The organism is Streptomyces sp. SN-593, from assembly GCF_016756395.1.
Lineage (GTDB): Bacteria > Actinomycetota > Actinomycetes > Streptomycetales > Streptomycetaceae > Actinacidiphila > Actinacidiphila reveromycinica.
In genome coordinates, this window is the sequence record NZ_AP018365.1 from 7,697,139 (window position 1) to 7,753,169 (window position 56,031).

The 56,031-nt window shown below is 74.9% G+C and carries 50 protein-coding genes and 2 pseudogenes (1 of these 52 cut by a window edge); 24 read left to right on the plus strand and 28 right to left on the minus strand.

All coding sequences use genetic code 11. From position 1 onward, the window contains the following. Positions 1-154 precede the first annotated feature (154 nt). The 6 genes from RVR_RS32705 to RVR_RS32730 all read left to right on the plus strand — a co-directional run bounded on the left by RVR_RS32705 (position 155) and on the right by RVR_RS32730 (position 6,443). A complete protein-coding gene (locus RVR_RS32705; protein ID WP_237405104.1) occupies positions 155-661 on the plus strand; it encodes a GNAT family N-acetyltransferase in 507 nt (168 codons plus the stop codon). Positions 662-917: 256 nt separating this feature from the next. Continuing rightward, positions 918-3,359: a Tex family protein gene (locus RVR_RS32710; RefSeq protein ID WP_202239518.1), complete on the plus strand. Its 2,442-nt coding sequence runs from the start codon at positions 918-920 to the stop codon at positions 3,357-3,359. Between the two features lie 187 nt (positions 3,360-3,546). Then, the gene (locus tag RVR_RS32715; protein WP_202237539.1) at positions 3,547-3,729 is read left to right on the plus strand and encodes a hypothetical protein; all 183 of its coding nucleotides are present in this window, start codon (positions 3,547-3,549) and stop codon (positions 3,727-3,729) included. A gap of 62 nt (positions 3,730-3,791) precedes the next feature. After that, positions 3,792-4,337 (plus strand): MOSC domain-containing protein, encoded by a 546-nt coding sequence (locus RVR_RS32720; protein WP_202237540.1) that lies wholly within the window; start codon positions 3,792-3,794, stop codon positions 4,335-4,337. Positions 4,338-4,407: 70 nt separating this feature from the next. Beyond that, positions 4,408-5,034 carry a riboflavin biosynthesis intermediates N-glycosidase gene (gene ybiA / locus RVR_RS32725; protein WP_202239520.1) on the plus strand — a complete coding sequence of 209 codons (627 nt, stop codon included), beginning with the start codon at positions 4,408-4,410 and terminating at the stop codon, positions 5,032-5,034. Next, a complete protein-coding gene (locus RVR_RS32730; protein WP_202237541.1) occupies positions 5,031-6,443 on the plus strand; it encodes an FAD-dependent oxidoreductase in 1,413 nt (470 codons plus the stop codon). Before ybiA ends, RVR_RS32730 begins: the two co-directional genes overlap by 4 nt. Here RVR_RS32730 and RVR_RS32735 read toward each other — a convergent pair. Next, complete coding sequence (locus tag RVR_RS32735; RefSeq protein ID WP_202237542.1) at positions 6,427-7,314, minus strand: hypothetical protein; 888 nt, start codon at positions 7,312-7,314, stop codon at positions 6,427-6,429. The two genes, RVR_RS32730 and RVR_RS32735, sit on opposite strands and share 17 nt — an antisense overlap. Positions 7,315-7,540: 226 nt before the next feature. Next, the gene (locus RVR_RS32740) at positions 7,541-8,149 is read right to left on the minus strand and encodes a class I SAM-dependent methyltransferase (RefSeq protein ID WP_202237543.1); all 609 of its coding nucleotides are present in this window, start codon (positions 8,147-8,149) and stop codon (positions 7,541-7,543) included. A gap of 13 nt (positions 8,150-8,162) precedes the next feature. On the opposite strand from RVR_RS32740, the gene RVR_RS32745 reads away from it, so the two are divergent. The 3 genes and pseudogenes from RVR_RS32745 to RVR_RS38155 all read left to right on the plus strand — a co-directional run bounded on the left by RVR_RS32745 (position 8,163) and on the right by RVR_RS38155 (position 10,396). Continuing rightward, positions 8,163-8,498 carry a YnfA family protein gene (locus tag RVR_RS32745; protein WP_202237544.1) on the plus strand — a complete coding sequence of 112 codons (336 nt, stop codon included), beginning with the start codon at positions 8,163-8,165 and terminating at the stop codon, positions 8,496-8,498. Between the two features lie 118 nt (positions 8,499-8,616). Then, positions 8,617-9,021, plus strand: coding sequence for a roadblock/LC7 domain-containing protein (locus tag RVR_RS32750; RefSeq protein WP_202237545.1), 405 nt, complete (start codon positions 8,617-8,619; stop codon positions 9,019-9,021). Between the two features lie 311 nt (positions 9,022-9,332). Further along, positions 9,333-10,396, plus strand: a pseudogene (locus RVR_RS38155) (DUF6397 family protein). On the opposite strand, the gene RVR_RS32760 reads toward RVR_RS38155, so the two are convergent. Then, positions 10,303-12,816: a DEAD/DEAH box helicase gene (locus RVR_RS32760; protein ID WP_202237547.1), complete on the minus strand. Its 2,514-nt coding sequence runs from the start codon at positions 12,814-12,816 to the stop codon at positions 10,303-10,305. The pseudogene RVR_RS38155 and the gene RVR_RS32760 overlap by 94 nt on opposite strands. A gap of 133 nt (positions 12,817-12,949) precedes the next feature. On the opposite strand from RVR_RS32760, the gene RVR_RS32765 reads away from it, so the two are divergent. After that, complete coding sequence (locus RVR_RS32765) at positions 12,950-13,744, plus strand: metal-dependent hydrolase (RefSeq protein WP_202237548.1); 795 nt, start codon at positions 12,950-12,952, stop codon at positions 13,742-13,744. Here RVR_RS32765 and RVR_RS32770 read toward each other — a convergent pair. Beyond that, positions 13,680-15,017, minus strand: coding sequence for an MFS transporter (locus tag RVR_RS32770; protein WP_202237549.1), 1,338 nt, complete (start codon positions 15,015-15,017; stop codon positions 13,680-13,682). The genes RVR_RS32765 and RVR_RS32770 overlap by 65 nt on opposite strands. 135 nt (positions 15,018-15,152) lie before the next feature. On the opposite strand from RVR_RS32770, the gene RVR_RS32775 reads away from it, so the two are divergent. Further along, positions 15,153-15,905, plus strand: coding sequence for a hypothetical protein (locus RVR_RS32775; RefSeq protein ID WP_202237550.1), 753 nt, complete (start codon positions 15,153-15,155; stop codon positions 15,903-15,905). Here RVR_RS32775 and RVR_RS32780 read toward each other — a convergent pair. Beyond that, on the minus strand, positions 15,826-16,767 hold the full coding sequence (locus tag RVR_RS32780) for a LysR family transcriptional regulator (RefSeq protein ID WP_346731490.1): 942 nt from the start codon (positions 16,765-16,767) through the stop codon (positions 15,826-15,828). The genes RVR_RS32775 and RVR_RS32780 overlap by 80 nt on opposite strands. Positions 16,768-16,945: 178 nt before the next feature. On the opposite strand from RVR_RS32780, the gene RVR_RS32785 reads away from it, so the two are divergent. Next, positions 16,946-17,917: an NADP-dependent oxidoreductase gene (locus tag RVR_RS32785; protein WP_202237551.1), complete on the plus strand. Its 972-nt coding sequence runs from the start codon at positions 16,946-16,948 to the stop codon at positions 17,915-17,917. A gap of 157 nt (positions 17,918-18,074) precedes the next feature. On the opposite strand, the gene RVR_RS32790 is transcribed toward RVR_RS32785, so the two are convergent. Together RVR_RS32790 and RVR_RS32795 are read right to left on the minus strand one after the other, a co-directional pair. Further along, on the minus strand, positions 18,075-19,859 hold the full coding sequence (locus RVR_RS32790; protein WP_202237552.1) for an ABC transporter ATP-binding protein: 1,785 nt from the start codon (positions 19,857-19,859) through the stop codon (positions 18,075-18,077). Further along, positions 19,856-21,865, minus strand: a complete 2,010-nt coding sequence (locus RVR_RS32795; protein ID WP_202237553.1) for an ABC transporter transmembrane domain-containing protein — start codon at positions 21,863-21,865, stop codon at positions 19,856-19,858. The genes RVR_RS32790 and RVR_RS32795 overlap by 4 nt, the downstream gene beginning before the upstream one ends. Before the next feature lie 310 nt (positions 21,866-22,175). On the opposite strand from RVR_RS32795, the gene mscL reads away from it, so the two are divergent. Then, complete coding sequence (gene mscL / locus RVR_RS32800) at positions 22,176-22,646, plus strand: large conductance mechanosensitive channel protein MscL (RefSeq protein ID WP_202237554.1); 471 nt, start codon at positions 22,176-22,178, stop codon at positions 22,644-22,646. Positions 22,647-22,715: 69 nt separating this feature from the next. On the opposite strand, the gene RVR_RS32805 is transcribed toward mscL, so the two are convergent. Next, entirely contained in the window at positions 22,716-23,219 is a 504-nt protein-coding gene (locus tag RVR_RS32805) for a MarR family winged helix-turn-helix transcriptional regulator (RefSeq protein WP_237405451.1), read from the minus strand. A gap of 330 nt (positions 23,220-23,549) precedes the next feature. On the opposite strand from RVR_RS32805, the gene RVR_RS32810 reads away from it, so the two are divergent. Next, entirely contained in the window at positions 23,550-25,352 is a 1,803-nt protein-coding gene (locus RVR_RS32810; RefSeq protein WP_202239526.1) for an ABC transporter ATP-binding protein, read from the plus strand. A gap of 98 nt (positions 25,353-25,450) precedes the next feature. Beyond that, complete coding sequence (locus RVR_RS32815) at positions 25,451-25,876, plus strand: DoxX family protein (protein WP_237405105.1); 426 nt, start codon at positions 25,451-25,453, stop codon at positions 25,874-25,876. A 136-nt stretch (positions 25,877-26,012) separates the two neighbouring features. Here RVR_RS32815 and RVR_RS32820 read toward each other — a convergent pair whose 3' ends face one another. Beyond that, positions 26,013-27,320: an NAD(P)-binding domain-containing protein gene (locus tag RVR_RS32820; RefSeq protein ID WP_202237555.1), complete on the minus strand. Its 1,308-nt coding sequence runs from the start codon at positions 27,318-27,320 to the stop codon at positions 26,013-26,015. Positions 27,321-27,444: 124 nt separating this feature from the next. Next, complete coding sequence (locus RVR_RS32825) at positions 27,445-28,233, minus strand: glycoside hydrolase family 3 N-terminal domain-containing protein (protein WP_202237556.1); 789 nt, start codon at positions 28,231-28,233, stop codon at positions 27,445-27,447. A 185-nt stretch (positions 28,234-28,418) separates the two neighbouring features. Here RVR_RS32825 and RVR_RS32830 point away from each other — a divergent pair, with 185 nt between their 5' ends. After that, complete coding sequence (locus RVR_RS32830) at positions 28,419-28,841, plus strand: secondary thiamine-phosphate synthase enzyme YjbQ (protein WP_202237557.1); 423 nt, start codon at positions 28,419-28,421, stop codon at positions 28,839-28,841. Positions 28,842-29,343: 502 nt separating this feature from the next. On the opposite strand, the gene RVR_RS32835 is transcribed toward RVR_RS32830, so the two are convergent. Next, positions 29,344-30,420, minus strand: coding sequence for an ATP-dependent DNA ligase (locus RVR_RS32835; protein ID WP_202237558.1), 1,077 nt, complete (start codon positions 30,418-30,420; stop codon positions 29,344-29,346). Between the two features lie 92 nt (positions 30,421-30,512). Between RVR_RS32835 and ligD the strand changes: the two genes are divergently transcribed. Continuing rightward, on the plus strand, positions 30,513-31,526 hold the full coding sequence (gene ligD / locus RVR_RS32840; protein ID WP_202237559.1) for a non-homologous end-joining DNA ligase: 1,014 nt from the start codon (positions 30,513-30,515) through the stop codon (positions 31,524-31,526). A 48-nt stretch (positions 31,527-31,574) separates the two neighbouring features. Here ligD and RVR_RS38160 read toward each other — a convergent pair whose 3' ends face one another. Then, complete coding sequence (locus tag RVR_RS38160; RefSeq protein ID WP_237405106.1) at positions 31,575-33,620, minus strand: glycoside hydrolase family 35 protein; 2,046 nt, start codon at positions 33,618-33,620, stop codon at positions 31,575-31,577. 211 nt (positions 33,621-33,831) lie between these two features. On the opposite strand from RVR_RS38160, the gene RVR_RS32850 reads away from it, so the two are divergent. Then, entirely contained in the window at positions 33,832-34,863 is a 1,032-nt protein-coding gene (locus RVR_RS32850) for a LacI family DNA-binding transcriptional regulator (RefSeq protein ID WP_237405107.1), read from the plus strand. 160 nt (positions 34,864-35,023) lie between these two features. Here the strand turns inward: RVR_RS32850 and RVR_RS32855 are convergent, their stop codons facing one another. The 3 genes from RVR_RS32855 to RVR_RS32865 are packed head-to-tail and all read right to left on the minus strand — an operon-like array spanning position 35,024 to position 37,001. Beyond that, the gene (locus RVR_RS32855; RefSeq protein WP_202237560.1) at positions 35,024-35,908 is read right to left on the minus strand and encodes a MauE/DoxX family redox-associated membrane protein; all 885 of its coding nucleotides are present in this window, start codon (positions 35,906-35,908) and stop codon (positions 35,024-35,026) included. Between the two features lie 11 nt (positions 35,909-35,919). Next, entirely contained in the window at positions 35,920-36,552 is a 633-nt protein-coding gene (locus tag RVR_RS32860) for a cell wall protein (protein ID WP_202237561.1), read from the minus strand. Positions 36,553-36,578: 26 nt separating this feature from the next. After that, on the minus strand, positions 36,579-37,001 hold the full coding sequence (locus RVR_RS32865; protein ID WP_202237562.1) for an RlpA-like double-psi beta-barrel domain-containing protein: 423 nt from the start codon (positions 36,999-37,001) through the stop codon (positions 36,579-36,581). A 404-nt stretch (positions 37,002-37,405) separates the two neighbouring features. On the opposite strand from RVR_RS32865, the gene RVR_RS32870 reads away from it, so the two are divergent. Beyond that, positions 37,406-38,548, plus strand: a complete 1,143-nt coding sequence (locus tag RVR_RS32870) for a GlxA family transcriptional regulator (RefSeq protein ID WP_202237563.1) — start codon at positions 37,406-37,408, stop codon at positions 38,546-38,548. A 70-nt stretch (positions 38,549-38,618) separates the two neighbouring features. Next, positions 38,619-39,239, plus strand: a complete 621-nt coding sequence (locus RVR_RS32875; RefSeq protein ID WP_202237564.1) for a DJ-1/PfpI family protein — start codon at positions 38,619-38,621, stop codon at positions 39,237-39,239. 353 nt (positions 39,240-39,592) lie between these two features. Here RVR_RS32875 and RVR_RS32880 read toward each other — a convergent pair. Continuing rightward, positions 39,593-40,060: pseudogene (locus tag RVR_RS32880) on the minus strand (Lrp/AsnC family transcriptional regulator); the annotation flags it as partial. Between the two features lie 408 nt (positions 40,061-40,468). Here RVR_RS32880 and RVR_RS32885 point away from each other — a divergent pair. Beyond that, entirely contained in the window at positions 40,469-42,136 is a 1,668-nt protein-coding gene (locus RVR_RS32885; RefSeq protein WP_237405108.1) for an exosortase/archaeosortase family protein, read from the plus strand. Between the two features lie 153 nt (positions 42,137-42,289). Further along, positions 42,290-43,330 (plus strand): lactonase family protein, encoded by a 1,041-nt coding sequence (locus RVR_RS32890; protein ID WP_202237565.1) that lies wholly within the window; start codon positions 42,290-42,292, stop codon positions 43,328-43,330. 217 nt (positions 43,331-43,547) lie between these two features. On the opposite strand, the gene RVR_RS32895 is transcribed toward RVR_RS32890, so the two are convergent. The 8 genes from RVR_RS32895 to RVR_RS32930 all read right to left on the minus strand — a co-directional run bounded on the left by RVR_RS32895 (position 43,548) and on the right by RVR_RS32930 (position 50,639). Further along, the gene (locus RVR_RS32895; RefSeq protein WP_202237566.1) at positions 43,548-44,441 is read right to left on the minus strand and encodes a sirohydrochlorin chelatase; all 894 of its coding nucleotides are present in this window, start codon (positions 44,439-44,441) and stop codon (positions 43,548-43,550) included. Between the two features lie 136 nt (positions 44,442-44,577). After that, entirely contained in the window at positions 44,578-45,648 is a 1,071-nt protein-coding gene (locus RVR_RS32900) for an N-acetylglucosamine kinase (RefSeq protein WP_202237567.1), read from the minus strand. A 3-nt stretch (positions 45,649-45,651) separates the two neighbouring features. Continuing rightward, positions 45,652-46,521: an LURP-one-related family protein gene (locus RVR_RS32905; RefSeq protein ID WP_202237568.1), complete on the minus strand. Its 870-nt coding sequence runs from the start codon at positions 46,519-46,521 to the stop codon at positions 45,652-45,654. Between the two features lie 26 nt (positions 46,522-46,547). After that, positions 46,548-47,225: a uracil-DNA glycosylase gene (locus tag RVR_RS32910; RefSeq protein WP_202237569.1), complete on the minus strand. Its 678-nt coding sequence runs from the start codon at positions 47,223-47,225 to the stop codon at positions 46,548-46,550. 59 nt (positions 47,226-47,284) lie between these two features. Continuing rightward, the gene (locus tag RVR_RS32915; RefSeq protein WP_202237570.1) at positions 47,285-47,935 is read right to left on the minus strand and encodes a TetR/AcrR family transcriptional regulator; all 651 of its coding nucleotides are present in this window, start codon (positions 47,933-47,935) and stop codon (positions 47,285-47,287) included. Positions 47,936-48,075: 140 nt separating this feature from the next. Further along, the gene (locus tag RVR_RS32920; protein WP_202237571.1) at positions 48,076-48,807 is read right to left on the minus strand and encodes an HAD family hydrolase; all 732 of its coding nucleotides are present in this window, start codon (positions 48,805-48,807) and stop codon (positions 48,076-48,078) included. 128 nt (positions 48,808-48,935) lie between these two features. After that, positions 48,936-49,874, minus strand: a complete 939-nt coding sequence (locus tag RVR_RS32925; protein WP_202237572.1) for a M56 family metallopeptidase — start codon at positions 49,872-49,874, stop codon at positions 48,936-48,938. A 120-nt stretch (positions 49,875-49,994) separates the two neighbouring features. After that, a complete protein-coding gene (locus RVR_RS32930; RefSeq protein ID WP_202237573.1) occupies positions 49,995-50,639 on the minus strand; it encodes a DUF5134 domain-containing protein in 645 nt (214 codons plus the stop codon). Between the two features lie 283 nt (positions 50,640-50,922). Here RVR_RS32930 and RVR_RS32935 point away from each other — a divergent pair, with 283 nt between their 5' ends. Beyond that, positions 50,923-51,456 (plus strand): GNAT family N-acetyltransferase, encoded by a 534-nt coding sequence (locus tag RVR_RS32935; protein WP_202237574.1) that lies wholly within the window; start codon positions 50,923-50,925, stop codon positions 51,454-51,456. A gap of 24 nt (positions 51,457-51,480) precedes the next feature. On the opposite strand, the gene RVR_RS32940 is transcribed toward RVR_RS32935, so the two are convergent. From RVR_RS32940 to RVR_RS32955, 4 genes are all read right to left on the minus strand, one after another. Then, complete coding sequence (locus RVR_RS32940) at positions 51,481-52,368, minus strand: amino acid ABC transporter ATP-binding protein (protein ID WP_202237575.1); 888 nt, start codon at positions 52,366-52,368, stop codon at positions 51,481-51,483. Further along, positions 52,365-53,261: an amino acid ABC transporter permease gene (locus RVR_RS32945; protein WP_202237576.1), complete on the minus strand. Its 897-nt coding sequence runs from the start codon at positions 53,259-53,261 to the stop codon at positions 52,365-52,367. The genes RVR_RS32940 and RVR_RS32945 overlap by 4 nt, the downstream gene beginning before the upstream one ends. Beyond that, positions 53,258-54,163, minus strand: coding sequence for an ABC transporter substrate-binding protein (locus tag RVR_RS32950; protein WP_202237577.1), 906 nt, complete (start codon positions 54,161-54,163; stop codon positions 53,258-53,260). The genes RVR_RS32945 and RVR_RS32950 overlap by 4 nt, the downstream gene beginning before the upstream one ends. 164 nt (positions 54,164-54,327) lie before the next feature. After that, complete coding sequence (locus RVR_RS32955; RefSeq protein WP_202237578.1) at positions 54,328-55,029, minus strand: glycerophosphodiester phosphodiesterase; 702 nt, start codon at positions 55,027-55,029, stop codon at positions 54,328-54,330. 303 nt (positions 55,030-55,332) lie between these two features. On the opposite strand from RVR_RS32955, the gene RVR_RS32960 reads away from it, so the two are divergent. Continuing rightward, positions 55,333-56,031 carry the beginning of a DUF6421 family protein gene (locus RVR_RS32960; protein WP_202237579.1) on the plus strand. The gene runs 699 nt beyond the window's last position, so only the first 699 of its 1,398 coding nucleotides appear in the window; its start codon is at positions 55,333-55,335; its stop codon lies off the right edge, out of view.

The window sequence follows — 56,031 nt, forward strand, 5'->3', positions numbered from 1 at the left end:
CGGAGAAGGGGTGGTGGGCGGCCGTCGTCGACCGCATCCCCGACGCTATGGAGCCCCGCCGCCCGCGACCATGGCGCCATCACCCGGCTTCCCCGGGGGCCGCCCCACCGAAAACCGGGGGATAACCCCACCCCCTTGCCGCCAGGATGGCGGAGTGACCTCCACGGACCTCTCCCGCCCGGCCCGCACCACCGGGCCCCATCCCGTCACCGCACCGGAGTCGCGGCTCCTGCTGCGCCGCTACTACACCGAACTCGTCTCCCGCTACTACGGCCGCGCGACCGACGACGCCGAGGTCGACGCGGTCCTCGCGCAGGAGCCGAGTGACGACCTGGCCCGCCCCACCGGCGAGTTCCTCGTCGCCCGGATCGACGGCGTCCCCGTCGGCTGCGCCGGGGTGCGCGTGCTGACCTCCGGGACCGCGGAGCTGACCCGCCTCTACGTCGCGCCCCGGACCCGCGGCATGGGTGTCGCCACCGACCTGGTCACGGCCGCCGAGGCGGTCGCCCGCGACACCTTCGGCGCCCTGCGCATGCGCCTGGACACCCGCAGGGACCTCGTCGAGGCCCGCGCGCTGTACGCCCGGCTCGGCTACCGCGAGATCGCGGCCTACAACGCGAGCCCGTACGCCGACCACTGGTTCGAGAAGCGGCTGGGCTGACCGGCCGCGGAGCAAAGGGGCCGAGGAGCGGAGGGGCGAGCCGTTCTCCCGCGTCGGCTTCTCCGTGCCTGCCGCCGGCCCCTTGGTCCCGCCCCTTGCCCCCGGCTCACTGCCGCCCGCCGTTCCCGGCGCGGCCCGCGCCGCCGCGCCGCGCCGCCACGGGCGTTCGGGTGCTCCTGCCGTCCTTGGTGCGGCCGACGCCGCCCGGAGCCGCCCGGCGTCTACGATGCAAGACACACGCGGGGCGGCGCGCGGGATGCGCCGCCCGGCAGGCGAGCTTAGGAGCGAGATCATCAGCGGCAACGTGTCGGTGGAAGCCAGGATCGCCGAGGAGCTTGGCGTACGCGAGGGACAGGTCCGGTCGGCGGTGGACCTGCTGGACGGCGGTGCCACGGTGCCGTTCATCGCCCGCTACCGCAAGGAGGCGACCGGCACCCTGGACGACGCGCAACTGCGCACCCTGGAGGAGCGGCTGCGCTACCTGCGGGAGCTTGACGAGCGGCGCACGGCCGTCCTGGAGTCCATCGACGCGCAGGGCAAGCTCGACGACGCGCTGCGCGCCCAGATCATGGCCGCCGACTCCAAGGCGCGCCTGGAGGACATCTACCTGCCCTACAAGCCCAAGCGGCGCACCAAGGCGCAGATCGCCCGCGAAGCCGGCCTCGAACCGCTCGCGGACGCGCTGCTCGCCGACCCCGGCCTCGACCCGCAGGCCGAGGCGGCCGGGTACGTGTCCGCCGACAAGGGGGTCGAGGACGCCGCGGCGGCGCTGGAAGGCGCCCGCGCCGTGCTCACCGAGCGCTTCTCCGAGGACGCCGACCTCGTCGGCGAACTGCGCACCCGGATGTGGAACCGCGGCCGGCTGGTCGCCAAGGTGCGTGACGGCAAGGAGGAGTCGGGGGCGAAGTTCGCCGACTACTTCGACTTCGGCGAGCCGTTCACCAAGCTGCCCTCCCACCGGGTGCTGGCCATGCTGCGCGGCGAGAAGGAGGAGGTCCTCGACCTCACCCTGGAGCCCGAGGAGCCCACGGAGGGCCCGACCAGCTACGAGCGGCGCATCGCCCAGCAGTTCGGGATCGCCGACCGGGGCCGGCCCGCCGACCAGTGGCTCGCCGAGACCGTCCGGTGGGCCTGGCGCACCCGCTTCCTGGTCCGCCTGGGCATCGACCTGCGCGTGCAGTTGCGGCAGGACGCCGAGGACGAGGCGGTCCGTGTCTTCGCCGCCAACCTGCGCGACCTGCTGCTCGCCGCTCCCGCTGGCACCCGCGCCACCATGGGCCTGGACCCGGGGCTGCGCACCGGCGTCAAGGTCGCCGTGGTCGACGGCACCGGCAAGGTCGTCGCCACCGACACGATCTACCCGCACGTCCCCCGCAACCGCTGGGACGAGTCGCTGGCGACCCTCGCCCGGCTCGCCGCCGCCCACCGGGTGGACCTGATCGCCATCGGCAACGGCACCGCCTCCCGGGAGACGGACAAGCTCGCCGCGGACCTGATCAAGGCGCATCCCGACCTGAAGCTCACCAAGGCGGTCGTCTCCGAGGCGGGCGCCTCCGTCTACTCCGCGTCGGCGTACGCCTCGGCCGAACTGCCCGAGCTCGACGTGTCGCTGCGCGGCGCGGTGTCCATCGCGCGCCGGCTCCAGGACCCGCTCGCCGAGCTGGTCAAGATCGACCCGCGCTCCATCGGCGTCGGGCAGTACCAGCACGACCTGTCCGAGGTGAAGCTGTCGCGCTCCCTGGACGCGGTCGTCGAGGACTGCGTCAACGGTGTCGGCGTCGACGTGAACACCGCGTCCGTGCCGCTGCTGCGGCGGGTCTCGGGCATCACCGAGGGGCTGGCCGGCAACATCGTCGCCCACCGTGACGCCAACGGCCCGTTCCGCACCCGCAAGGACCTCAAGGGCGTCGCCCGGCTCGGCCCGAAGGCGTTCGAGCAGTGTGCGGGCTTCCTGCGCATCCAGGGCGGCGAGGACCCGCTGGACGCCTCCAGCGTGCACCCGGAGGCGTACCCCGTGGTGCGGCGGATCAGTGCCGGCGCGCGGACCGAGATCCCGGCGCTCATCGGCAACGGCACGGTGCTGCGCGGCCTGCGCCCGCAGGACTTCGTGGACGACTCCTTCGGCCTGCCGACGGTCACCGACATTTTCGCCGAGCTGGAGAAGCCCGGCCGCGACCCGCGCCCCGCCTTCAAGACCGCGACCTTCAAGGAGGGCGTGGAGGAGATGAAGGACCTGCGGCCGGGGATGCTGCTGGAGGGCGTGGTCACCAACGTGGCGGCCTTCGGCGCCTTCGTCGACGTCGGCGTGCACCAGGACGGCCTGGTGCACGTCTCCGCGCTGTCCGACTCCTACGTGTCCGACCCGCGCGACGTCGTGAAGCCGGGCGACATCGTGCGCGTCAAGGTCCTGGACGTGGACCTGCCCCGCAAGCGGATCTCGCTGACGCTGCGGCTCCAGGACGAGGCACGGCCGCGCGGCGGCGACCAGCGCGGCGGCGACCGGCAGGGCGGCGAGCGGCGCGGCGGCCCGCCCCGCCAGGGCGGTCGCGGCGCCGACGGCGGCGGCCGGGGCGGCAACGGCGGGAAGGGCGGTGGCCAGGGAGGCGGGCAGGGCCGGCGCGGCGGCTCCGGACAGCCGGCCCCGAGCGGGGCGATGGCCGACGCCCTGCGCCGTGCCGGCCTGACCGGCGGCAGGTAGACGCCACGGTCCAGGGGCCGACCCCGTCCCCTGGACGCCTGAGCGGCGCCCGCGATGCCTTGCCCGGTTTTTACCCGCCGGGCCTTGCGTCGCGGGCCCGAGGGAACCACGACGGCTCGCGGCGCGTTTCACAGGACAGGTACGGTGAGGACGCGGCGCGGGCCGCCGTGAGACGGAGGCGGGGATCATGACGAATCGCACGAAGGTCGCCATCGGTGGCGTGGTGGTGGGGCTGATCCTGCTCGCCTGGATCCCCCTGTGGTTGTTCTTCCTGGTCGTGATCGGCGTGCCGGCGGTCGCGTACTTCACCCTCGACTCCTCCCAGCGGCGCCGGCTGCGCCGCGTGTCCCGCCGGCAAATCGGTCGCTGAGCCCGGGCTCCCCTCGATAGGGTGAAGCGTCGGGTCAGGGAATCCGATCGAGGGGACACCCCATGCTCAGCGGTTCCGTCGTTGCGGTCAGTCGCGACGCGACCCACCGGTTCAGCAAGGCCAACCAGGACCGTGTCCGGCTGCTCGCCGGCCTCGGTGTCGAGGGCGACGCGCACCTCGGCGTCACCGTCCAGCACCGGTCCCGGGTGGCCCAGGACCCCACCCGGCCCAATCTGCGGCAGGTCCACCTGATCCACGCCGAGCTCTTCGCGGAACTGCGCGAGGCCGGGTACACCATCGCTCCCGGCGACCTCGGCGAGAACATCACCACCAGCGGCCTCGCCCTCCTGGACCTGCCCACCGGCACCCGGCTGCGGGTCGGCCCGAGCGCACTGGTCGAGGTGACCGGCCTGCGCAACCCCTGTCGCCAGATCGACGCCTTCCGCGGCGGCCTGCTCAAACATGTCGTCGGCCGGGACGAGACGGGCTCGATCGTCCGCAAGGCAGGCGTCATGGGCGTCGTGGTCGAAGGCGGCACCGTCCGGCCGGGCGACCCGATCTCCGTCGAACTGCCCGCCGCCCCGCACCTCCCCCTGGAAAGGGTGTGAACCGCCCGTGACGGCCGGCACCTCCGCAGCCGCTCCGCCGCCCGCCGAGGCCCCCCGGGACGCCGCCTCCGTGCGCTCCGTCCCGGAACTCGCCGCGCTCGCGGCCTCCGGCACCCGCGTGAAGTACCTGCACTTCTGGGGCCACCGCCCCCAGCGCGACGGCAGCGTCGGCGCCGGCTGCCTCAGCCAGTGGTGGCCCGCCCCCTTCACCGTCGACGGCGTCACCTACGCCACCGCCGAGCACTGGATGATGGCGGGCAAGGCCCGGCTGTTCGGCGACGAGGACGCCGCGCGCCGCGCCGTGGCCGCCGGCCATCCCAAGACGGCGAAGGCCGTGGGCCGCGGCGTGCGGGGCTTCGACGAGGCCGTGTGGGAGCGCGAGCGGGTCGGCCTGGTCGTCGCGGGCAGCGTGCACAAGTTCGCGCAGGCCCCGGACCTGCGCGCCTATCTGCTCGGTACCGGGCGGCGGGTGCTGGTCGAGGCCAGCCCGCGGGACCGGATCTGGGGCATCGGCCTGGCCGCCGACGACGACCGGGCCGAGCGGCCCGACGCCTGGCGCGGCCTGAACCTGCTCGGCTTCGCCCTCATGGAGGCCAGGGCCCGGCTCGCCGCCGGTGGAGGCGCGGCGCCCCGCGGCGCCGAGCGTCCCGAACGAGCCGCCGACGACCCCGCACGAGAGGCGCCTCCCGCCCCATGACCGAGCGCCTCGTGGTCGTCGGCGGCGACGCCGCCGGCATGTCCGCGGCTTCCCAGGCCCGGCGCCGACGGCCCGCCGACGACCTGGAGATCGTCGCCTTCGAGCGTGGCCGGCACGTCTCCTACAGTGCCTGCGGCATCCCGTACTGGATCGCCGGGGACACCGGCGGCCCCGACGCGCTCATCGCCCGCACCGCCGCCGAGCACCGCGACCGCGGCATCGACGTGCGCCTGGGCACCGAGGTGACGCGGATCGACCGCGACGCCGGCCGCGTCCTCGCCCGCGATCCCGACGGCCGCGAAGAGTGGACCGGCTACGACCACCTGGTGATCGCCACCGGCGCGGTGCCGGTACGCCCGCGGATCCCCGGTATCGACGCGCCCGGGGTCTTCGGGGTGCAGACGCTGGACGACGGCGAGGCCGTCCTGCGCGGCCTGGACCGTGCGGGCGTGCGGCGGGCCGTGGTGGTCGGCGGCGGCTACATCGGCGTGGAGATGGCCGAGGCGATGCTCCGGCACGGCCTGGACGTCACGCTGGTCGACCGCAACCCGCAGCCGATGACCACCCTGGACCCCGACATGGGACACCTGGTGCGCGAGGCGCTCGAGGGCCTCGGCGTCACCGTGGTCTCCGGCGCGGCCGCCCGCGAGGTGCTCACCGACTCCGAAGGGCGCGCCCGCGCGGTCGCCACCGACGACGCGGAACACCCCGCCGACCTGGTCGTCCTCGGCCTGGGCGTCCGCCCGAACACCGACCTCGCCCACGACGCCGGACTGCCGCTCGGCACGCACGGCGGGCTGCTCACCGACCGCTCGATGCGGGTGCGCGGCACCGAGCGGATCTGGGCCGGCGGTGACTGCGTCGAGGTCCTCAACCTCGTCTCCCGCGCCTTGCAGCACATCGCGCTGGGCACCCATGCCAACAAGCACGGCCGGATCATCGGCACCAACGTCGGCGGCGGCTACGCCACCTTCCCCGGCGTGGTCGGCACCGCCGTCAGCAAGGTCTGCGACGTGGAGATCGCCCGTACCGGCCTCAAGGAGTCGCAGGCCAGGGCCGCCGGCCTCGACTTCGTCAGCGCGGTCATCGAGTCCACCAGCCGGGCCGGCTACTACCCGCAGGCGGCCCCGATGACCGTCAAGGTGCTCGCCGAACGCGGCACCGGCCGGCTGCTCGGCCTGCAGATAGTCGGCCGGGAGGGCGCCGCCAAGCGCGTGGACATCGGTGCCGTCGCGCTCACCGCGGGGATGACCGTCGGGCAGATGGTCGACCTCGACCTCGGCTACGCCCCGCCGTTCTCCCCGGTCTGGGACCCCGTGCTGGTCGCCGCACGCAAGGCCGCGGACGCGGTGGCCGCCGACACCGCGCGGACCGCGCCCGGTGCCGGGGAGGTCAGGAAGCCGGGCTGACCTCGGGTCGGGCGAGCCGGCCGAGCGCTTCGAGCAGCGACGGCAGGGCCGGGCCGCGCCCCACCGGCAGGACCTCGCCGGGCGCCTCGTCGAGGAGCACGAACGCCATGTCGTCGGTCCTGGCCACCAGGCTCCACCCGGGACCGTCGGCGCGTACCGCCCCGTACGCGGTGCGGACCCGGCCCGGCGGCGGGGGTTCACGGGTGTATGCCTCGGCGCTCTCCAGGGCGCGGCGGACCCCGTCGTGCGAGATGACGGGGAGCGCGGCCGCCCGGCCGCCCTCGGGGGTGCCGGCGCCGCCCGCCGGGTCCGTTCCGCCTGCCGGGTCCGTTCCGCCGACCGGGTCCGCGGCGTCGCCTCCGTCCGCGGTGCCTGCCGTGGCGGGGCCGATCTGGTCGCGCCACTCCATCCACCGGACCGCTATCTCGTCGGCGCCCAGACGCCGTTGCTGCGGCCCCCACACGGACGTGTCCGGCGGGGTGAGGACAGGGCCGCAGCCCGCCGTCTCGTCGGGGTCGTGGGGTTCGGGGACGTCGGGAGCCGAGACCGCCACCGGAACCGGCCAGCCCGGCAGGGACGCGATCATGGTGCTCTCGTCCGGCGCCAGTTCGTACGTCAGCCCGCAGTCCCAGGCGGCCAGCGCGCACGCGACCATGGCGGCATCGGTGGTCGCCACCGTCCAGCGCGCCCCGGCGGCGTCCTGCCCGAACACCAGGCCGTAGCCGCCGGACAGCGGTTCCAGCCCGAGCCGCGCGCAGGCCGCGGGATAGTCGTCGCCCAACACGCCGGGGAACCCGGCCGGCGTCAGCATCGCCGCCGTCAGCACGAGGAGCGCGTCCTCCCCGGGCGCGTCCTGCGGGTTGCCGCCCATCCCTACCTCCTTGTCGCCGCCCGGTCCGCCGCACCCTAACCAGCGGGTAACCTCCGCGTCGAGGGCGGGGACGTGAGGAATCCGTGCACGAGGCGGACCGGTCCCGCGCGGCCCGCTCCGGGGCAGGCGCCCTCCGGGGGACGCGCGCGGGCGGACCCGGTCCGCCGAGCCGGACCGCAGGGCCGGGACCGCCGCTCCACCGCCCCACGGCCTTCCGGTGGCCCGTTCAGGGCTTCCTGACCGCAAGCGCCAGGTAGCGCGCGTCGCCGTCGTCGAGGAGCGCCAACTCCCATCCGCTGCCGTCGAGCAGGCGGCCGAGCCGGGGTTGCGCGCGCATGTCGTCGGGTGACAGCGCGTGCCCGTGGCGCGCGGCGAGCACGGCACGGCCACAGGGGTGGAAGAGCGCGAGGCGCCCGCCGGACCTGGTGACGCGGGCGAGTTCGCGCAGGCCGGCGGCAGGATCGGGCAGATGGTGCACGAGGCCCGACGCGAGCACGGCGTCGAGTACGCCCGAAGCCAGGGGCAGTCGGGCGCAGTCCGCCTCGACCAGGGAGCCGTGTCCCCCGCGGCCGAGCGCGACCGCCTCCCGCAGCATCTCGGGGGTCAGGTCCACCCCCAGGACGAGGCCCCCGGGGCCCACCGCGTCCCTCAACCGCGGCAGCGCACGCGCGGTGCCGCATCCGGCGTCCAGTACGGTGTCGCCCTCGCGCAGCCCCAGTTCGGCGACGGCGGCCGCGAACGCCGGGCCGTCGTCGGGGAAGCGCCCCTCCCAGCCCGCGGCCCGCGTCGCGAAGAAGCCCCGCACCCTGTCCCGTCCGCGCTCGGTTCCGGCCATGCATCATGGTCGCATGATCACGCTGCGTTCGGTCGCCCTGTTCCTGCTCGCCGCGGTCCTGGAGATCGGCGGCGCGTGGCTGGTCTGGCAGGGCTTGCGCGAACACCGCGGAATCGGCTGGATCGCCGCGGGTGTCGGCTCCCTCGGCTGCTACGGATTCGTCGCCACGCTCCAGCCGAGCTCCGACTTTGGACGGATTCTGGCGGCGTACGGCGGGGTGTTCGTCGCGGGATCGCTGGTGTGGGGCATGATCCTCGACGGGTACCGGCCGGACCGCTTCGACGTGATCGGCGCGGGGGTGTGCCTCGTGGGCGTCGGCGTGATCATGTACGCCCCGCGCGGTGGCTGATTCCCGCCCTCCGGGGCGCTGCGAACGGCCGTCCGAGCGCGGTCCGTACCAAGAGGGGCTTGCCCTCGCGCGCGGGGCGTACCAGGCTGCGTAGCGCAGCGGAGACGGGAGGTAGGCGATGACGGTGGGCAACGGGCTCGCATGGCTGCTCGATGACCTGACCAAGCGGGTGCCGCACGTGCAGCACGCGCTCGTGCTGTCTAACGACGGCCTGGTCACGGGGGCCAGCGGTGACCTCGACCGGCCGACCGCCGAGCACCTGGCCGCCGTCTCGTCGGGATTCCACAGTCTCGCCAAGGGGGCCGGCCGGCAGTTCGGCACCGGCGGGGTGCGGCAGACCATGATCGAGTTCGAGGAGGGCTTCCTCTTCGTCACCGCGGCGGGGGACGGCAGTTGTCTGTCCGTGCTCAGCGGGATGGACGCGGACATCGGCCAGGTCGCCTACGAGATGACGCGGCTGGTGCGCCGGGTCGGCGAGCACCTCGCGGTGGCCCCGCGGCAGTCCGGCACCGCGCACGCCTGAACGGCGACGCCTGAACGGCGAACCCTCAACGGCGACGCCTGAACCGCGCACGCCCGGACCGCGCGCGCTGAACCTCGTCCGACCTGCGCTTCTCCCGTCGTTTCCGGAGTTGTCCACAGGCTCTCCGCGGGGGATCTGCGATCCGCGCTAGCTTGGTCACTGTCAGTGATCGAGCTTCGCGGAAGGTGATGGACATGGGTGTGGCGCAGGAGCAGCGGCGGCAGGAGCGGGCTGGGCGGACGGGCGAGGTGGTGCGCGCGACGCGCGCCCGGCCCGCCGTGGAGGGGCCGCCGGCGGGGGACGGCTCGTTGATGACGCTCGCGCGGGCGAGGGACGCGTTGGGCCTTGACTACGACGCGTTCGACCTCGCCGTCCAGGTCGGCGAGCTGCCCACGGTCGGGTGCGGCCCGTACCGGTGGAAGGTCAGGGCGGACGAGGTGGACCGCCTCGTAGCCGAGGAGGGCCACCCGCGTCCGCTGCTCGACCGGGTCCGGCTCGTCGGCAGCACCGAGGCGGCCAGGGAACTCGGCGTGGGGAGGGAGCGGTTCGTCCGGTTGGCCAGAGCCGGCCACATCAGCCCGGTCCGCTGGTACGTGAACCGGTACCGGGCACTGGTGTGGATGTACCTCGCCCAGGATCTCTCCCTGCTCGCCGAGCAGAGTCCGGCACTGCTGCGGGGCCGCTGCCCGAAGGTCTCCGGACGGCGGTGGCCGAAGGCGAGGACGAGCGGGCCCGCGGCTGGCGTTCCCGCCGCGTCGCACAACTCCTGCGCGACGCCTTCGACGCGTGGGACGAGGCGGCCGTCTGGTCGGCGCTGCTCGGGCCGGAGTTGGTCGACAGCGCGGTTCCGGACCCCTGCGAGCGCGCGTACCTGCGCACGCTGCGCGCGTCGCTGCCGCCCGGCCGCCCCGGTCTGGCCACTCCCGAGCAGATCAGGGCGATCACCACGGCCGACCGCCCTGACGAGATCGCGCCGGCCCTCGTGGCGCTCGCCGACGCGCTCGGCCGGGCCCGGCGGGTGCGCCCGGCCCCGGGGGCGGCCGTGGGGGCCGCCACCGACCGCAGTCCGGGGGCGGCCTCGTCAGCCTCGTCGCCCGAGCCGCCCGAGCCGACCGAGGTGGCATGGTCGGTGGCGGAGGCCGCGGAGCCGGCGTGGGCGGCGGGGGAACCGCACGACGGGCGGCCCGGACTGCGCGGCCTGCTGCGGCGGCTGGGACGCCGGCACCGGCCGGCGGGCGCACCCGCGGCCGGCTGCCCGTTCGGCCGGCTGCCGGGTGTCCCTCACAACTCGCCGACGTCGGTGACCCGGAGCACCGCGCGGGCCTCCTCGTCGGAGGCCGCCAGGTCCACCTCGGCGGAAATGCCCCAGCCGTGATCGCCGCCCGGGTCGGCGAAGGTCTGGCGGACCCGCCACAGGCCGTGCTCCGGCTGCTCCTCGATGAGCAGCAGCTTCGGGCCGCGGGCGTCCGGTCCGGTGCCGAGGTCGTCGTACTCGTCCCAGTAGGCGTCCATGGCGTCGGCCCAGGCGTCCGCGTCCCACCCGGAGTCGGCGTCCAGCGCGCCCAGCTCGTCGTACTTCTCCAGGGCGGCCAGCTCGACCCTGCGGAAGAGGGCGTTGCGGACCAGCACCCGGAAGGCGCGCGCGTTGGCGGTGACCGGCTTGACCTGGTCGGCGCGCTCGGCGGCCTCCTCGGCGCTCTCCTCATCGGGGTTGGCCAGTTGCTCCCACTCGTCCAGCAGGCTGGAGTCGACCTGCCGCACCAACTCCCCGAGCCAGGCGGTCAGGTCCTGGAAGTCCTCCGACTTCAGGTCGTCGGGCACGGTGTGGTCCAGCGCCTTGTACGCACCGGCGAGGTAGCGCAGTACGATCCCCTCGGTCCTGGCCAGCTCGTAGTGGGAGACGAACTCGGAGAAGGTCATGGCGCGCTCGTACATGTCGCGGATCACCGACTTCGGCGACAGCGGGTGATCGCCGACCCAGGGGTGGCTCTTGCGGTACACGCCGTAGGCGTGCAGCAGCAGTTCCTCCAGCGGCTTGGGGTAGGCGACGTCCTGGATCCGCTCCATCCGCTCCTCGTACTCGACCCCGTCGGCCTTCATCTCCCCGATCGCCTCGCCGCGTGCCTTGTTCTGCTGGGCGGCGAGGATCTGGCGGGGGTCGTCGAGGGTGGACTCCACCACGGAGACCATGTCGAGCGCGTAGGACGGGGAGTCGGGGTCGAGGAGTTCGAACGAGGCCAGCGCGAAGGTGGACAGCGGCTGGTTGAGCGCGAAGTCCTGCTGGAGGTCGACGGTGAGCCGGACGATCCTGCCCTCGGCGTCCGGCTCGGCCAGCCGTTCCACCACGCCGCCGTCCAGCAGCGAGCGGTAGATCGCGATGGCCCGCCGGATGTGGCGGAGCTGGGACCTGCGGTCCTCGTGGTTGTCCTCCAGCAGCCGGCGCATCGCCTCGAAGGCGTTGCCCGGCCGGGCGATCACCGACAGCAGCATCGCGTGGGTGACCCGGAAGCGGGAGGTCAGCGCCTCCGGCTCGGACGCGATCAGCTTCTCGAAGGTGTTCTGCCCCCAGCCGACGAAGCCCTCGGGTGCCTTCTTGCGCACCACCTTGCGGCGCTTCTTCGGGTCGTCGCCGGCCTTGGCGAGCGCCTTCTCGTTCTCGATCACGTACTCGGGGGCCTGCGCCACCACGAACCCGGCGGTGTCGAAGCCGGCCCGCCCGGCGCGCCCGGCGATCTGGTGGAACTCCCGGGCCCGCAGCACCCGCACCCGCTGCCCGTCGTACTTCGTCAGGGCGGTGAACAGCACCGTGCGGATGGGGACGTTGACGCCGACCCCGAGGGTGTCGGTACCGCAGATCACCTTCAGCAGGCCGGCCTGCGCCAGCTTCTCCACCAGCCGGCGGTACTTCGGCAGCATCCCCGCGTGGTGCACCCCGATGCCGTGCCGCACGTAGCGGGAGAGGTTGCGGCCGAAGGCGGTGGTGAAGCGGAAGTTGCCGATCAGCTCCGCGATGGCGTCCTTCTCCGCCCGCGTGCACATGTTGATGCTCATCAGCGCCTGCGCCCGCTCCACCGCGGCCGCCTGCGTGAAGTGCACGATGTACACCGGCGACTGGCGGGTCTCCAGCAGTTCGGTGAGGGTCTCGGTCAGCGGCGTGGTGCGGTACTCGTAGCTCAACGGCACCGGCCGGGTCGCGGACCGGACCACCGCGGTGGGCCGCCCGGTACGCCGGGTCAGGTCCTCCTCGAACCGCGACACGTCGCCGAGCGTGGCCGACATCAGCACGAACTGCGCCTGCGGCAGTTCGAGCAGCGGGATCTGCCAGGCCCAGCCGCGGTCCGGCTCGGCGTAGAAGTGGAACTCGTCCATGACGACCTGGCCCACGTCGGCGTTCCGCCCGTCGCGCAACGCGATCGAGGCCAGCACCTCGGCGGTGCAGCAGATCACCGGCGCGTCCGGGTTGACCGAGGCGTCGCCGGTCAGCATGCCGACGTTCTCGGTACCGAACATCTTGCACAGGTCGAAGAACTTCTCCGACACCAGCGCCTTGATCGGCGCGGTGTAGAAGGTGACCTCGTCGCGGGCGAGCGCCGCGAAGTGGGCACCCGCCGCCACCAGGCTCTTTCCCGAACCGGTGGGGGTGGACAGGATCACGTTCGCGCCCGAGACCACCTCGATCAGCGCCTCCTCCTGGGCCGGGTAGAGGGCGATGCCCTGCCCTTCGGCCCACGTCGAGAACGCTTCGAAGAGGGCATCGGGGTCGGCGTCGGAAGGGAGCTGATCGATAAGGGTCACCCCTCCATCTTGCCCGTCCGAGCGGCCGAGGGCGGAACCGGCGGCGAAGCCGATGATCACCACCGGTAGTGTGTGGCGTCGACCACACGTCAACTCCGCCTGCGGGCGGCCGAATCGGGGGTACCGCGGCACCATGATGGGACCAGCTCACTCGCTGTCGGGAGCGGCGGCCTGGTTGGCGACCGGCGCCATCGCGGCCGGCCTCGGCGATCCGATGCCGTGGCCGACCCTCGTGGTCGGTGCGCTGATCTGCTCGGGCGCGGCGCTCGCGCCCGACCTGGACCATCAGGCCGCGACGATCTCCCGCGCCTTCGGCCCGTTGTCCCACCTGGCGTGCAAGATCATCGACGCGCTCTCCCACGCCACGTACAAGGCGACCCGGATGAGCGGGGACAGCCGCCGCGCAGGCGGCCACCGCACCCTGACCCACACCTGGCTGTGGGCGGTCTTCCTCGGCGTCGGCTTCTCGGCGCTGGCCGTCTACGGCGGTCGATGGGCGGTGCTGGGCATCCTCTTCGTGCACATGGTGCTCGCCGTGGACGGCCTGCTGTGGCGGCAGGCCCGCACCTCCAGCCACATCCTGGTGTGGCTGCTCGGCGCGACCAGCGCCTGGATGCTCGCCGGCGTGCTCGACGACCCGGGCCAGGGCAAGGCATGGCTGTTCACCGATCCCGGCCTGCACTACATGTGGATCGGTATGCCGATCGTGCTCGGCGCCCTGGTGCACTGCGTCGGCGACGCCATCACGGTCTCCGGGTGCCCCATCCTGTGGCCGATACCCGTCGGCCGCCGCCGCTGGCACCCGCTGGGCCCGCCGAAGTTCATGCGTTTCCGCGCCGGTAGCTGGGTGGAGATCAAGGTGCTCACGCCGGTGTTCTTCGTCGCGGGTGGAGCCTGCGCCGTCGGCGCCCTCGGGTTCTTCGGCTGACCGCCCCGCCGCCCCCCGCTGGCTCGGCCGGACCACGGTCGCCGGGCTGCGGTCCCACCGCCCGGCGCGGGCGGGCGGCGCGTATCGCCGGGAGGGTGAGCACGCTGGCCACCGCCGAGACCTGCCACACCAGGCCGAAGCCGAGCACGCGGGACGTGCCGGCGAGCACCGAGACGGGGCCGGCCGCGGCCAGCCCGACGGGGCCGAGGACGAAGGCACCGAAGGAGCCGTAGGCGCTCACCCGGGCGAGGACGTCCGGCGGCACCTCGCGCTGCACGCCGGCGGTGTACAGCGTGGTGCACAACGCCGAGCCCACGCCGCCCGCGAAGGCCGCGGCGCAGACCCAGGCGAGGGGCAGTCCGGCGGCGAGCGTGGCGGGAGGCAGCGACCAGCCGAGCGAGGCCGCCGTCCCCACGAGAAGGGGGCGGTGCGGGCGGCGCCCGAGCAGTGCGAGGCCGCCCGCCACCGCGCCGGCACCGTAGCCGGCCATCACCAGCCCCCACGCCGCCGAACCGCCGAGCCGGCGTTGGGCGACCACGGGACCCAGGACCAGGAACGGTGCCCAGACGAAGAGGTTCATCAGGCCCACGTGCGCCGTGGTGACCCACAGCCAGGTGCGGGAGCGGAACGCGTCCCAACCGCTCCTCAGGTCCGCCGCGAAGGACGAGGCGGGTGCGGCGGAACGGACCGTACGCGGCAGCAGCAGGAGCGCCACCACGCTCACGCCGTAGCTGGCCGCGTCGAGCGCGAGCACGCTGGACGCACCGCTGACGGCGGTCAGGACGCCGGCGAGCGCCGGGCCCGCGATCGAGGTCGCCGAAGCGGCCATGCCCAGCAGGGCGTTGGCGTCCGAGAGCGCCGCGTCGGGGGCGAGGCGCGGGATGAGGGCGTTGAGCGCGGGGGTGAAGAGCGCTTCGGCCGCGCCCCACAGGGCGACGAGTGCGACCAGCGCCCAGAGCGGCGGCTTCGCCCCGAGCAGCAGGAGGGCGAGGGCGCCCTGCGTGAGGCAGCGAACCGTGTCGGCTGTCAGCATCACCTGCCGGCTGCCGAGCCGGTCCGCGACGACACCGCCGGCGAGCAGGACCAGGACGAGCGGCACGATCCGGGCGGTGAGCACGAAGCCGAGTTCCGTGCCTCCGCCGCCGGTCGTGAGGATCGCGAAGGCGAGCGCGACGGATGCGGTCGAGGAACCGAGCAGCGAGGTGGCGTAACCGATGAAGAAGCGGCGGAAGTCCTGGGCGCGGAGGGCGCAGAGGCCGGAAGGGAGGGGCATGCGCGCAGCGTGCGGGTCCCGGCCGACGACACGCCAGACAGGGCGCCGAAAAAACCTGAGTCGAGAGGGGTCAAGTTATGCTCGTATCGGGACGGGCCGGATGGTGTTTACTGCGGTGATCTCGGGGAGGGTGGGATGAGTCGACCCGTCGAGTACGCGGTGGCGGTGGAGCGGTTCGTCGCGGCCGCGCCGCTGGGAGCCGGATCGCGCCGTGTCTACCGGATCGCCCTCACCACCTGGGCCTGGCCGCTGGTGGACAAGGCACCGCCGGTGGGGGAGGAGCGGCGGGGCGCTGTGCCGCCGGCCGTGCCGCTCGCCCTGCTCGACGCCCCGCACACCGGCCGGAGACTGCGGGACGCCTTCGTTCGGCGGGCCGACGCGGTAGGCGCCCGCACCGCCAACCGCGAGCTGTCGATCCTCGCGGCCGCGCTGAACTGGTGGCGTGGGCAGGGGTGGTTGGAGACGGACCCGATCGCCGGGGTGAACCGGCTGCCGGCATCGGCCGCCCGGCCGCCCGGACCGCGGCTCGACGCCCAGCAGACCCGGGCCGTACTCGGTCTCCCCGTCCCCCTGCGGGAGAAGGCCCTCTGGCACCTGCTGCACGAGAGCGGGGCGACCATCGACCGCGTCCTCGCCCTCGACATCGACGACTTGGACCTGGCCGGCCGCCGCACCCGGGGACGCGCCCCACTGCACTGGGGCGACGGCGCCGCCGCGCTGCTGCCGCTGCTCACCCTCGGCCGACTCGACGGGCCGCTGTTCGCGACCGGTCGGGGGCGGCTGTCCTATCGGCGGGCCGCTGAGGTCTTCACGGCCGCCACCCGCCCGCTCGACCCCCGCGGCCGCGGGTGGACACTGCGGGGGCTGGCGCCGGCGGGGCGGGGGTAGGGGACGGGCGGGAAGCGCCCATCCCCCGGGCGTCCGCGGCGGCGGCCGCCGCCCGCACCAGCGCGGCCACGCCCAGGCTGTGGGAGTGCTCCGGCCAGGCGATGACGAGGACCGCCGGCCGGCAGTCCGCGAGGGGGACGTAGGCGACGGCCCGGCGCGGGTAGCGCGCCGCGACCGACCGGGGCAGGACGGTCGCGGTGGCGCCGAGGCCCACCAGCGCCAGCAGTTGCGCGAGGTCGTGCACGCCGTGCGCGCCGATGTCGCGCTCGGCCCGGTCGTCGATCTCGTCGGCGTTGATGCCGAGGTCGGACGGCCGGACGGTGGCGGCGCCGGCGAGCGGATGGCCGGCGGGCAGCGCCGCGACACGGGGTTCGAGGGCGACGACGTCCGCGTCGATGCCGCCCGGGTCGTAGGGCTGGAACATCAGGGCGGCGTCGGCCTCGCCGGTCCGCAGCAGCCGCGCGTGCTCCCGCCACCCGCACAGCCGCACGGAGACGGGTTCGGCGTCGGGTTCCTCGGCGACCGCGGCGAGGACGTGCTCCAGCAGCCCGCCGTCGGCGTCGGCCTTCACGGCGAGCACCAGGCGGCGGTCCGGCGCCGAGGCCCGGACGGTACGACGGGTGGCCGCGTCGAGCGACTCCAGGGCGGGCCGCACCTGGGCGAGCAGCACCTCGCCCGGCACGGTCAGTTCCACGACCCGGGTGGAGCGCTCGAACAGTCGCACCCCGAGTTCGGCCTCCAGGTTGCGGATCGCCCGGGACGGCGCGGGGGCGGCGATCCCCAGCCGCTCCGCGGCGCGGGTGAAGTTGCGCTGCTCCGCCACGGCGACGAAGTAGCGCAGGGGTCGGGATTCCACGGCCATGGGACACATGATGACCTGATCGGACAGGGGATTGTTGCCTTCTCGTTCACAGTCGATGCCGGGACGGTCGTTCTCCCGCTCCCCGCGCGCCTCCAGACTGGAGGTGCCGCGGGGCGCGGAAGGTGGCGATGGCCTGCGGCGGAACAGGACCAGGACCAGACGGAACGGAGCGAGGACCATGCGCGCGGTCGGCATCGAGCGGTTCGGCGACACCCCGGAACTCAGGGAGATGCCCGAACCCGAGCCGGGCGGCGGCCAGGTGCGGATCGCCGTCGAGGCCGCGGCGACCAACCCGCTGGACCTGGCCGTCGCCTCGGGGGCGCTCGCGGAGCTCGGAACGTACCGCTTCCCGCTCACCCTCGGCATGGACGGCGCGGGCACGGTCATCGCGGTCGGCGACGGCGTCACCGGGTTCCGGGTCGGCGAGCGCGTCTTCGGCCAGTTCTGGGGCAGCCCCTACCAGTTCGGCACCTTCGCGGACGTCTGCGTGGTGCAGGCGGCCCCCGCGCTCGGCGCGCTCGCCGTCGTCCCGGACGAGCTGCCCGGCCGGGTGGCCGCCGCCCTGCCGACCGCCGGCATGACCGCGCTCGGCGTCCTCGACCACGCGCGGGTCCCCGCGGGCGGCACCCTGCTGGTCATCGGCGCCACGGGAGGGGTCGGGACGTTCGCTGTGCAGGCCGCCGCGGCCCGCGGCATCCGCGTGCTCGCGACCGCCACCGGCCGCTCCGGCGACACGGCCGACCGGCTGCGGGACCTCGGCGCCGACGCGGTCGTCACCGGCGGCGCGCAGCCCCTCGACCAGGCGCTGCGCGATCTCGCGCCCGGCGGCGTGGACGCGGTCCTCGACGCCGTCGGCGACCGCGCGCTCACCGGCGGCGTGGCGGCCTCCGTACGAGAGGGCGGCGCCCTGCTCTCGACGGCATTCGGGCTCGACGACCGCCTCCTGGCCGACCGCCGGATCCGCGCCGCCCACTACCGCCTCGACCGCAAGCCGGAACGGCTCGCCGAACTGGCGGAGCTCGCCGCCTCGGGCGCCCTGCGGCCCGTCATCGGCGCCGAGGTCCCGCTCCAGGACACCCCGCGGGCCCTCACCGGGGACGTCCCGATCGCGGGCGGCCTGCGGGGCAAGACCGTCATCCGGGTGAGCTGAGGTGCGCTGAGCCGGGCTGAGGCGAACCGGGCCGAGCCGAGGCGCCCAGGGGCGAGGTGTTCAGAGGCGAGCTGCCCGGAGCCGAGGTGCGCCGAGGTGAGGTGTGCACAGGTGAGGTGCGCCGGGGCAAGGCGGGACGAGCGCGGAAACACCCGCCTCACCCGTGCCAGGACCGCCACAGCGCCGCGTACGCCCCCTCGGCCTCCACCAACTGGTGGTGGCTGCCCAGCTCGCTGATCCGGCCCTCCTCGACCACCGCGATCACGTCCGCGTCGTGCGCGGTGTGCAGGCGGTGGGCGATGGCCACCACGGTCCGGCCGTCCAGCACCTTCGACAGCGAGCGTTCGAGGTGCCGGGCGGCGCGCGGATCGAGCAGGGAGGTCGCCTCGTCGAGCACCAGGGTGTGCGGGTCGGCCAGCACCAGGCGGGCGAGGGCCAGTTGCTGGGCCTGCGCCGGGGTCAGCGTGGCGCCGCCGGAGCCCACCTCGGTGTCCAGGCCGTCCTGGAGCGCTCGCGCCCACTCCTGCGCGTCCACGGCGGCCAGCGCCTCCCACAGCTCCCCGTCGCCGGCGGCCGGCCGGGCCAGCCGCAGGTTGTCGCGCAGGGTGCCGACGAAGACGTGGTGCTCCTGGTTGACGAGGGCGACGTGCTCCCGGACGCGCTCGGCCGGCATCCGGGCCAGCGCGGCACCTCCGAGGGTCACCTCGCCGGTGCGCGGCGCGTACAGCCCGGCCAGCAGCCGGCCGAGCGTGGACTTGCCCGCGCCCGACGGGCCGACCAGGGCCAGCCGGGTGCCGGGCGGCACGTCGAGCGAGACGTCGTGCAGCACATCGGTGCCTTCGGTGTAGCCGAAGCGCACCTGGTCCGCCGTCATGGTCCGGCCCTCCGGCGCCAGCTCCCCGTCGCCCTCCTCGACCGCGACCTCGCGCACCCCGACCAGCCGGGCCAGCGACGCCTGCGCGGTCTGCAACTCGTCGTACCAGCGCAGCATCAGGCCGATCGGGTCGACCAGCATCTGCGCGTACATCGCCCCCGTGGTCAGCGCGCCCACCGCGAGCCAGCCGTGCAGCGCGAAGCCGCCGCCGATCATCAGCACCGAGGTGAGGATGAGGACGTGCGTCATCGTGATCGCGGGGAAGAGCACGCTGCGCAGCCACAGCGTGTAGCGGCTCCAGTCGATCCAGGTGCGCAGCCGGGTGCGGGACAGCTCCTCGCGACGCTCGCCCAGGCCGTGCGCCTCGATGGTGCGGCCGGCGTCCACGGTCTCGGCGAGCGCGGCGGCGACGGCCGCGTAGCTCGCCACCTCCGCGCGGTAGGCCCGCGGTGCCCGCCGGAAGTACCAGCGGCAGCCCGCGACCAGCAGCGGCAGCGCCACCAGCACGGCCAGCGCCAGCGGCGGAGCGGTCACCGCCAGCGCGCCGATCAGCAGCAGCGCCCACACCACGGCGATCGCGAGCTGCGGCACCGCCTCGCGCATCGCCTCCGAGAGCCGGTCCACGTCGGTGGTGATCCGCGACAGCAGGTCCCCGGTGCCGGCCCGCTCCAGCACCCCCGGCGGCAGCGAGACCGCCCGTACCAGGAAGTCCTCGCGCAGGTCGGCGAGCATCCGCTCGCCCAGCACCGCCCCGCGCAGCCGTACCAGCCGCACGAAGCACGCCTGCACGGCCAGCGCGGCCAGGAACAGGCAGACGGTACGCGTCAGGTGGATGTCGCGGCGACCGTCCGCCAGGTCCTGCACCAGGTCGCCCAGCAGGAACGGACCGACCATCGACGCCACGACCGCGACGGTGTTGACGCCGAGCAGCAGCGCGAAAGCGCCGCGGTGCCGGCGGGCCAGCTCCCGGACATAGCCGCGTACCGTGGCCGGTGAGCCGACCGGCAGTGTGACGTTGTCCGCGACCGGCGCCGACGGGTCGTGCTCCGGCGGTCGTACGCCGATCATGCGGACTCCTCCTCCATCGACATGTCGCCATGGGCGTCGACCGCGCCGGTTGCGCCGCTGCCACCGCCCGGTCCGCCCGCTCCCGCGGGGTCCGCCGCGGCTTTGTTCCCCTGGACGCCGTCCTCCTGGACGTCGCCCTCGCGCGTGACCACGGACCGGTACAGCGGGGTGCTGCGCAGCAGGTCGTGGTGGCTGCCGGCGGCCAGCGCGGCACCGTCGTGCACGAACACCACCCGGTCGGCGCGGTCGAGCACCAGCGGGCTCGACGTGAACACCACGGTGGTGCGGCCGGCGCGGACCTCCCGCAGACCGCGCGCGATCCGCGCCTCGGTGTGCGCGTCGACCGCCGACGTCGGCTCGTCGAGCACCAGCACCTCGGGGTCCGCCACCAGCGAGCGGGCCAGCGCGAGCCGCTGCCGCTGCCCGCCGGACAGCGACCGGCCGCGCTCGATGATCCGGGCCCGCATCGCGTCCCGGGAGCCCGCGTCGGCACCGGCCAGGGAGCGCACCAGCGCGTCGAGCACGTCGCCGCACTGCGCGGCGTCCAGCGCGGCCGGCGCGGCCACGCGGCCCGAGGCGGGCACGTCGAGCAGTTCGGCCAGGGTGCCGGACAGCAGCACCGGGTCCTTGTCGTGGACCAGCACCGCCGAACGGGCCGCCGCGAGCGGTACGGCGTCCAGCGCCCTGCCGCCCAGCAGCACCGAGGGCTCCCCCGCCACGCCGACGGGGCTGTGCCCGCCCAGCCGGTCGGCGAGCCGCCCCGCGGCGTCCGGGTCCCCGCACACCACCGCCGTGAGCAGCCCCGACGACGCCAGCAGACCGGTGGCCGGGTCGTAGAGGTCGCCCGACAGCGCGCCCGGGTCCGTCTCCCCGGCCGGTCGGCCCGGGTCCCCGGTGCCCTCCTGCGGGCCGGAGGAGCCGGCCGCCGCCGCGCCGTCCGCTCCGGCCCCGGCCGCGCCAGCCGCCCCGGCCCCGGCCGCGCCGCCAACCGCCGTCCCCTCGACGTCGCCGCGCCGCAGCGCCAGCACCCGCGCGGCACGCTTCGCCGACGGCCGGGAGAACGACCACGCCATGGCGATCTCCTCGAAGTTCTGCAACGGGAACATCAGGAACGACACCGAGCCGTAGACCGTGACCAGCTCGCCGACCGAGATCCGCCCGTCCAGCGCGAGCCGTGCCCCGTACCAGGCGACGCCGACCAGCAGCAGGCCCGGCAGCGCGACCTGGACGGCCGCGATGGTGGCCCACATCCGGGCGCTGTGCACGGCCGCCCGGCGTACCTCCTGGGACACCCGGCGGTAGCGGTCGAGGAACAGCTCCTCGCCACCGATCCCGCGCAGCACCCGCAGCCCCGCCACGGTGTCGGCCGCCAGCTCCGTCGCCCGGCCGCCCTTCTCCCGCTGGAGGTCGGCACGGCGGGTGGCCGCGGGCAGCAGCGGCAGCACGGACAGCGCCAGCACCGGCACGGACGCGGCGACCACGACGCCGAGCCTCGGTTCGTAGACGAGCAGCGCCACGGCGACGCCGACGGTGGCCAGCAGCGCCGAGGTGAAGCGCGCCAGTGCCTCGACGAACCAGCCGATCTTCTCGACGTCGCCGGTGCTGACCGCGACCACCTCGCCGGCCGCGACCCGCCGGGTCAGGACCGCGCCCAGCTCGACGGCCTTGGCCGCGAGGAGCTGCTGCACCTTCGTGGCGGCGCTGATCCAGTTGGTGACCGCGGTGCGGTGCAGCATCGTGTCGCCGAGCGCGGTGAGCAGGCCGAGCACGAGCAGCACGGCGCCGGCCAGCACCAGCCGGGTGCCCGAACGGTCCACCACGGCCTGCACGGCCACCCCCACGACGGCGGGGAAGCACGCCACCGACGCCATGTGGAGGGTGCCCCACGCGGCGGCGGCGGCCTGGCCGCGCCACTGGCCCCACTCCAGCCAGATCAGGAGCCGGCGGCCGGAACGGGTGTCGGGCCGACCGGGGTCGGCGAAGGGGAGAGCGCTGAGGGACGGCATGGTGTCCTGAGGTGGAGGCGTGGCGTGCGGGCAGGAGTCGGCGCCCGGACGCGGCTGCGACCCGGGCGGAGCGGGAGTCGTACGGAAGTCGTACGGGCCCGCGCGGCGTTCCGGACGATCCCCCGCAATCGGGCGGAAGCCGTCGGGGGCCGTGCAAGACTCGCTGCGGGCGGGCCACCAGGTCAAATGGTTTTCGCCGGCCGCGGGTCACCCGTGCGGGTGACCTTGACCACACCCGATTTTGCGGCCGCGTGGCGGGAAACGGCACACTGTGTGGCTCCACATCCTGGTTCAAGAGGAGACCCCCCACATGAAGGGCTTTCGGGCATTCCTGCTGCGCGGCAACGTCGTCGACCTGGCGGTCGGCATCGTCGTCGGTGCGGCGTTCACGGCGCTGGTGAACGGTTTCGTCGGGGCGTTCCTGACCCCGATCGTCGGCCTGGTGAGCGGTGCGACCGGTGATTTCAGCCACCGCAGCTTCCATGCCTCCGGCGTCACCTTCCCGTACGGCGTGTTCATCAACGCGGCGATCAGCTTCGTGATCGTGGCGGCGGTGATCTACTTCCTGGTCGTGCTGCCGATGAACCGCATGCAGGAGAAGTTCTTCCCGAAGGCGACGGCCGCGCCGACCCGCGAGTGCCCGGAGTGCCTGACGGCCATCCCGGCCGCGGCCAAGCGGTGCAGCGCCTGCACCGCGGTGCTCACCCCGACCGTGCCGGCTCAGGGCGGCAGCAGCGAGGGGAGCACCGAGGGCGAGGGCGCGGTCGACATCACGAAGTAGCCTCCCCCTGGTGAACGGCGCGCCGCACGGGTGAGTGGCGCGCCGCACCCGCGTCCGCGCCCCTACTCCCTACTCCCTGTGCCCTCTGTGCCCCTTGTGCGCCGCCGGCTGGCCCTCGCCGAGCGTGTCCAGCAGCGCCGACAGGGCGGCCCGCTGTGTCTCGTCCAGCGGTGCCAGCAGCTCGGCGGCCGCGGCCCGGCGCACCCCGCGCAGCGCGGACAGCGCCTGCGCCCCGTCCTCCCGCAGCTCGATCCTGATCACCCGCCGGTTGTGCGGATCGGGCACCCTGCGCACCAGCTCCCTCTCCTCCAGCGCGTCCACGAGCGTGGTGACCGCGCGCGGCACCACGTCGAGCAGCCGGGCGAGGTCGGCCATCCGGGGCGGGGCCTCGCAGTGCGCGAGGGCGCGCAGCAGCCTCGCCTGGGCCGGGGTGATGCCCAGCGGTTCCATCAGCCGCCGCTGCGAGCGGTGCAGCCACCGGCTCAGCGTCAGAAGCTGGTCGGCGAGCCGGCCGGTGGTCTCGTCGACGCCCCGCCCGGCCCCCTGGGCGGCCGCGTCCGCCCGCCCGGCGATCCGGGACGCGGCACGCCGGTCGGTCCCCTCGTCCGTACAGCCGTCCTCCCCGGTGTGCGCAGGGCGTGCCGCCCCTGGTGACGTGCTCTCCTCGGCGGCCTGGTCGGCGGGGGCATCCATGGCTCCAGGCTATCAGGACATTCCTCATTGTGAGCATAGGTAACAATGACCTACACTCCCTATGTCCGGGTGTTCCATACCCGGACCTGAGCCCGTAGCCGTACCCCGAACCGGAGGAGCCCTTTGCGCCCCGACAGCACCGTCGCCGACCGGTGGACACCACCGAAAGGCAAACCCGTCACCAGCGCGGACGTCGACGTCCGCCGCATCATGCGCCTGTTCCGTCCCTACCGCGCCCGGCTCGCCGTCGTCGGGCTGCTGGTCGCCCTGTCGTCGCTCGTCTCGGTCGCGTCGCCGTTCCTGCTGCGCGCGATCCTCGACACCGCGATCCCGCAGGGCCGCAGCGGCCTGCTCGCCGTGCTCGCGCTGGGCATGATCGCCACCGCCGTCGCCAACGGCGTCTTCGGCGTGCTCCAGACCCTGATCTCCACCACGGTCGGCCAGCGCGTCATGCACGACCTGCGCACGTCCGTCTACGAGCGGCTCCAGCGGATGTCGCTCGCCTTCTTCACCCGGACCCGCACCGGCGAGGTGCAGTCCCGGATCGCCAACGACATCGGCGGCATGCAGGCCACCGTCACCTCCACCGCGACCTCGCTGGTCTCCAACCTCACCTCGGTCGTCGCCGCCGTGGTGGCCATGGCCGCGCTCGACTGGCGGCTGACGATCGTCTCGCTGCTCCTGCTGCCGCTCTTCGTCTGGATCGCCCGCAAGGTCGGCCGCGAGCGGAAGAAGATCGCCACCAGGCGGCAGAAGCAGATGGCGACGATGTCCGCCATCGTCACCGAGTCGCTGTCGGTCAGCGGCATCCTGCTCGGCCGCACCATGGGCCGGGCCGACTCCCTGACCCGCGACTTCTCGACCGAGTCCGAGCGCCTGGTCGACCTCGAGGTGCGGTCGAACATGCAGGGCCGCTGGCGGATGGCCGTCATCGGCATCGTGATGTCGGCCATGCCCGCGCTGCTGTACTGGGCGGCCGGCCTCACCGGTGGCGGCGGCCCCGGCTCGTCGATCTCCATCGGCACCCTGGTCGCCTTCGTCTCCCTCCAGCAGGGCCTGTTCCGGCCGACCGTCTCGCTGCTCTCCACCGGTGTCGAGGTGCAGACCTCGCTCGCGCTCTTCCAGCGCATCTTCGAGTACCTCGACCTCCCGGTGGACATCACCGAGCGGCCCGACCCGGTGCGTATCGACCGGGTGCGCGGCGACATCCGCTTCGAGGACGTCGACTTCGCCTACGAGGCGGAGGGCGGCGGCCGCGCCGCGCCCACGCTGCGCGGCATCGACCTGACCGTCCCCGCGGGCGGCAGCCTCGCCGTGGTCGGCGCGACCGGCTCCGGCAAGAGCACACTCAGCTACCTGGTGCCGCGGCTGTACGACGTGACCGGCGGCAAGGTCACCATCGACGGCACCGACGTACGCGACCTCAGCTTCGACACGCTCGCGGCCGCGGTCGGCGTGGTGTCCCAGGAGACCTACCTCTTCCACGCCTCCGTCGCCGACAACCTGCGCTTCGCCAAACCCGACGCGACCGACGAGGAGATCGAGGCCGCGGCCAGGGCCGCGCAGATCCACGACCACATCGCCGGCCTGCCCGACGGCTACGGCACCCTCGTCGGCGAGCGCGGCTACCGCTTCTCCGGCGGCGAGAAGCAGCGGCTGGCCATCGCCCGCACGATCCTGCGCGACCCCCCGGTGCTGATCCTCGACGAGGCCACCAGCGCGCTCGACACCCGCACCGAGGCCGCCGTGCAGGACGCGATCGACGCCCTCTCGGCCGGCCGGACGACCATCACCATCGCGCACCGGCTGTCGACGATCCGCGACGCGGACCAGATCGCCGTGCTCGACGCCGGCCGCGTCGTGGAACGCGGTACCCACGAGGAACTCCTCGCCCTCGACGGGAGGTACGCCGCCCTCAGCAGGCGCGGCGCGGAACACCCCGACGCCGCCGCGATCGGGGCGGCCACCGCCACCGGGCCCGCCGCGCTCCAGCCGGCGGCCGCCCCGCACTGACCTCCGGGGCCGGCCGCCGGGCCTTGCCGCCGCCACCTTACTCGTGGGTAAGGTGGGTTCCCGGCGGGAGCCGCCCGCCGGTCCGAGGAGGCCGTCCCGTGCCCGTACCGTCCGCACTGACCCGCCCCGCGCCGCTGCTCGCCGGTCTGCTCGCGACCGCCGGCGCCCTGCACTTCCTGGTGCCCGAGCCCTTCGACGGCATCGTGCCGACCTCTCTGCCGGGCCGCCCGCGCGACTGGACCCGGGCCAGCGGAGCCGCGGAACTCGCGCTCGCCGCCGCGGTCGCGCTGCCGGCCACCCGCCGGACCGGCGGCCTGCTGGCCGCCGGCTTCTTCGCCGCCGTCTTCCCGGCGAACGTCAAGATGGCGTACGACTGGCGGCACCGCCCCGCCCCGCTCAGGAACGCCGCCTACGCCCGGCTGCCGCTCCAGGCGCCGCTGGTGATGTGGGCGTTGAAGGTCAGCCGCTCGGCCCGGTCCGGGTCCGGCTCCGGTGCGCGAGGGCTCATGCCGACACGAGGATGACGTCGAGGGTGCGGGGCTGGGGGCTGTGGACGCCTTCGACGCGGCTGGTTCGAGGTGAGCATGCCTCGTCCTCGGTCGGGGCCCGCGCCGAGGACGAGGGTGTGGCGGTGCGGCCGTTGTCTCTGCGCGTACCGGGTCAGCCGGCCGCCACGGGAAGCGGTGCGGGCGGCAGCGGCGCCTTAGGCCGCGCGGCGGGTGGCCCGGGCCGCGGCGCGGGTCCGCCGGTCGCGAGCAGCGCGCGGATCTCGCGGACCGCGGTGCGCCCGGCCCGGTTGGCGCCGATCGTGCTCGCCGAAGGGCCGTAGCCGAGCAGGTGCACGCGCGGGTCCCTGACCACGCGGGTGCCGTCGAGCCGGACACCGCCGCCGGCCTCGCGCAGCCGCAGCGGTGCCAGGTGGTCCAGGGCCGCACGGAACCCGGTGGCCCACAGGATGACGTCGGCGTCCAGCGCCCGCCCGTCGGGCCACGCCACCCCGTGCGGGGTGATCCGGTCGAACATCGGCTCCCGGCGCAGGACACCGCGGGCGCGCGCGTCCCGTACGGCCCCGGTCGCGGCCAGACCGGTCACGCTCACCACGCTCTGCGGCGGCAGCCCCTGCCGCACCCTGTCGTCCACCCGCGCCACCACCGAGCGGCCCCACTCCTCGTCGAAGGGCGTGTCGCGGAAGACCGGCGGCCGCCGCGTCACCCACGTGGTGCGCGCCGCGCCGCCCGGCTCGTTCAGCTCCATCAGCAACTGCACGGCCGACGTGCCACCGCCCACCACGACGACGTGCAGCCCGGCGAACTCCGCGGCGCTCCGGTATCCGGCGGTGTGCAACTGCCGCCCCAGGAAGCCCTCCTGACCCGGGTAGTACGGCAGGAACGGCCGGTCCCAGGTGCCGGTCGCGTTCAGCAGTGCCCGCACCGACCACGTGCCGCGGTCCGTCTCCACCCGCAGCCGCCCGGCGTCCCCCTCCCGCACCGCCGCCACGTCCACCGGGCGCAGCACCCGCAGGTCGAACGCCTCTTCGTACCGCCCGAAGTAGGCGCCGACGACCTGCGACGACGGCAGGTCGGGGTCCCCGCCCTCCAGTTCCATCCCCGGCAGCGCGTGCACGCCGTGCGCTTTCCCGTACGTCAGGGAGGGCCACCGGAACTGCCAGGCGCCGCCGGGGCGCGGGGCGTGGTCGAGGACCACGAAGTCCGTGCCGGCCCGCAGACCCGCCCGGCGCAGGAAGTACGCAGCCGAGAGGCCGGCCTGTCCCGCGCCCACCACGGCGACGTCCGCCTCTACGACGTCCGCTTCTACGCCGCCCGCCTCCACGACGTCCGCTTCTACGCCGCCCGGGCCGGCGGCGTCCGGTCCGGAGGCGGCCGCCCCGTCCGCCGCTACCGCCCGGCCCGGCTCCGCCGCAGCGGACCCGTCCGTCCCCGCCCACCGCACCGCGCGCCCGTCGTCCATGCCTGTGCCAACCGGTTCCGCCGCCCTTTGCTTCCCACGCAACCGCCCGCGGGTCCGGCCGGGGAACCGCTCCCGGGTCCGGCCGGGGAAGGTCGGGCCACGGAACGTCCTGCCGATGGCACGGTCAGACGAGCGCGCTGGACGCCCACCGCCGCAGCCGGGCGACCCGCTCCGCGGCCTCTTCCAGACGCGCGACCGGGAGGTCGCCGTCGGAGACGGCGCGGGCGGTGGCCGCGTGGATGGCGTCGCGCACCCCCGGACCGCTGCCGGGGCCGAGCCGGACCAGGTCCACCCCGGCGATCCACGCGAGGACGGCGGCGCCCGGCACCCCCCACCCGTCGACCACCGACGGCTCGTCCAGGGCCTCGCTCAGCACGACTCCGGTGTAGCCGAGTTCGCCGCGCAGCACCCCGGTGACGATGTGGCCGCCGAGCGCCGCGGGCACGGCCGCCGAGATGGCGCGTACGCCCGCGGCGGCGCCCTCCGCGAACGGCCCCAGGTCTCCCGTGCCGGTGAACGGGCCCAGCACCGCGGCCACGCCGCGCGCCTGAAGGTCCGTCACGAACGTCCGGGTGCCGCCGGGGCGGTCGCTCGGAGCCACGGCGAGGTGCAGGTTCGCGCCCGCGGCGATCAGCTCCGCCGCGGCCGCGGCGCCGTCGATGGCGTGGTCGGGGTGGTCGGCGTTGCCGACGGGCCCCGCGGCGCCGTGGTGGCCGGTGAGCGCGTCCGGCAGGGCGGCCCGCAAGGCGGCGGACGCGGCCCGGGCGGCGGCCCCGTCCGCGTGGACGGCGGCGCCCGGTGTGCCCCGCTCCAGCCCGTGCCGGATCCACTCCGGCAGGTGGGAGCCGCTGCCGCGGACGGACGGCAGCACGCAGGAGTCGACCAGCACGGCGAGCCGGTGCAGCGTCTTCACGGCGGGGTCCCCCCTCGGGGCGCGGCAGGCGGCGAACCCCTCGAATGGTACAGACCAATCCGTCGTGGGGGCAACGCCCCCTGCCGCCCCGGTGACGCGTCGTCCCGGCCGCGGCAGGCCGGCGGGCCCCGGGCCCGGCCTCGCGGCGCACGCGGCCTCCCGGCGGGTGCGCCACCATGGAGGGCATGGCCGAAAGCTTCGGAACCCGCGTCCTCGACATCCGCACCGGCGACCGCGAGACGGTCCACGACCTGACCGGCGACTGCGCCGCGTTCCTGCGGGAGGTGGCGGGCGGACGGGACGGGCTGCTCAACGTGTTCGTGCCGCACGCCACCGCGGGGATCGCCGTCATCGAGACCGGCGCGGGCAGTGACGAGGACCTGCTCGCCCTGCTCGGCGACCTGCTGCCGGCCGACGACCGCTGGCGGCACCGGCACGGCCCCCGCGGCCACGGCCGCGACCACGTGCTGCCCGCGCTGGTGCCGCCGCACGCCACCCTCCCGGTCATCGGCGGCCGGATGGAGCTGGGCACCTGGCAGTCCGTGGTGCTGGTGGACACGAACGTCTCCAACACCGAGCGCCAGGTCCGGCTGAGCTTCCTCGGCTGAGTGCCCTGGGGCCGGGCGTGCTCCGCATCCCCGCCGGGCCGACGCGGCCCCCGCGCGCCTCGTTCCGGCAGATACGGGCCACCCGCGCGTCTCTCCGGCCGACACGGTCCGCCCGAGCACCAGGTCCGCCCGAGCGCCAGGTCCGGCTGGGCTTCCTCGGCTGAGTGCCCTGGGGCCGGGCGTGCTCCGCGTCCCCGCCGGGCCGGCGCGGCCCGCCCGCGCCTCGTTCCGGACGATCCCCATGGGCGGCCCCGGAGACGCGCCTGACGCCGGCCCCGCCGATCGTCGTCCCGACCGACGCGTCGCCCTCCCGGGGGCAGGGACGCCGGAACAGCCGTCCCGACCGGGAAGGGACGGCCCCCTGGAACGCGGCACGCCCCCACCGCGTGCTCCGGCGGGAGCCGTACCGTGCTCTCGCCGAGGCCACGCCCCGCGCCCTGCGGTTGCCCGCCGTCGGTCACGTCGCCGTAGCCGGCGCAGCCGCTCCCGGCCGTCGTGGACCTCAGCCGGTCGTGCCGCTGCCGCCCAGCACCTGGGCCAGGTCGTAGGAGACCGGCTCCTCCAGTTGCGCGTACGTGCAACTGTCCGGTGTCCGGTCCGGCCGCCACCGGCGGAACTGCGCGGTGTGCCGGAAGCGGTCGCCCTGCATGTGGTCGTAGGCGACCTCCAGGACGCGCTCCGGGCGCAGCGGAACCCACGAGAGGTCCTTCTTGCCGGTCCAGCGGCTGGGCCCGCCCGGCAGCCGGGCGGCGGCCTGCGCCTCCTCGCTCGCCCACGCCTGCCAGGGGTGCCCCTCGACGGACTCCATCCGCAGGGGCGCCAGCTCCTCCATCAGGGCCCTGCGCCGCGCCATCGGGAAGGACGCGCAGACCCCGACGTGCTGGAGCCGGCCGCCGGCGTCGTACAGGCCGAGCAGCATCGAGCCGAGCACCGGGCCGCTCTTGTGCGGCCGCAGCCCCGCGACCACGCAGTCCGCGGTCCGCTCGTGCTTGACCTTGACCATCGCCCGCGCCCCCGGCTGGTACGGCAGGTCGTGCGGCTTGGCCACCACGCCGTCCAGGCCCGCCCCCTCGAACTGCTCGAACCACTCCCGCGCGACGTCGAGGTCGTCGGTGGCGGGGGTGAGGCGCACGAGGGCGTCCGCGTCGCGCAGGGCGCGCACCAGCGCCTCCCGCCGCGCCCGCTGGGGGGTGTCCAGGAGCGAGGCGCCGTCCAGCGCCAGCAGGTCGAAGGCCACGAAGCTCGCCGGCGTCACCTCCGCCAGGTGGCGTACCCGGGAGTCGGCCGGGTGGATGCGCTCCAGCAGGGCGTCGAAGTCCAGCCGGCCGTCCGCCGCGATCACGATCTCCCCGTCCAGCACGCAGCGCCCGGGAAGCTGTTCGCGCAGCGCCCCGACCAGCTCCGGGAAGTAGCGGGTCAGCGGTTTGCCCGAGCGGCTGCCGATCTCCACCTCGTCGCCGTCGCGGAAGACGATCGCCCGGAAGCCGTCCCACTTCGGTTCGTACAGCATCCCCGGGGGCAGGGCCGCCGCCGACTTCGCCAGCATCGGCCGCACCGGCGGCATCACGGGAAGGTCCATGCCGGGATTGTCCGCCGCCTCGCGGCCGGGCGCCCGCCGAGCAGCCTCGCGCCCGCCGAGCGGCCCGCCGGGAGGCGGCTTAGCGTGAGGGCATGGCAGAGGCGCTGGAGCTCACGGTCGGGGAGCGCACGGTTCGCGTGTCCCATCCGGACAAGGTGTACTTCCCCGAGCGCGGCTTCACCAAGGCCGACGTCGTCCGCTACTACCTCAGCGTCGGCGACGGCATCCTGCGCGTGCTGCGCGACCGGCCGACCACCCTGGAGCGCTACCCCGACGGCGTGGGCGGCGAGTCCTTCTTCCAGAAGCGCGCACCCAAGAACCTGCCCGGATGGATCCCGACCGGCCGCATCTCCTTCCCCAGCGGCCGCCACGCGGACGAGATCTGCCCCACCGAGACCGCCGCGGTCGCCTGGGCGGCGAACCTCGGCTGCCTCACCTTCCACCCCTGGCCGGTGCGCCGCCACGACACCGAGCACCCCGACGAGTTGCGCATCGACCTCGACCCGCAGCCCGGCACCGACTACTCCGACGCGGTGCGCGCCGCCCACCTGCTGCGCGACGTTCTCGACGGCCTGGGCCTGACCGGCTGGCCCAAGACCTCCGGCGGCCGCGGGCTGCACGTCTTCGTGCCGATCGCCCCCGAGTGGACCTTCGTCCAGGTCCGCCGTTCGGCGATCGCGGTCGCGCGCGAGCTGGAGCGCCGCGACCCGGCGCACATCACCACCGCGTGGTGGAAGGAGGAGCGAGGCGCGAAGATCTTCGTCGACTACAACCAGACCGCCCGCGACCGCACCATCGCCAGCGCCTATTCGGTCCGGCCCCGGCCGCAGGCGCCCGTCTCCGCGCCGCTGCGCTGGGACGAGCTGGACAGCGCGGTGCCCGCCGACTTCGACCTGGCCACGATGCCGGGCCGCTACGCCGAGGTCGGCGACCTGCACGCCGACATGGACGAGCACGCCTTCCGGCTCGACGCGGCCCTGGAACTCGCGGCCCGTGACGAGGCCGAGCACGGCCTGGGCGACCTGCCCTACCCGCCGGACCACCCGAAGATGGCCGGCGAGCCGAAACGGGTGCAGCCCAGCCGCGCCAGGAAGCCGCCGGAGTGACCGGAGCGCGACGCCCGGACCCCCACCGGCGTTTTCCTCGGGCAGGCCCTAGTCGAAGGTCTCCACGAACTCCTGCGGCGGACCCAGTTCCGGCCGGTCGCGCAGCTCGATCCGGTCGCCGAAGCGCTCCAGTTCGAGCAGGGTCACGGTGTTGCCGCCCGCGACCAGCAGCGGCGCGGGCACGTACAGGGTCCGCTGCGGGCCGATCTCCCAGTAGCGGCCCAGCAGCGTGCCGTTGACCCAGGCGAAGCCCTTGCCGAAGCCGGGGAGGGCGAGGAAGGTGTCGGCGGGCTCCGGCACGTCGAACGACGCGTCGGCGAAGCCGGCGCCGCCTGCGGCGGGGGCCGCGTCGGGCGCGGTCCGCACGTCCCGCGCCGGCCACTCGTCCAGCGGGAGCCCGCGCATCTCCCAGCCGTGGACGAGCCGGCGCTCGATCCGCACCCCGCCGAGGACGCCCTTGCCCTGGCCCAGCAGCGGGCCGTAGTTGATCCGGCCCTGGTTCTCCACCAGCAGTTCCAGCCGCACCGGCCGGCCGGCGCCCTCGACCGCGAGCGAGCCGTCCTCCTGGTCGAGCACGCCGACCGGCACGCCGTCGGTGAAGACCTGGGCCCGGTCGTGCAGCCCGGTCACCGTCAACGCGTGGGTGCCGCGCGGCAGTCGCGGCCACGCGCGGTAGAGCACCAGGCCGGACGGCTGCCCCAGCTCCTCGAAGCTCATCGGGTACGGCGCCCGGACCGCCGTCGACATCGCCGTGAGCCCGCCGAGCAGTCCCGCCCCCCGGCGTACCGGCACGGAGCGGGGTGCGAGCAGGTCGGGCTGGGGTGGCAGCGGCAGCAGCCGCGCCGCCGGCCCCACCGCCGTCCGGCCCGCCCCGGCGCCGTCCTGACGTGAGCCGGCCCGGTGTTGTTCCGACGCGGGTCGGTGCTGTTCCGGTGCAGCGCGACCCTGTTCCGGTGCAGCGCGACCCTGTTCCGGTGCGGCCCGACCCTCTTCCGGCGCGGCGCCGAGCCGCGCCAACCGCTCGCGCAGCGCGTGGAACTTCGGCCCGAGCGCGCCGTGTTCGGCGATCGGCGCGTCGGAGTCGTAGCTGGTCACGGTGGGCTGGAAACGGGTGCCGTCGTGGTTGGCGCCCGCCCACAGGCCGAAGTTGGTGCCGCCGTGCGCCATGTACAGGCTCACCGAACCGCCCTCGTCCAGGATCTCGCCGAGCGCGGCCCCGGCGCTGGCCGCCGTACGGACGTGGTGCGGGTCGCCCCAGTGGTCGAACCAGCCGTTCCAGAACTCGGCGCAGACGAACGGCTCCTCCGGGCGGCGCCCGCGCAGCAGCCGCGCCGCCCGGCCGGCCCGCGAGCCGAGGGTCGCGGCGGCGAGCACGCCCGGCAGCGCACCGCCGTCCTGCATCAACTCGGTGGGGCCGTCGGCGGTGTACAGCAGCTCGCTGATCCCGCGCGCCACCAGAGCGTCCCGCAGCCAGAGGAGGTAGTCGGCGTCGTCGCCGTAGCTGCCGTACTCGTTCTCCACCTGCACGGCCACCACCGGGCCGTCGTACGCCGCCTGGGCCGCGGCGATCCTCGGTACCACGACGTCGAACCAGCGCGCCACCTCGTCCAGGAAGAGCCGCTGCGAGGTGCGCGGCCGCACCCCCGGCAGCGCGGTCAGCCAGGACGGCAGCCCGCCGTTGTCCCACTCGGCGCAGATGTACGGGCCCGGGCGCACCACCACGTCGAGGCCGGCGTCCTGCGCGAGATCGAGGAACCGTCCGAGGTCGCGCGGGCCGTCGAAGCGGGGCTCCGCGCGGCGCGGCTGGTGGAAGTTCCACGGCACGTACGTGTCCACGGTGTTGAGGCCGAGCGCCGCCAACCGGGAGAGCCGGTCCGCCCACTGCGCCGGATGCACCCGGAAGTAGTGCAGGGAGCCGGCGAGCATCCGGTGCGGCTCGCCGTCCCGGAGGAGCACGCCGCGCCGGTGGGACAGGATCGGCGCCGGCCGGGCCGTCCCGTCCGCCGGACCGGTGGCGATCGGCGCGGGCCGCCGCCCGGTGCCCGTGGGGCCGCTCCCGGCGTCCCCCCGACCGGCGTCCACCCCCACCGCCATGCCGCGGAATGATACCGATACCGTCCGGTCCACCGCCGGGTCCGCCATGCCTGCTCCCTGGTGACGCGCTCACGGGCCGGGCAGCCCCGGGGAACTGTCGCACACGATGTTATCGATGCCAAGTCGCCGGGAGGAGGCCAGGCTCCTGCCGAGGTGGAGGGGTCCGCGCGGCATGGGACCGTTATCATCGGGACGGGAACGGAAGGGGTCCATGGACAAGCACAGCGGGCGCGGGAGCGCGCGGCCACCGGGGATGACGGACGTCGCGCGGGTCGCCGGAGTGTCCGCGCAGACGGTCTCCCGGGCGCTGGCCGGGCACCCGAACGTGCAGGACGCGACCCGCGCGAAGGTGCTCGCGGCGGTGGAACAGCTTGGCTACCGGCGCAACAACGCCGCCCGGATGCTCTCCTCCGGCCGCAGCCGCACCATCGGCGTGGTCACCCTCCAGACCAGCTTCTACTCGCGTACCGCGCTCACCTCGGGGATCGAGCACGCCGCCCAGGCCGCCGGGTACGCGGTGAGCACCGCGACCACCGCGTCGCTGGACACCTCCGCCATCGAGGGCGCCCTGATGCGGTTGGCCGACCAGCACGTGGAGGGCGTGATCCTCGCGGTGCCGCTGATCCACGTCTCGCGGCAGATCGAGCAGTTGACCGGCGCGGTGCCGACCATCACCATCGACGGCTCGCGCACCTCGGCGACCGAGGTGGTCGCCGTCGACCAGTCGCTCGCCGCGCGGCTGGCCACCCGCCACCTGCTCGACCTCGGCCACGAGACGGTCTGGCACGTGTCCGGGCCGCAGCAGTGGCTGGACGCGGCGAGCCGCGCGGCCGGCTGGCGGGCCGAACTGGAGTCCGCCGGTCGTACGGTACCGCCGGAGCTCGCCGGGGACTGGTCGCCCGCCTCGGGCTACCGCAACGGCCTGGTCCTCGGGCGGATCCCCGACGTGAGCGCGGTGTTCGTGGCGAGTGACGAGATGGCGTTCGGCGTGATCAGGGCGCTGCACGAACTCGGCCGCCGGGTGCCGGACGACATCTCGGTGGTCGGTGTCGACGACATCGCGCTCGCCGAGTACTGCTCGCCGTCGCTGACCACGGTCGCGCAGCCGTTCGCCGAGATGGCGGAACTCGCGGTGGCGCACCTGGTGCGCGCGATCGCCGAGCCCGGCGCCGCGCCGGAACCCGCCTCCGTCGAGCCGGCATTGGTGGTCCGGGCCAGCACCGCCCCCGCCCGGGCGCGCTGACCGCCTCGGGGCGCGACGCGGCCCCGCCGCGGGCGGGGCGGACGGCGGGCGGGGCGGACCGCTGGTGGGGACGGTCCGCGGGCGGCCGTGGCCCTGGAGCGCCCCGTACGCGCGCCCGGGCCGGGCCGAGCCGGGCGCGCGGCCCGGCCCGGCCCGGTGGTCACACCATCCGCAGCGGTTTGCGCAGCCCGGACAGTTCCAGCAGGTCGAGCGGCACGACCTCCTGGGTGCGGTCGTCGACCACCGAGACCCGCACCGCCGGGCTCGGGTTGGCGTCGGTGGTCGCGCTGTCGTCCAGCGCGAACAGCACGTTCACCGGTCGCGCGCCGCCGGCGTCCCGGTGCACACCGGCGTACCGCAGCACCCGCCAGCCGCCGTCGTCCCAGGAGTCCAGCAGCCCCGACCGCACGATCGGCGACGACGCCTGCCAGGCGAGGGAGCGCTCCAGCAGCTCCACCGACGCCTCGACGGGCACCCGCCCGCCCGGGCCGGCCGGCAGCGGTGTGCCGAACACCCGCAGCCGCAGCCGCCGCAGCGGCATCCAGACCCGGTCCAGGTCGGTGGACAGGGCGAGCAGCACCGCCGCGGCGGCCGCGACCACCAGCAGCGACCAGCCCGGGTCCCGGGCCAGCCGCGTCCACCAGGCGGTGCCGGCGAAGGCCGCGGCCGCGCCGCCGGCCAGCACCGCGCCGGCCCGCAGGAAGGAGCGCACACCGATCGGCCCCTCGTCGCGGGCGCTGCAACCGCAGGAGGACTGCGGAGCCGTCGCCTTCGCGTAGCCGAGATAGCCGGTGAAGCCCGCCCCGAGCAGCGCGGTCGCCGCGCCGGGCAGGACCGCGCCGGGAGCGGCCAGCAGACCGGCGGCGGCCGCGAGTTCGACGGCGCCCACCGCCCGCAGCGCGAACGCGGCCCGGTGGCCGTTGCCGAGCACGCGCACCAGCACGGTGTTCGCCGCGACCTGCGCGGTGCGCCGACCGAAGAGCTTGGCCGCGCCGGTCGCCGCCAGCAGCACCCCGCAGACGAGGGGGGCGAGGTCCAGGATCATCGCGCCGCTCCTCAATGGCCGACGGTGACGCGGGCGATGTCCACCGAGTCGTCCGCGGGCCGCCAGGCGCCGAGCACCTGCGCGGACTGGCCGATCCGCAGCCGGGACAGGTCCGGGGTGAGCGACCCGCCGAGGTAGGACGCGGTGGTCGTCTCGGGCACGATCCGGCCCACCACGGCGTGGTTGCCGTCGCCGTGCGCGAGGTGCAGACGGTCCTTGGCGATGCCGCGCACGGTGCAGAACAGGTTGACGATGTTCACCCAGAGCGCGTCCGCGGCGATCGTGCCGTCGGGCATGTCGACGCCCCGCGCGTAGAGGCCGTCGCCGACCTCGATCGCGTCGGCGGTGGTGGTCCGCAGCTTCCAGACACTGGTCGCGTTGGTGAGCTGGATCAGGTGCCGGTCGCCGTACGAGCCGGCCACTTCGAGCACGGAGCCGTTCCTGGCGGTGATCCGGCCCTCGGCGAACGTCGACGCGGTGATCGCGGGGTCGAGTGACGGGCCCGGCGCGGCGAACGCGGCGTCGGCGTCGAGCCCGCCGAGCGCCGAGGCGCCCACGATGGTGGCGCCGCCGAGCGCGGCGGTGGTCAGGAAGCGCCTGCGGTCGAGGCCGGAACGGCCCCCGGAATCCTGGCGGTTGCTCATGTCGGTGCTCCTCCTGCCGGGTCGGGTCACTCGTAGATGTAGACCGGCAGCCTGCCGGAGCTGAGGCTTCCGATCGCGGAGAAGGCCGCGGGGGTCAGGTCGATCACGCGGTTGGTGCGGCAGACGCCGTTGCAGCAGGTGGCCTCGCCGCAGAAGCTCTGGGTGCGCGGGCCGCAGTCGGAGATCGTGACGCACACCTGCGCGCCCGAACACTGGTGCCTGACGTTCATCACCGAGCCGCAGCCGCGCCGCGGGATGCCCTCGCCGCACAGGTCGGGCCGGGTGATGTCGAAGCACGCCTGGGTGGTGTTGGGCCAGGCGGCCTGGTTGGCGCTGGACTGGCAGGTGCCGCAGGCGCCGGTGCCGGCGCTGCCGCAGGGCCCCCAGGAGCTGCCGCAGCAGAACCAGGTGGTCTCACCTGCCCAGAGGCTGGTCGATCCGCAGGCCATGGCGTTTCCCTTCGTCGAAGCGGGGCGTCCCGGGGAAGGGGACGCCGGATGGAAATGTTCTGTGCATGACAAAATCGCCGAGGTGTTGTCCGCACGGGGGAGCGGGTGCGGTGTGCGACGTGCCGTGTGCGGGGTGCGGCGTACGGTCGGCGACGTGCCCGTGGCGCCTCGTCGGGCCACGCGCGACGCGTAGCGCGGGCGGGGGGCCCAGGGCGGCGCCCGCGGCTTGTGCCGCGTGGGGACGGTGGGGCGGCAGTGCGGTGGGGCACGGCCATGATGCGCGTTTCTACGCGCGTCCGCCAGAGGGCGGACGCGCGTAGACGGACCGATTCGACGGTGCCGATGGCCGGAATCGTCACTCCCGTGTCCTTGCCGCCATTCCCGCGCCCGCCCACGATGGACGCGTGACCAGCCGCCGGATCGTCTTCGCCGTCTTCCCGGACTTTCAGATCCTGGACCTCACCGGGCCGCACGAGGTGTTCACGAACGCCGGACGGATGGCGGCGGCGTCGGCCGCGGGCGCCGTCCGGGGCGGGGACGCGGAAGGGCAGGCGGAGGAAGAGCGCGCCGACGGGGAGGCGGGACGTACCGGGATCGAGGTCGTGGCCCCCGGGCCCGGCCCCGTCGAGTCCAGCGGAGGGCTCGTGGTGACGCCGAACCGGACCTTCGCGCAGGCCGGCGGCGCGATGGACACCCTGATCGCCGTCGGGGGCCCCGGGGTCCGGCGCGCCTGCCGGGACCGGGAGTTCGTCGCGTGGTTCGCGGCGGCCGCACGCTCCGCCCGGCGCGTCGCGTCCGTGTGCACCGGCGCGTTCCTGCTGGCCGAGGCCGGGCTCCTCGACGGGCGGCGTGCCGTCACCCACTGGTCGATGTGCGCCGCGCTCGCCGAGCGCTACCCGGCCGTCACGGTGGACCCCGACCCGATCTTCGTGCGCGACGGCGACGTGTGGACCTCCGCCGGGGTCACGGCGGGCATCGACCTCGCCCTCGCGATGGTCGAGGCGGACCACGGCCCCGAGGTGGCCAGGACGATCGCGCGCCATCTGGTGATGTTCGTGCAGCGCCCGGGCGGACAGGCCCAGTTCAGCACCCAGCTCGCCGCACAGCGGCCGGACCGGTCCACGCTGCGGGAGGTCCTCGACTGGATCGCCGACCACCTGGGCGAGGACCTGGCCGTCCCCTCGCTCGCCGCCCGCGCCGGGATGAGCGAGCGCCACTTCACCCGCGTCTTCCGCGCGGAGACGGGCCGCACCCCGGCCTCCTACGTCGAGGGCAGCCGCGTCGAGGCGGCGCGCCGCCTGCTGGAGTCCACGGACACCACGATCGACGCGGTGGCGCGCCGCTGCGGCTTCGGCACCGTGGAGACGCTGCACCGCAGCTTCAAGCGACGGGTCCGGGTCACCCCGGGTGAGTACCGGCGGCACTTCGCCGCGCCCGCGCCCGCGGCCCCGCCCGCCGCCCGACCCCCGCCCGCCGCCCGACCCCCGTCCGCGGCCGGGTCCGTCCACGTGTCCGTGCCCCGGGACGTTCCCGTCCGGCCCTCCTGACAGCGGGCCGCCCCGGCCGCGGGAGCGCGTCGGAGACGCCCGAAAATGATCATTACCGAAAGGTTCGCCCGTGCGTATCGCCGTTGCCGTCTTCGACGGCTTCACCTCGCTCGACGCCGTCGGCCCCTACGAGGTGCTGCGGATGCTGCCCGGCGTCGAGGTGGTCTTCGCCGCGCCGACGGCCGCCCCGGTCACCGACGACGCCGGCTGGCTGACCCTGGTCCCGTCCGCGACGCTCGACGCCACGACGACCGCCGACGTCCTGCTCGTGCCCGGCGGCCCCGGCGCGTCGCGGAACCTGGGCAACGAGGCGCTGCTGGACTGGATCCGCCGGGTCCACGCCACCACCACCTGGACCACGTCGGTGTGCACCGGCTCGCTGCTGCTGGGCGCCGCCGGGTTGCTGGACGGGCTGAGCGCCACCACGCACTGGAGCTCGGTCGGCGCGCTGGAGTCCTTCGGCGCCACCTACACCGACCGGCGGGTGGTGGAGCAGCCCGGGGGGATCATCACCTCGGCGGGCGTGTCGTCCGGCATCGACATGGCGCTGCGGCTCGCCGAGCTCATCGAGGGCCGGGTCGCCGCGGAGGCGTTCCAACTCGCCATCGAGTACGACCCGCAGCCGCCCTTCGACGCGGGGTCGTACGCCAAGGCGCCGCAGGCGGCGAAGGACTACCTGGCGGCGCGCTGAGCCCCTGGCCCGTGCGGGGCCGTGCCGTGCCGCCCGGACTGCGCGCACGGCGCCTGCGAGGGCGGGATGCCGGGGGCCGGCGACGGTGACGGCACCGCCGCACCGGTGCCGCCGCCGGCCCCGGCATCCCTGTTCGTGGCCGCGTCCGCGGCGTGGTCGGCGCCCTGCTCCGCGCCCTGGTCCGCGCCCTGGTCCCGGGCGCTTTCGCCGGCGCCGTGCTCCCCGTCGTCGCCGGAGCGCGGGCCGCTGCCGGACGCGGCGCCCGGGTCATCCGCGGACCGCTCGCCGTCGCCGGACCGCTCGCCCGCCTCCGGCTGCTCCGCCTGCGGCCGTTCCCCGGCCCGCAGCCGCTCCGCCGTGCGCTCCACCGCCTCCACGAGCGGCAGCACCCGCTCGGCGACCCGCTCCCGCAGCGCGATCTCGGTGCGCGTCCTGACCACTCCCGGCAGCCGTATCAGCCGCTGGATGATGTCCTCCAGGTGCGCGTTGTCGCGGGCCACGACCCGGGCGAGCAGATCGCCGCCGCCGGTGATCGAGAACGCCTCGATGATCTCGGGCACCACCGCCAACTCGGTGCCGATCCCGTCGAGATGGCCCTGCGTGACCTCGATGCGCACGAACGCCAGCACCGGGTGGCCGAGCGCCGCGGGGGACACCCGCGGGCCCGCGGTGGTGATCACACCGTCGCGCTCCATGCGGTCCAGCCGCGCCTGGAGGGTGCCGCGGGCGACGCCGAGGATGCGGGCGTACTCTCGGACGCTGGTACGCGGCTGCTGGAGGAGCAGCCGCAGGATACGGGCGTCCAGGACATCGACGGGCATGGGCCGGTGGTCCCCTCACGGCTGTGTTCTTGGCATATTCACCGTACCGACGGGTGATCGGCGAACGATCATTTCGAGCCACGGCCGTGGCCGACCGGAAAAGTCGCACCCCGTGGGAACCGCCGGGCCGCCGACCGGATCTACCTATTCACGGGCAAGAAGCGGCTTGTGCGCATTAGGCTCCGCCCACGTGCGGGCGTGATCACGCGCGCGGCGGCGATCGCCGGACGGTGACCGAGGGTGGGGGAGTTCGCGGTGTCTTGGGACGGGCAGCACGCAGGAGGGGACGGCGGGCCCCAGGACGCACCGCCACCGGGTGGCGCGGGCGCGCCGGGCGGCGCCGGCGGTCCGCGGACCGGCCACCAGGGGAGCCCGGGCGGCTACGGCACGCCGCCACCGGTACCGCCCGTGCCGCCGGCCCCTCCCGCGGCACCGCCCACCCCGCCCGTCGGCGGAGGCGGCTACGGCGGCTGGGCCGGCTACGGCGCCCCGGCGGGCGGCTTCGGCCCGCCCGGCAGCGGCCCCGGCGGCTACCCGCCGCCCCCGCCCGCGGCGCCCGCCGTGCCGAGGCCGCCCGCCGACGCCCTGCGGGCCGTCGCCGTGGGCCTGCTCAACCTCAGCGGCCTCGGGCTCGGTTACGCCGTCATGCGCCGCTGGCTGGGCCTGGCGGTCTGCCTGGCCGCCACCGCCGTCCTGCTGGTGGTCGCGCTGCCCGCGAAGCCGGACGGCGTCGCCGGGGGCGTCGTCGCCGGCTACCTGGCGTTCCTGGTGCTGGCCGCCGCGCACGGCGCGTGGCGCGGACTGCGCACCCGCCTGTCCTGGCCGCCGCTCGCGCCGGTCGCCGCCGTCCTCGGCCTGGTGCTGCTGGCCGTCCCCGTCGGCGGCGTGGCCCTCTACGACAACGCGCGCGACGACGCGACCCAGAAGATGCTGCTGGACCGCCTCGCCGCCGCCGACAGCAAGGTGACCGCCGCCAAGGGCAAGGACTTCGACTCCGCCCGGCCGAACTACCAGGCGGCGCTCGACTCCTACCGCGACCTCAGGCAGCACCACTCCGGCTCCAAGGCCGCCGGGCTCGTGCCCGCCCGCATGCGGACCTTCTACAGCACGGTCGCCGCGCCCTACGACCAGCAGCAGTACTGCGACGCCATCACGCCGCTGAAGTACCTGCGCACCGTGCCCAGCAGCTTCGGCAAGGACGGACTCGGCTCCCTCGACACCTGGCCCGACGACCGCCTGGCGACGTCGCTGTACGCGTGCGGGGTGGCCGGCCTGGAGGACACCTCCCAGACCGACGCCTCCGGCGGCGACCAGAGCGACCTCACCGAACTGCTCTCCACCTTCCCGGACTCGCCGCAGGCCGCGAAGGTCGAGCCGGCCGTCAGCACCACGATCGACAAGGCGGTCAAGGAGATCGGCGGCAGCGACCCCTGCGCCGCGACCACCCGGGTCACCGACCTGGGCTCCTTCGCCTCCACCCTGTCCGACTCGGCCCAGGGCGGTGCCGGTGCCGCCCTGGTCAAGGACGCCTCGCGGGCCGACGGCCACGTGGAGTCCGGGACGTACGCCTGCGGCGTGCACCAGTACAAGTCCGGTGACTTCGAAGCGGCGTTCACCACGATGGACGACTTCACGGACACGTACCCGCACGACAAGAACAACGCGCTGGCCGGGAAGTTCGCCATCGCCGCGGAGATCGCCCAGGAGGAGTCCGCCGCGGGCAAGCACGTCCCGACGATGGCCTCCGGCGGCAGCATCAAGCTGATCGTCAGCAACGACAGCCCCGATCCGGTGGAGATCCTGTACACCGGCAAGGTGACCGGCAGCTTCACCCTCAAGGCGTGCGGGAGTTGCAGCGACTACTCCAGCGAGTCCGCCGCGCAGGGCAAGGCGTGCCAGGCCGGCGGCAAGCACTACCCGGAGAAGACCGTCTACCTGCCGGCCGGCACCATCTACTTCCTGCACAAGCCGTCGGGTGACTCCTCCGCCACCGCCCACGCGGACTCCGAGACGCTGCGTCCGGGCAGTTACTACACGGACTGCGCCTACACCGTGTCGTCCTACGGCGGTTTCTGACCGTCCGGGAGCCGGAAGCGGACCCCCGCCGCGGCCGTCGCGCCCGCGGTGGGGGTCCGCCGTGCCACCACCGGGTGACCCGGGGGCGACGCGGACCGCCGCAGGGACTACTCTCAGCCGCCGTACAGGCGTCAGTCGGAAGAGGTACGGCAAGTGGCCGGACATGCGTACATCGGGTCGTTCACGTCGGCGGGCGGGCGCGGAATCACCGCCGCCGAGGTCGATCCGGGCACGGGCGCGCTCACCGCGCTCGGCCACACCGCCGAGGTGCGGAACCCGTCCTTCCTGACCGCGTCGGCCGACGGCGGCACCCTCTACGCGGTCGGCGAGACCGAGCCCGAGGGCACGGCCGCGGCGTTCTCGCTCGCCGACCCGGCGGTGCCCAAGCTGCTCGGCGAGCCCGTGCCGGTGCGCGGCGGCTCCCCGACGCACCTGGCGCTGCACCGCGGCCACCTGGTCACCGCCAACTACGCGGCCACCGGCAGCGTGAGCGTGCTCGGCGTCGAGGAGGGCGGCGCGCTCGGCGCGGTGCGCTGCGTCCTGGAGCACGAGGGCGACGGGCCGAACCGCGACCGGCAGGAGGCCCCGCACGCGCACGCGGTGCTGACCGACCCCAGTGGCCGCTGGCTGCTCAGCGTGGACCTCGGCACCGACTCGGTACGGGTCTGCGAACTGGACCCGGCCTCGGGCGAGTTGGAGGTCGAGCGCGAACTCGGCCTGCGCTCCGGCATCGGCCCGCGCCACCTCGCCTTCCACCCCCGCGGCGGCCACGCGTACGTGATGAACGAGCTGGACTCGGTCGTCACCGTCTGCCGCTGGGACGCCGACAAGGGCAGCCTGCGGCCGCTGGCCGAGACGCGGGTGCTGCCCGAGAGCGCGAAGGGCGACAACTACCCCTCGGAACTGGTGGTCGCGCCCGACGGCCGCTTCGCCTGGGCCGCCAACCGCGGCCACGACAGCATCGCGGTGCTCCGCCTCGACGAGAGCGGCGAGCAGCTCGAACTCCTCGACACCGTCGCCTGCGGCGGCTCCTGGCCGCGCCACCTGACCCTGGACCCCTCCGGAACCCGCCTGTACGTCGCCAACGAGCGCTCCGGCGACGTGACCTGGTTCGACGTCGACCAGGCCACGGGTGTGCCCGCGCGGGCCGGGGCACTGGAACTGCCCGCCGCGTCCTGCGTGCTCTTCGTCTGACCGCGGCACCCGACCGGTCGGGGCGCCCCGGCGCGGTCCGACCGCGCGACCGAACCGCGCGACCGAACCGCGCGCCCGGCCGTCCTCCGGTGCCCGCGGGCACGTCCGGTGAGGCGGTGCGGAAGCGGCGCGGGCGCCCCCTCGGAGTCCTAAGGGGGCGCCCGCGCCGTTCGCGTCCTGGCGGCCCCGTCAGAGGCGCCGGAGAGCCGCTCGTCGCCTACTGCTGCTGCGCGCCGCCCTGCTGTGCCGGCTGGAGCGCGATGCCCAGCGCGGTCGCGTACTGCGTGACCACGAGCTTGCCGACCGCCGGGTACGGCCCCAGCGCGTCGGCGCCCGAGCAGCCGGCCTCGGCGGCCGCGGTGTGCAGGAGCTGCGGGGCGATCTCCGGGCCGATCAGGCACGGCGCCAGCGCCAGCGTGGAGGAGCCCGAGGAGCGCAACTGCTCCGCGGTGTTCGCGATCGCGCCGTCCACGTCCAGGGCGGCGGCCAGCACCGGCACCGCCAGCCGCGCGGCCAGCAGCAGCCCGGTCACGCCGGCGGCCTGCGCCGCCTCCTCGCCGCCCACGGTGGCCAGGATGATGCCGTCGGCCGCCGTGGCGACCGTGAAGAGCCGCGCGCGGTCGGCGCGGGCCAAGCCCGCCTCCGACAGCCGCACGTGCAGCGCCTCGGCGAGCAGCGGGTGCGGGCCGAGCACGTCGGTCAGCTCCACCTGCGCCTTGCTGTCGACCACGGCCTGGCGGATCCGGCGCAGCACCGCCGCCTCGGGGCCGGCCAGCAGCGGCACCACGACCGCCGAGGTGTCCTCTCCGGGCCGTTCGACCGCCACCTGGTCCAGCACGCCACGCAGCGACGGGAAGTCGCCCAGCTCGCCGTCCTCGCCGTCCACGAAGGCGATCCGCGGGTCGAGCCCCGACAGCTCCGAGCGCGCGATGCTCACGACCTCCTCGGCCAGGCTGAGCGCCGCGGCGGTGGGGGTGCCCGGCACGGCGAGGACCAGCGCCGGAGCGCCCTCGGGCGCGCTGAGCGCCTCCGGACGGCGGTGTCGTCCCTGCTGGCGCGGACGCGGCATTCGAACGGGGAGGCCGGAGGCGGGCCCTGTGGCATTGCTCATGGCGACGCATGCTAACGCGTCGCGCGGCATGCTTGTTCGCCCGGGTGCGAAGGAGGTCGGACCTGTCCTGAAGTGTCCGCTTCGGTTTTCGGATGCGGCCGGTCGCGGGCCCGCCGGGGTCCCCGGCGGGGCCGCCTCACGGGCCCGGGCGGTCCGTCAGCGTGAGCAGGCGCGGGTCGGCGGGCAGCGGCAGCCGGCCGTGCCGCAGGGCCCGCGCGATCAGCAGCGCGCCGTCCAGCGGGCCGCCCGCAGCCGGCACCAGGACGGCGCCGGGCAGCAACCGCTCCGCCTGCGCCCGCAGCGGGCCGAGCAGGGGCTCGCCCATCCGGAACAGCCCGCCGGCCAGCGCCACGTCCACCGGCCCGGCGCCGGGCCGTACGGCCGCGGCCGACTCCAGGATGTGCGCGGCGGCCTGCCGCAGGATTCCGGCGGCCACCGGGTCGTCGCCGGCGGCGCGCCCCACCTCGGGTGCGAACGAGGCGAGCACCGCGGCGCGGTCGGGCCGCGGGTAGAGCTGCGCCGGCATCGCGTCCAGCGGCCCGAAGCGCTCCCGGGCCGCGGCCATCAGGGCCATCGAGCCGCCGGCCCGCCCGTCGTGGGCGCGCATGGCCGCGTCGAGGCCCGCACGGCCGATCCAGGCGCCGCCGCCCGCATCGCCCAGCAGATGGCCCCAGCCGTCCGCGCGGCGCCAGGCGCCGGCGCCCTCGTGGCCGTCGCCGTCCGCGGAGGCGCCGAGCGCGATCATCCCGGTGCCCGCCGCCACGACCACGCCGGGGCGCAGGCCGAGCGCGCCCGCGTAGGCCGTCACCGCGTCGCCGGCCAGCGCGAGCCGCCGCACCCCGAAGGCGGCGGCGAGCGCGTCCGGCAGCCGGTCGCGCAGGTCGTCGCCGAGCGTGGCCATCCCGGCCGCGCCGACGCAGGCCGCGGCGATCCGGTCCGCCCCGGCGGCCGCCGTCAGCCGCTCGACGAGCGGGTGCACGCGCTCCATCAGGCTCGCCGCGTCGATGCCGCGCGGACCGGTGACGGCCGGGCGGTCGTCGGCGGCGAGGGAGGCGGCGGCGAGGGGGGTAGCGGCGGAGGCGGGGCCCGGAGAGCCCCCGGCGGCGCCGGCCGGGCCGGCCGGCGCGAGGGCGACCCGCACGCCGGAGCCCCCGGAGTCGACACCCAGCACCCACGGGCCGCCGGCGGGATCGCGAGAGTCGCCCACGCGTCAGCCGAGCCCGCGCGAATCCTGCTTGAGCGCGGTGTCCACGGTGAGCGCGGACGCCACGACCATGCTCAGCAGCGGGTCCGCGAGCTGCCGGTGGATCTGGAGGACGTAGTTGTCGGCGGTGGTGAACATCGTCTTGGCCAGCCCCTCCCAGGTCTTGGTGATCCGGCCGATCTCGGTGTCGGTGTGGTCCACGATGGCGAAGTTCCAGGCCCGCCAGTTCTCGGCCTTGATCGCGCCTATCTGCTGGCCGTTGTACATGAAGCCGAACTTGATCTTGCCGAACGCGTTCTGCTGGACGATCTCGCCCAGCGGCTCGCCGTTCGCCCGGTGCACCAGCACCTTGGACTTGATCAGCTTCGCCGGGCGGGTGAGCACGAGGTGCGGCTGCCCCTGCGCGTCGCGCACCTCCAGCTTGTGGGTGAGGAACTGGTCCACGCTGGAGACGAACCGCAGCACCTTCTTCGCGGTGCTCTGGCCGACCTCCACCACCGAGCCGAGGGTCCGGCCGTTCTGGTCGAAGACGGTGTACTCGTTGACCAGTTCGATCAGCTTGGCCTTCTGGTTCACCACGAGCACCGGCTCGGTGAACAGGGTGCCCCCGCCGTAGCCGGGTGCCATGACGCCGGCCTGGCCCTGCACCTGGTGCTGGATGCGCGAGGGGTCGGGCGAACGGCTGACGTCCAGCTCCCACGCACTGCCGCCGCCCTCCTGCGAGGGCTTCTGCCCGCCGGGGACCTGGGCCTGGCCCGGGACCTGGCCGGGGTTGGTGTGCTCGGTCCACTGGGCGCCGTCCCAGTACCGGAGCAGATTCGGAGTGCCCTGCGGGTCGGCGTACCAGCCGGCCGGGGTGTCGGAATGCGTCGTCACGCGGGCAGACTACCCCGCAGCCCGTTTCAGGGCAGTTGCCAGTTCACCGGTTGGGCGCCCTGCTGGACGAGCAGGTCGTTGGCCCGGCTGAAGGGGCGCGAGCCGAAGAAGCCGCGGTCCGCGGACATCGGCGAGGGGTGCGCGGACTCGATCACCGGCAGCGGGCCGAGCAGCGGTCGCGCGTTGCGGGCGTCCCGGCCCCACAGGATCGACACCAGCGGGCGGCCGCGCGCGGCCAGTGCTCGGATGGCCTGCTCCGTGACCTGCTCCCAGCCCTTGTCGCGGTGTGCGGCCGGGCGGCGCGGGGCGGTGGTCAGCGCCCTGTTGAGCAGCAGCACGCCCTGCCGCGTCCAGGGCGTCAGGTCGCCGTTGGACGGCCGGGGCGCGCCGATGTCGCCGTGCATCTCGCGGAAGATGTTCTCCAGGCTGCCCGGCAGCGGCCGCACGTCCGGCGCGACCGAGAAGCTCAGCCCGACCGCGTGCCCGGGCGTCGGATACGGGTCCTGGCCGACGATCAGCACCTTCACCTCGTCGAAGGGCTGCTGGAACGCGCGCAGCACGTTGGCCCCCGACGGCAGGTAGGTACGGCCCGCGGCGATCTCGGCGCGGAGGAAGTCCCCCATCGCCGCGATCCGGTCCGCCACGGGTTCGAGCGCCTTCGCCCAGCCCGCCTCGACAATCTCGTCCAACGGTCGCGCAGTCACGGTCAGTCACTCTACTGGCTCAACAGCCGTGCCGTGGACGGGAGTCCGCGATCACCGCGTCAGACGTTCCGCACGGCCCCCGGCGCGCCGGCCCGGTCCGTCTCCCGCGGGTCCCGCGGACAGGGCGGCACGCCCAGCCGCCAGTCCAGGCCGTACCGCTGGAACAGCTCCGACCGCAGCCGGGCCAACGGCATCGGGGCGCCGGGCAGCAGCAGTGCCACCGTCGCGCCCATCAGCAGCGCGCGCAGCAGCCGGTACTCCTCCCGCGCCGCCTCCGACCCCCACCGCACCACCGTCTGCTCCAGCAGCGCCGCCAGCCGCTGCTGCTCCGGGCACTGGATGAAGCCCTCGTCGGCCAGGATCTGGGACATGTGGATGCGCATCAGCTTGGTGTGCGTGACGGTCAGGCCGAGGATCGCGTCGATCGCCCGCGCCATCACCTCGTCGCCGTCCGCCGGCTCGGGCGCGGCCTCCAGGCCCGCCGCCAGCTCCTGGTTCATCAGCCGGTGCACCGCGGACTGCACCAGCGCGCGCTTGCCCGAGTAGTAGTACGACACCAGGCCGCGTGCGGAGCCGGCCCGTTTGGTGATGTCGGCCAGCGTGGTGGCCTCGTAGCCGCGCTCCTCGACCAGCTCGACGGTCGCCTGGAGGAGGCGTTCGCGCGAACGTTGACGCATCGCTTCATTGACCGATGCGCTGCGAGGGGACATGATGAACTCCTGCGTTGACTGGCTGCGAGCCAATATACTCAACGCGGCTCGCCGGGCCAGATAGTGGCGGGTGTACGGGGATCGGGCGTCGGCTCCGGCGACACGGGGGATCGTCGGAGCCGAGGCCCGGTTGTGCCTGCTCAGGGCCCGTCCGGTTCCCTTCGGGCGTGGGGAGCGCCGTCCCGGTCGCCTTCCGGCGGGTCCAGCACGGCCAGCAGCGCGTCGGGCCGGTCCGCGACCGGCAGCGGGTCCACCAGCAGGACCCGGCAGCCCAGCGCCGCCGCCCCGCCGTCGGCCTCCGGGCTGTCCCCGACCATCACGGCGTCGCGTACAGCGTCGCCGCTGACGCCGAGCCTGTCCAGGGCCACCCGGAACAGCCGCGGGTCGGGTTTCTGCGCCTCGTGCTCGTAACTGAGCACGAACGCGTCGACGAGATCCGCCACGCCGTGGACCCGGAAGACCGGCCGCAGGTCCCATCCGATGTTGCTCACCACCGCCACCGGCACCCCGCGCCCGCGCAGTTCGGCCAGCACCCGGGCGGTGTCCGGGTAGGGCTGCCAGGCGGCCGGGCTGCGGTGCCGCTCGTACAGCGCGTCGTGCACGTCCCACGGCAGCCCCGCCGACCGCGACAGGGCCGTGTACGCCGCCCGGTGCCGCTCCGCCGTCAGGTCCCGGGTCCGCCACGCCTCCGCCAGCCGATCCGGCAGCCGCTCGGGCGGCGGCCCGCCGGGCTGCGCGCCGGCCCGCTCCAACTCCTTCGCATACCTGGCCACCTCGTCGTCCGCGGCCTCGACGCCCTCGGCTCCGAGCGCGCCCCTGAGCCACCGCTCGCAGGACTCGATCCGGAACAGGGTGCCCGAGAAATCGAACATGACCGCCTTGATGGTGCCTCCCCGGTAGTCGTCGCTGGGTCCAGCATTCCAGACCCGCTCCGGGGCACTCGGGGGCACTCGGGGCGCGGCGGCCGGGGGCCCGGGCGGCGGGAGCGGGCGGACCGCGCTCAGGTCAGGGCGTGCAGACCGGGGCCGAAGGTGATGACGAGCGGTACCGCCGGGACCAGCAGCGCCAGGACGGTCAGTCGCAGCCGTTGGGCGACCGGCAGCCGCGGGGCCGGTGCCAGCAGGCGGCTGACCCGCCCGGGGACTTCGGCCGGTGCCCCGGGGGTCGGGCCGAAGACCCCCCGCGGCTCGTTGAGCTCGACCAGGGCCAGCGCGGTGGTGAGGCGGCCGAAACGGCGCGAGGCGGTGTCGTCGGCGGCCAGTTCGATCAGGTGGTGGACCTGGTCGCGGAAGGCGGCGAAGACCGGGACCTGCGGGAAACCGCCGGCGAGCGCGCCCGCGCAGTGCAGCAGGAGGTCGTGGCGGGCCCGGGCGTGGCCCTGCTCGTGGGCGATGACGGCGTCGAGCTGGCGGCCCTTGAGCCGGCCGAGGGCGGCGGTGGTGATCACCAGTTGCGGCTCCGCGCCCGACAGCCACCACGCGTCGCAGCGGGCGTCCTCCAGGACGACCAGCCGGTCGCCGGGCGGCACCGACTCCCCGGGCAGCCGCGGCGCGCGCTCGTGGATCTCGGCCCGGCGGGTACGCCGCCGGCCGCGCGCGGAGCGCACCTCGCGGGTGAGCATCGCCCCGGTCCACACGCCGCCGAGCGCGAGCGCCACCGCGAGCGTGCCGGCCCACCGGCCGTACCCGGCCAGCCCGTAGGCGTCCTCGACGCCGTGCGGCGCGAACGCGAAGACATGGCCGCGCACCGCCGCCCACGCCGCCGAGGCGGTGAGCGCCATCGCCGAGACGCAGCACAGCAGCACCGCGGCGACCACGCACTGCCACACCCACAGGGCGAGTACCGGCTCGCGCTCGGGCCAGTCGGCACGTGCGAGCAGACGTGGCGCCGTCGCCGCCGCAAGTGCGCCGAGGACCAGCAGCACGAACGGGACCGTCATGCCGATCACCCTAGGAGTCGCCCCGCGCACTGTGACGCGGCAAGTACGCCGATGTGACGCACAACTCACCGCTGCGCCGCGGACATCCGCCCCACCGCGCCCCCGGACGCGGCGCGCGGCTCACAGCAGGAGCAGCATCACCACCATGCCGAGCGCCATCGACACCCGGCAGGCGGCGGCCACCTCGGGGGAGTGCCGCAGCGGGACCCGCCCGCCGCCGGGCGGCCCGCCGGCCACCGCGCCCGCGTGCCCGCCGGCCCCGGGTCCGCCTGCCGCGGGTACGGGTCCGCCCGCCCCGGAGAGCGGCGGCACGGCACCGGGCACGGGGCCGCCGGCTGCCTGCGGCGGGACCGCCAGCCCCACGCCGGCCCGCAGCACGTAGACAGCGAAGTAGACGAGGAGGAGGCCGGTCGCCACCGTGCTGCCCGCGCCGCCCATGGCCATGGTGCGGCCGCCCGCCGGTGCCGTCCGCGCCATGGCGACCGCCATGTAGACCATCGCGGCCGAGCAGACCACGTGGTGCGCCCGGTGGCCCGGGGAGTGCGTGCCGGGGAGCAGGGCGCGCAGCGCCGCCGCCGCGTAGACGACCGCGAAGACGGGGGCGACCCAGCGGTGCGGGTCGAGCACCGAGGCGGGTACCGCCATCACCGCCATTCCGGCGCCCATCACCGCCTCGTCGCGGTCCTCGGCGCGCGCCAGGCAGGACACGGCCGCCGCCGCGCTCAGCGCGACGAGGAGCCATGCGACCAGCGGCGGTTCGCCCATCGGTGCCCGCCCCCTCCCCGTCCGCCCCGCCATCCTCGTCCCGCCGCCCCCGCGCTCCGGACCGGCCCGCGGGGACTCCCGGTCCGCCCGCGCCCCGTCCGCCCGCCCGTTCGGGTCCTACCCGACCCGGCGGGCGCACAGTCGGGCGCGCGGGAGTGCCGACGGTGGTGCAACGGTACGCCGCGCGCCCCGGGCCGAACCGGCGCCGGGCGGTGCTCCGGGCGCCCGCCGGGCTCCCGCGCGGGCCTCCGCGCGCTCGGCCGCCTTCGATAACCTGGCCGGCATGGACACCGCATCCCTCAGCTTCCGCCCCGCGACCCCGGCCGACGTGCCCGCTCTCGTGGACCTGGTCGAGTCCGCCTACCGGGGCGACACCAGCCGCGCCGGGTGGACCACGGAGGCGGACCTGATCGAGGGGCAGCGGACCGATCCGCAGGGCGTGCTGGACGTGGTGGAGAAACCCGACAGCATGATGCTGGTGGTGGAGCGCGACGACGAACTGGTCGCCTGCTGCCAGCTCGAACACCGCGGGCTGCACGCCTACTTCGGCATGTTCGCGGTCCGCCCGTCGCTCCAGGGCGCGGGACTGGGCAAGGTGATCATCACCGAGGCCGAGCGCGTGGCCGCCAGGGAGTGGGACGCGGCCGAGATGCACATGACCGTGATCAGCGCCCGCGAGGAGCTGATCGCCTGGTACGTGCGCCGCGGCTACACCCGGACCGGCGAGATGTCGCCCTTCCCCTACGGCCAGGAGCGGTTCGGCCGCCCGACCCGCGACGACCTGGAGTTCGAGCTGCTGACGAAGCGGATCGGCTGACGCACCACCCGGGCGCGGCCGGGCTCACAGCCGGCCGGACTCCGTGACGCGCCGCAGGAACTCCCGGGTGCGCTGCTCGCGCGGGTCGCCGAAGACCTCGGCCGAGGTGCCGCGCTCCAGGACCACACCGCCGTCCAGGAAGCACACCTGGTCGGCGACCTCGCGGGCGAAGGCCATCTCGTGGGTCGCGATCACCATCGTCATGCCCTGCTCCTTGAGGTCGCGGACCACCGCCAGCACCTCGCCGACCAGTTCCGGGTCGAGCGCGGCGGTGATCTCGTCGAGGAGCAGCAGCCGCGGCCGGGTGGCCACCGCGCGCAGCAGCGCCACCCGCTGCTGCTGGCCGCCGCTGAGGCGGTCCGGGTACTCCCGGGCGCGGTCGGCCAGGCCGAGCCGTGCCAGCAGTTCCCGGGCCCGGGCCTCGGCCTGCTCGCGCGGCTCCTTGTGCACCCGGCGAGGCGCGAGGGTGATGTTGTCCAGCACCGTCATGTGCGGGAAGAGGTTGTACGCCTGGAAGACGACGCCGATCCGCCGCCGTACGTCGTCGACGTCGGCGCGCGGGTCGGTGATCTCCTCGCCGTCCAGGAAGATCGCCCCGTCGTCGACGTCCTCCAGGAGGTTCGCGCACCGCAGCAGCGTGGACTTGCCGGAGCCGGACGCGCCGATCAGCGCGGTGACGGTGTGCGCGGGCACGTCGAGTCCGATGTCGCGCAGCACCACGGTCCCGCCGTAGGTCTTGCGCACCTCCTCCAGCCGCAGCACGGGCTCGGCGCCCGGCGCGGTTGCTCCGACCGCGGTCGGAGCGGTCTTCACGAGGCCGGCGGACCCTCCCTCGGCCGCCGTCGCCTCCGCCGCCGGCGGTTCGGCCCCGCCGGCCCGCTCCGGCTCGCCCACCAGGTCCTCCGTGCTCATACCGCGCCTCCCTGCGACTGCCGCCGGTTCATCCGCGCGGCCACCCAGTCGGTGAAGCGCGTCATGGGGATGGTGATCACCACGAAGATCAGGCCCGCGACGACGTAGGGCGTGTAGTTGAAGTCGCGGCTGGCGATGATCTGCGCGGCGTAGACCGCGTCCACCGCGCCGCCGATCGAGACCAGGCCGGTGTCCTTCTGGAGGGACACCAGGTCGTTGAGGAGCGGCGGCACCACCCGGCGCACGGCCTGCGGCAGCACGACGTGGCGCATCGCCTGGGCGTTGCTGAGGCCGAGCGAGCGGGCGGCGGCGCGCTGGCTGGGGTGCACGCTCTCGATGCCCGCGCGGAACACCTCGGCCACGTAGGCGGTGTAGGTCAGGCACAGCGCGAACGCGCCGAGCAGCACCGGGTTGTTGGTCACCCCGGTCAGCCGCAGGGCCGGGATGCCGAAGACGCACAGCAGGATGCAGATGATCAGCGGCAGCCCGCGGAAGAAGTCCACGTAGGCCGTCGCCAGGGCGCGGACGGGGAAGAACACCGGGCCGCGCAGGGTGCGCAGCAGCGCCGTCAGCAGCCCGGCGACCAGGACGATCGCGCCGCAGACCACCAGCAGCCGCAGGTTCAGCCACAGGCCGACCAGCACCGGGTGCAGGGAGATGCGGGCGTAGTGGGCGTCGAAGAACGTCTGCCGGGTGCGGTCCCAGCCGGGCGAGTCGACGATCAGCGCGTAGAGCACGGCCGCCGTCGCCACGGTGCTGGCGGCGGCGACGGCGAAGGCGCGGCGGGTGCGGTTGCGCCGGTGGCGTTCCCGGGCGATCCGCCGGGCCGAGGGGCGGTAGGGGTCCGCGTCCGCCGCGGCCCGGCCGCCCTCCCGCTCGTCCTGGACGGTCACTTGAGCACCGGGGCGTTCACCGCGTCCGACAGCCACTTCTTCTCCAGGGCGGCGAGCGTGCCGTTCGCGCGCAGCGTGGTGACCGCCTGCGAGACGCACGAGGTGAGCTTGCTGCCCTTGTCCAGCACCAGCCCGAACTGCTCGGGCGCGGTGCCGGTGGCGGCGAACTGCCCGACGACGGTGGCGCCCGGGACCTCGGAGCCGGTGATGTAGAACGCGGTCGGCAGGTCGACCACGATGCCGTCCACCTGGCCGTTCTTCAGGGCGGCCACCGCGAGGTCGTTGCGCTGGTAGACCGCGGGCTGCCGGGTGGGCTTCACCACGTCGTCGATGACGTCGAGGCTGGTGGTGCCGACCTGGGCGCCCAGCTTCGCGTTCTTCAGGTCGGCCAGCGAGTGCGCCCCGGCGATCTTCGACCCCTTGGGCGCCACGACCGCCTGCCGCACGTCGTAGTAACCGGGGGAGAAGTCCACCGTCTTGCGCCGCGCGGCGGTGATGGAGACCTGGTTGATGTCCACGTCGAAGTTCTTGGCGCCCGGGGAGAAGGCGCTGTTGAACGGCACCTTCTGCCACGTCACCTGGTCGGCGCTGTAGCCGAGTTGCCTGGCCACCGCGTAGGCGACGGCCGACTCGTAGCCCTTGCCGTTGGACGGCTTGTTGTCCACGAACCAGGGGTCGTACGCCGGGTTGTCGGTGCCGACGGTGAACGTGCCGGAGGTGTGGGTGGCGAGCGAGGCGGGGCTGCACGAGGCCGTGGCGGTGCTCGTGGCACCGTCGGACGGCGAGGGGGCCGCCGAGGAGTCGCCGTCGTCCTGCGGGGCGCAGGCGGCCAGCGCCAGGACGAGCAGGGGGGCCGCGGCGAGGGCCGCGCGATGACGGGACGGGAGGATCGCGGGACGCATGGCGGGACCTTGGCACCCGACCGGGCGGTCTGTCCACGTCATTGGGAACTCCGTCCGGATGTCGGACCATTGTGTCCGCCGTGTTTCCGGCCGTGCGCGGGCGGTCGCATCCCGGTCGCGCTGGGTGACCGCCCCGGTGCCGGTCCGCCCTCCCGGCCCTGGTGTCACCGCGCGGCGGCCGTTGACGCCGCGTCGAGGTCGCGGCCGAGCGCGGGCGGCAGGTCGGTGGCGGCGCCGTCCAGCCGCAGCGCCCGGGTCAGCGCCCAGTCCTGCGGGGTGTTGACGCTCCAGGCCATGACGGCGATGCCGGCCGCGTGGCAGCGGCGTACCACGTCGAGGGTGAGCCGGGTGAGGTCGAGGCTCACCAGGCGGGCACCGACCGCCTGGGCGCGCGGCACGATGTCGGGGCCGAGGTCGCCGGCGACCAGCACGGTGGCGACCTCCGGCAGCAGGGCGTGGATCTCGGCCAGCGCCTCGTCGTGGAAGGACAGCACGCTGACCCGGCCGGTCGCGTCGCGCTCGCGCAGCACCGAGGCGAGTACCCGGGCGGCGGCGACGTCCTTGATCTCGGCCTGGATCGGGCGGGTCACGCCGTCGAGGACCTCCTCGAAGACCGGCACCCGCTCGCCCAGTCCCGCGTCCAGCCGGCGGATCTCGGCCAGCGTCAGGTCGCGGACCAGGCCGCTGCCGTCGGTGGTGCGGTCCACGGACGCGTCGTGCATGACGACGAGGGCGCCGTCCCTGCTCAGGTGCAGGTCCAGTTCGACCTGGTCCACGCCCTCGCGTTCCGCCCGGCGGAAGGACCGCAGGGTGTTCTCCGGCTCGACGCCCATGACCCCGCGGTGGCCCACGGTCAGGAAGCTCATGGGGGCACCCTAGTGGCGGGGCTGGTCGCCCGGTTGCCTGCCCCGCCGCCCCGCCGCCCCGCCGCCCCGCCGCCCCGCCGCCCGCGTCCCGCGCCTCCGCGGCGGTCGCGGGGGCTCCGTTGCCGGGCCGGGCGCACACTCGGGCGCGCCACGCAACTTTTAGCGCCCCATCCCGGCATCCGACCGTAAAAACAACGGACTTCCGGGGCTTGGACCGCGCATTCTCAAGGTCGCGGGCTTGAAGGCGGTGCCCTGGCGTGATTACGCTGTTCCCACGACAGTTTCTTTTGCGGAGGAGGGGTCATGGGCGAAGTTCTTTCGTCGAAGGCGGCAACCGGAGGCGGGATGTCCGGCGAAGGCGTGCTCGGACACCCCCAGTGGCCGGTGTTGAAGCAGGCCGTCGAGGCGATCCGCCCGTGGCAGCGGGGGGACGGCTCGATCGACTTCGACGCCGAGGACGCGCCCACCCGCGAGGACGCCGCCCGCACCCTCGGCCGGGTCGTGGACGCCCTGGAGCAGCTCGCCCCGCTGCTGCCGCACGACGAGGCGTACCACCGGGCGCTCGTCACGGACCTGCACCGCTGGGCCGACGGCGGCTTCGCCGTGCCCGACTTCCTCGACTCGCTGCTGGCCTTCCAGCCCGCCGCCGACCGGCGGGACGGCCTCCAGCACCTGGTCGTCTTCCCGATGTACACCCAGAACGGCAACCCGGACCGGGACCTCGAAGCGGTCGTCTTCCGTGTGGTGTGGCCGGAGTGGCTCGCCGAGCTGGAGCGCACCCGCTACGACAACCCGCTGTTCGTCCCGATCACCTTCGAGGACTTCACCCCGGGATACGACACCAACTCCGCGGTGCTGTTCCCGGAGACCGTCGCGGTGCGCAAGGCGCCCGAGCGCTGGACCTGGGGCGCGATCTTCTGCGACCGCGAGGCCGCCCGCTTCCGCGCGGTCACCTCGGCCGCGGTGGACACCCTCGGCCTCGAACTGCCCGAGGACGCGGCC

Excerpts from the sequence above, each read along its gene's own strand:
- RVR_RS32860 (WP_202237561.1), bottom strand. The coding sequence starts at position 36,552 with ATGAGCAACCGCCAGGATTCCGGGGGCCGTTCCGGCCTCGACCGCAGG.
- RVR_RS32745 (WP_202237544.1), top strand. The coding sequence starts at position 8,163 with ATGATCACGCTGCGTTCGGTCGCCCTGTTCCTGCTCGCCGCGGTCCTG.
- RVR_RS32940 (WP_202237575.1), bottom strand. The coding sequence starts at position 52,368 with ATGAGCACGGAGGACCTGGTGGGCGAGCCGGAGCGGGCCGGCGGGGCC.
- RVR_RS32865 (WP_202237562.1), bottom strand. The coding sequence starts at position 37,001 with ATGGCCTGCGGATCGACCAGCCTCTGGGCAGGTGAGACCACCTGGTTC.
- RVR_RS32775 (WP_202237550.1), top strand. The coding sequence starts at position 15,153 with ATGAGTCGACCCGTCGAGTACGCGGTGGCGGTGGAGCGGTTCGTCGCG.
- RVR_RS32835 (WP_202237558.1), bottom strand. The coding sequence starts at position 30,420 with ATGGACCTTCCCGTGATGCCGCCGGTGCGGCCGATGCTGGCGAAGTCG.
- RVR_RS32950 (WP_202237577.1), bottom strand. The coding sequence starts at position 54,163 with ATGCGTCCCGCGATCCTCCCGTCCCGTCATCGCGCGGCCCTCGCCGCG.
- RVR_RS32895 (WP_202237566.1), bottom strand. The coding sequence starts at position 44,441 with ATGAGCAATGCCACAGGGCCCGCCTCCGGCCTCCCCGTTCGAATGCCG.
- RVR_RS32750 (WP_202237545.1), top strand. The coding sequence starts at position 8,617 with ATGACGGTGGGCAACGGGCTCGCATGGCTGCTCGATGACCTGACCAAG.
- RVR_RS32855 (WP_202237560.1), bottom strand. The coding sequence starts at position 35,908 with ATGATCCTGGACCTCGCCCCCCTCGTCTGCGGGGTGCTGCTGGCGGCG.
- RVR_RS32810 (WP_202239526.1), top strand. The coding sequence starts at position 23,550 with ATGCGCCTGTTCCGTCCCTACCGCGCCCGGCTCGCCGTCGTCGGGCTG.
- RVR_RS32920 (WP_202237571.1), bottom strand. The coding sequence starts at position 48,807 with ATGTTCGATTTCTCGGGCACCCTGTTCCGGATCGAGTCCTGCGAGCGG.
- RVR_RS32915 (WP_202237570.1), bottom strand. The coding sequence starts at position 47,935 with ATGTCCCCTCGCAGCGCATCGGTCAATGAAGCGATGCGTCAACGTTCG.
- RVR_RS32785 (WP_202237551.1), top strand. The coding sequence starts at position 16,946 with ATGCGCGCGGTCGGCATCGAGCGGTTCGGCGACACCCCGGAACTCAGG.
- RVR_RS32850 (WP_237405107.1), top strand. The coding sequence starts at position 33,832 with ATGGACAAGCACAGCGGGCGCGGGAGCGCGCGGCCACCGGGGATGACG.
- RVR_RS32795 (WP_202237553.1), bottom strand. The coding sequence starts at position 21,865 with ATGCCGTCCCTCAGCGCTCTCCCCTTCGCCGACCCCGGTCGGCCCGAC.
- RVR_RS32735 (WP_202237542.1), bottom strand. The coding sequence starts at position 7,314 with ATGGGCGGCAACCCGCAGGACGCGCCCGGGGAGGACGCGCTCCTCGTG.
- RVR_RS32930 (WP_202237573.1), bottom strand. The coding sequence starts at position 50,639 with ATGGGCGAACCGCCGCTGGTCGCATGGCTCCTCGTCGCGCTGAGCGCG.
- RVR_RS32730 (WP_202237541.1), top strand. The coding sequence starts at position 5,031 with ATGACCGAGCGCCTCGTGGTCGTCGGCGGCGACGCCGCCGGCATGTCC.
- RVR_RS32925 (WP_202237572.1), bottom strand. The coding sequence starts at position 49,874 with ATGACGGTCCCGTTCGTGCTGCTGGTCCTCGGCGCACTTGCGGCGGCG.
- RVR_RS32820 (WP_202237555.1), bottom strand. The coding sequence starts at position 27,320 with ATGGACGACGGGCGCGCGGTGCGGTGGGCGGGGACGGACGGGTCCGCT.
- RVR_RS32740 (WP_202237543.1), bottom strand. The coding sequence starts at position 8,149 with ATGGCCGGAACCGAGCGCGGACGGGACAGGGTGCGGGGCTTCTTCGCG.
- RVR_RS32720 (WP_202237540.1), top strand. The coding sequence starts at position 3,792 with ATGCTCAGCGGTTCCGTCGTTGCGGTCAGTCGCGACGCGACCCACCGG.
- RVR_RS32770 (WP_202237549.1), bottom strand. The coding sequence starts at position 15,017 with ATGCCCCTCCCTTCCGGCCTCTGCGCCCTCCGCGCCCAGGACTTCCGC.
- mscL (WP_202237554.1), top strand. The coding sequence starts at position 22,176 with ATGAAGGGCTTTCGGGCATTCCTGCTGCGCGGCAACGTCGTCGACCTG.
- RVR_RS32790 (WP_202237552.1), bottom strand. The coding sequence starts at position 19,859 with ATGATCGGCGTACGACCGCCGGAGCACGACCCGTCGGCGCCGGTCGCG.
- RVR_RS32935 (WP_202237574.1), top strand. The coding sequence starts at position 50,923 with ATGGACACCGCATCCCTCAGCTTCCGCCCCGCGACCCCGGCCGACGTG.
- RVR_RS32780 (WP_346731490.1), bottom strand. The coding sequence starts at position 16,767 with ATGGCCGTGGAATCCCGACCCCTGCGCTACTTCGTCGCCGTGGCGGAG.
- RVR_RS38160 (WP_237405106.1), bottom strand. The coding sequence starts at position 33,620 with ATGGCGGTGGGGGTGGACGCCGGTCGGGGGGACGCCGGGAGCGGCCCC.
- ligD (WP_202237559.1), top strand. The coding sequence starts at position 30,513 with ATGGCAGAGGCGCTGGAGCTCACGGTCGGGGAGCGCACGGTTCGCGTG.
- RVR_RS32715 (WP_202237539.1), top strand. The coding sequence starts at position 3,547 with ATGACGAATCGCACGAAGGTCGCCATCGGTGGCGTGGTGGTGGGGCTG.
- RVR_RS32955 (WP_202237578.1), bottom strand. The coding sequence starts at position 55,029 with ATGAGCTTCCTGACCGTGGGCCACCGCGGGGTCATGGGCGTCGAGCCG.
- RVR_RS32710 (WP_202239518.1), top strand. The coding sequence starts at position 918 with ATGCGCCGCCCGGCAGGCGAGCTTAGGAGCGAGATCATCAGCGGCAAC.
- RVR_RS32830 (WP_202237557.1), top strand. The coding sequence starts at position 28,419 with ATGGCCGAAAGCTTCGGAACCCGCGTCCTCGACATCCGCACCGGCGAC.
- RVR_RS32765 (WP_202237548.1), top strand. The coding sequence starts at position 12,950 with ATGATGGGACCAGCTCACTCGCTGTCGGGAGCGGCGGCCTGGTTGGCG.